We start from the raw sequence: 57671 nt of genomic DNA on the forward strand, positions 1-57671 counted from the left end.
GAACTACATCGACGGCTGCATGATCACGGCCTGCCTGAGCCTGTACAAGACCACCGGCGACGAGAAGTATCTGAACTTCTCCAAGAGCTTCATTGATTCCTTTGTGCAGGAGGATGGCTCCATCAAGACCTACGACCCCAAGGAGTACAATCTGGATAACGTGAATCAGGGCAAGAACCTGTTCACCCTGTACGATATCTTTGGGGATGAAAAGTACCGCAAGGCCATCGAGACCATCCGCAGCCAGCTGGCCACCCAGCCCCGCACCAAAGAGGGTAATTTCTGGCACAAGGACATCTACCCGTGGCAGGTGTGGCTGGACGGCACCTACATGGCCCAGCCCTTCTACATGGAGTACGAGACCCGCTTTAACAAGATGCAGGGCTGCATCGACAGCTACAAACAGTTCATGAATATCAAAAAGCACATGCGGGACGAAAAGACCGGCCTGTACTACCACGGCTACGATGAGAGCCGCCAGATGTACTGGGCCGACCCCGTCACCGGCTGCAGCCCCAACTTCTGGCTGCGTGCCATGGGCTGGTTCATGGTGGCGATGGTAGATGTGCTGGAGCGGATGGACGAGCAGCTGTACAACGAGTACCGCGGCATCATGGCAATGCTCAAGCAGACCATTGAGGATGTGCACAAATTCCAGGACGAGGAGACCGGCATGTTCTGGCAGGTGATGGATCACCCCGGCGTGGAGGGCAACTACCTCGAGACCAGCGGCACCGCTCTGTTTGCCTACGCGGTGCTCAAAGGCGTGCGTCTGGGCTACCTGCCCAAACGCATGGCCGCATGGGCCGAAAAGGCTTTCTACGGCACCTGCGACAAGTACCTCTCCAAGAACCCGGATGGCAGTCTACAGCTGGACGGCATCTGTCTGGTGGCGGGTCTCGGCGGCAAAGATCACCGCGACGGCTCTCTGGCCTACTATTTCAGCGAGCCGGTGGTCTGCAACGATGCCAAGGGTGTCGGCCCGCTGGTGCTGGCTTACACCGAAATGATCGCACGCAAGTAAACTGCATATCGTGGGCGGGCAGCTTTCTTGCCGGACACGAGTCGGGCCATTCCATCGCCCGCAGGGCTGTTGCAAAACAGCGTCTCTTTAAAATGTTGAAAACAGCCGCATTCACCGTACAAAACGGGCAGAACGCTGAAAACTCAAAGGCAGATCTCAAAAAAATGAGATAGGCAGCCCCTTTCGGGGAAGCCTATCTCATTTTTTCGTTGGTGCTGTTTTGCAACAGCCCCTTCTCTATGGAAAGAGGTTCAACATGAATTCTCGAAGATGGCTTATCAGAACTTGAACAGGTTCACGATGCGCTGCCACAGGCGGGTAAAGATATTGCCTTCTTCCACCGTCTCAGTCACGGCTACAGTGGTGTCGGCAGCAGCCACGGTTTCAGCGGTCTTGTAGACGAACTTCACGCTGCTCTCGGCATCGTCCGGTGCACCGGCAAAGCTGGTGTAGTCGTTCAGGCGGTCGGTCATCTCGTCCAGCACGGTCTTCAGGCCATGGAGCTGATCCTGATCCAGCGCGCCGGTCAGTTTGGAGATGCCTTCCTCGTTGAACTGGTTCAGACCGTCGTTCAGCTGGCCTGCGCCGTCATTCAACTGACCTGCACCGGTGTTCAGGGTGTTCACGCCGTCATACAGGGTCTTGGTGCCTGCAGCCAGCTGTGCGCTGCCATCCTTTGCGGAGTGGGCACCGTCCGCAGCGGTCTGCACGCCTGCGGTGTACTGGTTCACGCTGGAAACAAAGAACTGGATCTGAGAAAGGCTGGTTTTCAGGGCGCGGACATCGGCCATATCCTGACTGTTCTCCACCTGATACTTCAGCTCAGCCTTGGCGGTGTTCTTTGCATCGGCATTGGTCACCATCTCCAGAGCGCCGGTCAGCATGGAAGCGTCAAAGTTCTGCATCAGCTTGAGGGCTGCTTCCAGATCGTGGTTCGTCTTGGTCGCGGACAGATACAGGGCCAGATCCAGCTGGCTATCCTTGAAGCTGGGTTCCTGCTCCCAGATGGTGCGCACCATCTTTTGCGGCCGGCAGCAAGGGTCTTATCGTTCATGGTGAGGATGTTGTCGATCACAGCCTCGTAGTTCGACCATGTCATGTCCTCGTCGATCAGGCCGCCTTCCTTCAGGGTCTTGTTGGCAGAAGCCAGCACACCGTCAGCCACCTGCTGCGCACCGGCGTTCAGTGCTGCATTGTTGGCGCTCAGGGTGTCCAGACCGTTGGTCAGCTGGCCAAGGCCGTCGTCCAGAGCGGCAGCGCCGTTGTTCAGGGTGTTGGCACCGTCCAGCAGGGCCAGAACACCGCCTGCCAGCTGAGAGGTGCCGTCCACCAGCTGGGAAGCGCCGTCCATGAGCTGGCTCATGGCATCGTTCAGCTGGTTGATGCCATCGGTCAGGTCGTTGATGCTGCTCAGGTCAAACACATTGTCCGTGCCAAGAGCAGCGGTGCTGGTAGCGCAGGCCACCATGACCTGCGGGCAGGTAAAGTCTTCCACATCGGCTTCCACCGTCACGGTGTCCTGCAGATAGTCTTCGATGCTGTTCACCTCATCGGGCAGCAGGCCGGACAGGGAATCCTTCACGCCCGGCAGGGTGACAAAGGCGGCAACGCTGCTTTTGGCGGCGCTTTCGATCATACCGTGTTCTGCGGTCACGTTGGCAGCATCCCCGCCCAGAATGACGCCCACAGCGGTGATCAGCGGAGTGACGATGGTGCGGTCCTTGCCGTTCACGTTCACGGTGCCGGTCTCGTTGTTCTTCAGGTTGACGGTCACAGTCAGGTGGCCGCTCTTGCCAATGATGTCCTCAAGGGCGGCTTCCTGACCGTCCAGAGCGTAGGTCACCTTCACATCGATGGGCAGGGCCTTGTCGGTATTGCCCTTGTAGTAAACATCGGTGTCGTTGGTGTTCCACACCAGCTCTTCCCCGTTCTGGGTGAACTCGGCATCGCTCTCAGTGTTCTGGATGTCGGTCAGGGTGGTCTTGTCGGTGACGTTTGCAAGGCCGGAGGCGCTGTACAGGTGCTCGCTGACGGTGGTGCTCTTGATGGAGCCGTCGCCGTTCATCACAGCATAGACGGTCTCGGATTTGGAAAAGCTGCTCTTACCAGCTGCAAATGCGGGCATTGCACAGCCTGCGGCGAGGGTGAGAGCCAGCGCCGCACTGGCGAAACGAAGCGATTTTTTCATAACGTAATTACTCCTTTTCAGACTTCTTGGCGTTGGCGGATTCGGGTACCATCCACTTGAGGGTGGTGTGGCGGATGATCCAGTCGCACAGCATCAGGGCTGCGGGCAGCATCACCAGAATGACCACCATGCTGATCAGTGCGCCGCGGGAGATCAGCAGGCAGATGCTCTTCAGCAGCTCCATCTTACTGATGGCAGCCACACCGACGGTGGCGGCAAAGAAGGTCAGGCCGCTGGTCAGGATGGACTGGCTGCAGTGCTCCAGCGACTGCTGGGCGGCTTCCTTCGGGGTGCGGCCAAAGGCGCGCTCCTCGTGGTAACGGGTGGTCATCAGGATGGAGTAGTCCACGGTAGCACCCAGCTGGATGGTGCCAATGACGATGCTTGCAATGAAGGGCAGCTGCGTACCGGTGAAGTACGGGATGCCCATGTTGATGGCGATGGCGGCTTCAATGCTGGCCACCAGCAGCGCCGGGATGGAAATGCTCTTGAAGGAAACGGCGATGATGACCAGAACGGCCATGATGGACCAGACGTTGACGTTCTTGAAGTCCACATCTGCCACTTCGATCAGGTCTTTCGTCATGGCACCCTCGCCGGTGATGACGCCCTCGGGGTCAACGGTCTTGATGAGGGAAATCATCTCGTCCAGCTGGTTGTTGATGGCGTCCGTGCCGGTCTTATAGGAGCTGTTGGCAAGGATCAGCTTGTAGCCGCCGGACTGCAGGATCTCCATGATGCTGTCGGGCAGCAGCTCGGTCTGGAAGCCCGGGCCGGTGATGGAATCCAGACTTACCACCTGCGTAATGCCATCCACGTCCTTGAGTTCATCGCACAGGTCGCTCACCTCAGTGGCGGTCAGGTCGTCATGCACCAGAATGAAGTGGCTGGTGGTCATGCCGAAGTCCTCGCCCAGCTTGTTGGTGCCCACGATGCCGGTCAGGTCCTGCGGCAGGGAGTCGAACAGAGTGTAGTAGACCTCGGTCTTGTTCTGCGCGATGGCAAAGGGGATGAGGATGAGGATAAAGATAACCACGATGGGCACCGAGTGGTTGGAAACAAAGTAGCTGAGCTTTTTCAGCTTGGGGATCACGGTGCGGTGCTTGTACTTTTCCACCCATTTATCAAAGGTAAGGATCAGGGAGGGCAGGATGACCACGGTGCAGATGACACCGAGGGCAACGCCCTTTGCCATGACAAGGCCGATATCGCGGCCCAGCGTCAGGCGCATGGCACACAGTGCAAGGAAGCCCGCGATTGTGGTCAGGCTGGAAGCGGAGATGGAGGTCATGGTCTTGCAGATGGCGCTGGACATGGCCTCCTCGTTGGAAGAGCGCAGCTCCTTCTCTTCCTGATAGCGGTGCAGCAGGAAGATGGAGAAGTCCATCGTGACACCCAGCTGCAGCACGGTGGCCAGTGCTTCGGTGATGTAGCTGATCTGGCCCAGAAAGATGTTGGTGCCGAAGTTGTACGCAATGGGGAACAAAAGACCCAGCATGAACAGCAGCGGGGTGATGGTGCTTTCCAGCGAAAGGAACAGCACCAAAAGGCTGGCACCCACGGCGATCAGGATGTACATGGGCATTTCCTGATTGACCAGTGCCTTGGTGTCCTGCAGGATAACGCTCATACCGCCGAAGAAGCAGTCCTTACGCAGCAGCTTTTCGATCTGAGCAACGGCTTCCATGGTTTCGTCGCTGGCGCTGGGGGCGTCAAAGCGGACGATCAGCATGGTGGAATCGTTTTTGCCGAACATGAACTGCTGCACATCGGCGGGCAGCATCTCGGTGGGGATGCTGGGGTCGATCACATCGCTGAGCCAGAAGGTCTGGGTCACGCCGGGAACAGCCTCGATGTCCTTCTTCATGGCGATCAGTTCGTTTGTGGGTAAGCCTTCTACCGTGATCATACCGGTGGAGGCCAAATGGAAATCGTCCTCAAGGGCTACCTCGCCGATCATGGAGTCCAGATCCTGCGGCAGGTAGGTGAGGATGTCATAGTTGATGCGGGTAGCAATTGCGCCGATTGCGGAAGGGATCAACAGCAGGAATGCTACTGTCAGGATCAGCTTGCGCAGCCGCACAATGCCCTGTGCGATCTTTTTCATGAGAACCCTCCATAGAAAATGGTTAAAAATCTTAGTAAAATGACTGGTGGTCATTTCCAAGCAAACACTATTATAACCATGACAAACCGGGTGTCAAGTGCAAAAATGACCAGAAGTCAGTTTTCTTATCAACTGCCTGAAATTGTATAGCTTTTTTGACTTGCACTATCGGGAAAGGACTGCTAAAATGATTGAGACAACACAAATGAGCGAATGAAAACGAGCGGAAAAGAGGAATCGTCAGGGAATATGGGTACCGTGGAGGGCAAAAAGCAGGAGAAGCGCCGGGCACTGCTGGAGGCAGCCTATGATTTGTTTCTGGAGCGAGGTGCCGCAAAAACCAGCGTAGAGGACATCACCAGCCGGGCCAAGGTGGCCAAGGGCACCTTTTATCTGTATTTTCAGGATAAGGGTGCGGTGATGCAGGCGCTGCTGGGCCGGGTGAGCTACCAGCTGCTGAGCGATGCGTGCGAAGCGGTGGAAAAGCAGACAGAGCTCGAAAACTTCCCGGACAAGATGGTGGCGGTGATCGACCACATCATCGAAGCACTGCGGAAGGATACGCTGGTGCTCAAGTTTCTGGAGCACAACTTCATATGGCCGGGGCTGGACCAGATCGAGGCCAGCCGCGAAGCCGAGCCGCTGATGCGCAAGCTGCTGAATGTGGTGCTGACCAGCCCGGAAATGGCCGGCCGCACCGAGCGGGAGATCTACCAGCGCATCACGGCACTGGGCAGCATGTGCATGTCGGTGTGCTATTCCAGCGTGCTGGAGGGCAAACCCGATGATATTGAAGCCATGAAGCCGGTGCTGTACGATATCGTCCGCAGGTCGCTGAAGGCGGAAAAATAAAAAATCACAGAAAAGTATTGCTTTTTTGCACAGGCTGTGGTAAACTATTCAAGTCGATATGACTTATGGACGGTTAGCTCAGCTGGTAGAGCATCTGCTTGACGTGCAGGAGGTCACAGGTTCGAGTCCTGTACCGTCCACCAAACAGTTCGTACTCGAACCCGATTCTTTACGAAAAAGGGTTCGGGTACGTTTTTTGTTTATCGGAAGTTCTGCGGAAGGACTACTCGGAACGGTAAACGAGCAAAGGCAGGGGATCACTATGACGGTGGTATCCTGCCTTTTGCTTTGAGGAATCAAGTTCGCTTTGTGCGAACTTGGTTGTCACCCTATATGGCTCACTGGGGGCAATCGCTGCGTACGTGCGTACCGGGAGCCTGTACACCTCTGGCAAGGTGTAACACACTAGACTTTCTGCCAAAGTCTGTGTGCCAAGGGGCAGGGGCTGCGCCCCTTTGGAATTCCTGCGGCGCGTGTACGCACGTACGCAGAAAAATGACAAAATTTCACTATATCAGGGTATTCTTTTCTTGGTAGGTGTGATATACTCGGCTTAGTTCAACAAATCGAAAGTTGACAAAGGAGTTGAACTGATATGAAAAAGAAAATCATCATATTGCTGTCTGTTGTTATAATTCTTTTGATGGGCATTGTTGTATGGTTTAATATTCCACTCGACTTGATGGACTTAGACCCTAATGAGGTTATGGAAATAGTTGTTTTCAATGGCAATAGCGGAAACGCAACACATATTACCGACAAAGAGCAGATTCAGCATATTGTCGAAAATTTGAATGGCGTCGAAGTAAAGCGGTCAAAGCCATCTTTGGGATATATGGGATATAGTTTCAAAGTTACTATTTATTTGTCTGATGGCAACGAGGCAGGCGATTGGAATAATTTTATTATCAATTCAGATGATACAATTAGAAAAGATCCATTTTTCTATTCTATTACAAAGGGAAATATTGATTACAGCTATATTGAAGGTATCGTAGAATAACAAAAATTCCCGTTTGCCGTACTCGTTTCCAGCAGGGTCTGGGGCAGGCACGCCCCAACAAGAACACTTCAAAACGCGGGAGCGTTGCAGAAGTGCAGTCCCGGAAGGGCACAACATTTTCAAGAATTGAAAATTTGTGGCCACGGGACGATTCTTGCTCTCCCCTTTTTCGCTGCGTTTCGTAATTTTCACATTTCAATCTGCTCGCAGATTGTTGACAAGCTGCGCTTAACTCGATACTATAAAGGCAACCCGAACATACTGTCAAGGAGGTGCAACCATGACCGCCGTAATCTACGCCCGCTATTCTTCCGACAGCCAGCGCGAAGCGTCCATTGAAGGGCAGCTGCGCGACTGCAAGGACTACGCCGAGAAGAACGGTATCACCGTGGTCGGCACCTACATCGACCGTGCCTACTCCGCCAAGACGGATGACCGCCCGGACTTCCAGAGGATGATTAAGGACAGCGCAAAGAAAATCTTCGATGTAGTTCTGGTCTGGAAGCTCGACCGCTTTGCCCGGAATCGGTTCGATGCCGTGAACTACAAGTACCAGCTGGAAAAGAACGGCGTCCATCTGGTGTCTGCCATGGAACCCATTTCGCAGGGGCCTGAAGGCATTATGGTGGAGAGTATGCTTATCGGCATGGCGGAATACTATTCCGCCGAACTTGCCCTGAAAGTAGCGCGCGGTGAGCGCGAAAATGCCCTCCAGTGCAAGTACAACGGCGGTATCGTTCCGCTGGGCTTCACCATTGGCAAGGAGGACAGACTGTACCATATCGACCCGGAGACGGCTCCCATTGTGCAGGAGATTTTTACCCGGTACGCCAACGGCGAGCCTGCCGAGAAGATCGCAGCATCCCTGAACGAGCGAGGGCTGCGCACCCGTACCGGCAAGCCTTTTGTCAAGAACAGCTTCTTCCAGATTTTCCGGAACCGCCGTTACATAGGTGAATACCGATATAAGGACATCGTGACACCGGGCGGCATTCCGGCCATCGTGGACGAGGACTTGTTCGACCGGGTGCAGCAGCGTTTCGAGCAAAACAGGATTGCCCATGGTCGACCCGCAAAAGAGGATGTGAGCTATCTGCTGACCACCAAGCTGTTCTGCGGCAAGTGCGGCACCCTGATGGGCGGCGAGAGCGGCACCAGCCACATGGGAAACACCTACTATTACTACAAGTGCGGCAACGCCAAACGCCACGGCAAGGCGCACTGCGACCTGAAAGCTATCCGCAAAGAGCCGTTGGAACGGTTCGTGGTGGAGACTGCCATTAAGGTGATTTTCAGCGATGAAATCATCGAACAGCTGATAGATTTGATTATGGAAGCCCAGCAGCAGGAGAACACCCGACTGCCTGTTTTGAAAGACCAGCTCCGGGATACAGAGAAGCGGCTGGCAAACCTTCTGGAAGCCATTGAACAGGGCATCCTGACCCCGACCACCAAGCAGCGGCTGGACGAACTGGAAGCCCGGAAAGAAGCTCTGAACACCAGCATTCTGGAAGAAGAGCTGAAAAAGCCCGTCCTGACCCGCGAGTGGATGCGGTTCTGGTTTGAAAAATTCCGCAAGGGTGACATGAGAGACATGGAGCACCAGCGGCAGATCATTGATACCTTTGTCAACTCGGTCTACGTCTTTGACGACCGGGTCGTGCTCAATTTCAACTTCACGGACGATTCCAAAACCATCTCCCGTGAAGAGGTGTTGGGTTCGAGTGCTGTGGAGAATGCTCCACCAAACGTAAGGCCGTTTACCTGAAAAGGTAAGCGGCTTTTTCTTGTACCTACGTGATTTTTGATATGCAAAAGTGAAGCGGATTCACTTTTGCATATTGATAATGAAACGTGTGGGAGGCCCCCTTTTCAGTCGTTTGTAGCAAGTTTGTAGCAGATCTGTAGCAAAATTCGGAGAGGAACGGCAAAATGGCTCCGGAAACCCGATTTTTGCAGATTTTTGGGTATAAAATTTTATCCTCAAATTTTGTACAGAATGACGACGGTGCTTTTCATTCGGATTCTGATGCCGTATAATAAAGAAAAAGATCATGGATGAAAGGAGAAATCGCTGTGCGCTACACCATCCGGCATTTTGATTTGCCACTGCTTACCTTTGAAGCAAACATGGACAGTGCAGATACTGACCTCCATATTATAAAGGTTTACGAAGAAAACAGTTCCTTTCTACCTTTGAACCTGACTGTATCAGAAGATGGCGTAGAACGCTGGCTGCGGCATCGCACAATTCCGAAGAACCGAGCGTATGTAGATGCTCTGCTCTCCAAGGTGGGGCTTTCTTTGAATCGTCCGCTGGGAATTATCACCGTCTGCAAAGGACTTTCACTCAATGATTGCTTTTGGGTAGATGCAGAGGGCTCCGGTGACACCTTTGAAAAAGTAAATCTTTACGATAACCGATTCAGTCAGGTGCTGGCAGCAATCGCCTTTACAGGATATGGCAGCAGCATACGAACTTCGCTTGCGTCCTGCCCGGAGTTCTCGACCAACGGGATGCTGCCAAAATGCTGGCGCAGACAAAACGGAAAAATCTATCTTTATAAAGGTGGCACGTCAGGGTTCAGTAATCTGGGATTTGAACCGTACTCGGAAATGTATGCTTATCAAGTTGCACAGGTGATGGGCGTGAATGCGATTCGCTACACCCTGACAAAAGATCTGAAAAAGACGCTTTGTTCCAAGTGTGAGCTGTTCACCAGCAAAGAGTATTCTTATATTCCCATCGGACAGCTTGTGTCCAAAGGTGGAATAAAAGCAATTTTTGCGTATTATCAGACGTTAGGTCAGAACTTTGTGGATGCACTGGAAGATATGCTGGTCTTTGATGCAATCATCTGCAATACAGACCGCCACTATGGAAACTTTGGCGTGCTGGTAGACAATAAAACCAACACGATTGCGGCACCTGCACCGCTGTTTGACCACGGAAACTCGCTGTTCAGTCTGGGCGGAACGGATCTTTGGGACAACCAGAAAGCATTTGATGAATATGCCCGCACACTGCTTCCGCTTGCATACGATGATTTCTTTGCAGCTGCAAAGAGTGCAATGAAACCTCGTCACCGTGCAATGCTCCATAAGCTGCTGGATTTCCATTTTGACCGCAGAGCGACACGTTATAATCTGCCGCCAAATCGCTTGAAGATGATCGAAAAAGAGGTACAGCGCAGAGCAAGAGTGCTTTTAGGGTAAAGGAAATCGCCAAACGTGAGAGATTTTTCTCTCATGCATTGGCGATTTTTTGTATATCTGAAGCCGTCACACCGTGCCAGTTCATCGTGCTGAGGGCATTGACATATTCCTGCGAGACTTCCTTGTTGGGAATCCTGAAAATATCATTGTATTCATTTATACTCTAATCCATCAGAAAGTACAAGAACGGGTTGATCAAAGCGAAAAGAAAACATCTTGTGTTGTGCATAGCGTAATTCTCATATAAAGCTCTTGCATGTATACTCCTACGGGAGTATAATTGGAGCAAGGAGGTGGTTCTGTGGAAAAAATAATTTATCACGGTTCGGATCATATTATTGAAAAGCCAAAGTTCGGCTATGGCAAGCCCTACAATGACTATGGCATCGGCTTTTACTGCACTCAGAACCCCAACATGGCCAAAGAGTGGGGCGTTGGCATCGACCACAATGGCTACGCTAACCGGTATAAAATCGAATGCGACGGTTTGACCATTCTGGATTTGAACGCTCCCGGTTACACGATGCTGCATTGGCTGACGATTCTTTTGGAGAACCGCGAATTCGATACTTCTGCCCCGCTGGCCGCAGAAGCCAAAGAATACCTGATGAACACTTTTCGCCTCGACTATAAGTCTGCTGATATCATCATTGGCTACAGGGCAGATGACAGCTATTTTTCCTTTGCATCCGATTTTATCAACGGCGCAATCTCTTACCGCCAGTTGTGCAATGCCATGCGCTTGGGCAAGCTGGGGCAGCAGTTCGTGCTGAAAAGCAAAGCGGCCTTTGAACAGCTGGAATTTCTCGGCTATGAGACCGCAGACTCTAAAGAATGGTATAAGAAAAAGGCCTTCCGTGACCAGACAGCCCGCCGCCAATATTTTGACGTGGAGCGCAACCGCCGTCAGAGGGGAGACCTTTATATTACCACGATTCTCGACGAGGAGATGAAGCCCAATGATCCACGCTTACGATAAAAGCTATCTTTCTGCTGCACAGAAAAATCTTGCCCGGATGTTGGATTATCTTGTCAACGATCTGCATTATCCGTTGGAGACGGCATGGCAGTGGTTTGTGACCAGTGAACTGTCTGCCCGGTTCGAGCAGGGGGATTGTTCTGTGTTGGTGGGCTTGTCCGGTGTAGAACTTGCCCGCGCTGTACTGGAGCAGGCGGGCGAAGTCGTGCCTATGCAGAAACCCTCGTATGCCTACGACCGCAGCCCGGAATACTGGACAGGCTGGGCTCTTTCCTATTACCAGTGGCTGACCAGTCTGCGTTTTGCGGAGATTGAACAAGCAGTGTCTATCACGAAAGTGCGGCTGCTGTATACGCCCTACCACGAGATGGATGTACGGCAGTTTGCAGACAAGATGAACGAGTTGTACCGTGCGGCAAAGCCGGAAACAAACCTGAAAGCCATGCGCACATTGGCCGGATTGAGCCAATCGGAACTGGCAGGACAGGCTGATGTGTCTGTGCGTACCATCCAGCAGTACGAACAGCGACAGAAGGACATCAACAAAGCACAAGCAGAAACGCTGCTTCGCCTTGCGCGTGCGCTGAATTGCAACGTGGAGGATCTGATGGAGAAAGTTCCACCGCTGAATTTTAAATAAGAATGAAGCGATGAGACCTGACACAGATTGTGCAAACAAAAAAGAAAGCTGCCATCCATGAGAGAAAAATTCTCACGGATCGGCAGCTTTTCTCTTTGAAGTTGTTATGCCTTCGTTGTGGTCAGAACTTCATCATTGACCAGCTGATTGGCCTTATCAAATGCTTCGATCATCTGGGTCGCTTTCGGATGGAGATAGACTTCATCTAACGTTTTGGATTTGGGCGTGTGCCCGACAGCGCGTTTCAGGATATCCTTGTTGACGCCTGCGCGGTCACAAAGGCTGGCGTAGGTATGGCGGGTGGTGTAGGGCGTATAGGTGGCAAGCTTCCCGGCAAACTCCGGTTTGCGCTTACCATTTTCGTCGTAAGGATTCGGCTGGATGCCGATTTCCTCCAGGAAAGGATAGAATTTGCGGTTACGCCAGTTCTTTTCATTCCAGAAACCGCCTTTTCCATTGGGAAAGAGCGGACCATTTTCCACAGAGGTGGCATACGCATGTTCAAAAACCGGAATGCCAAAGTCGAGAATGGGAATGATGCGGTTGCGTCCGGCCTCGGTCTTGCAGCCGCCGATCAGATAAGCACCGGATTCCGTGCGGTGAAAATCTTCGTGTTTGAAGTGCAGCAGCTCATAGATACGCACTCCGCAGGCCAGAAGAGCAATTACCATCTGCCCGGTGGGCGTGTTCTTTTGGCTCAGGATCAGCGTCACCTGTTCGTCCGTGAAAATCTCGCGTTCCGGAGATTTGCGTCCTTCGACTTTCAGGACAGATGCAAGGTTGGCATCCACGACACGCCAGCCAATGGCTGTGCGATACAGCTTACTGATAAGAGTACGCTCTTTTTCCAACATACTTTGAGACAGGCCGTTATCGGCCATCTTGTCTAAGATGTTTTGAAAGTCCTGCGCATAGAGGGCGGCAATTTTGAAGTGCCACAGCGGACGGAGATATTTCCACGCAATGTCATAGAGCTCGCGAGCCTTATCGGACCGGCCCTTATATTCACGGGACTCTTTGAACATCCGGAAGCAGTCCTGCAGGGTAGAGTCCTGATAGGGTGTAGCCGGACGCTTCATCATTTCGGCGCGTACCGCCTCGGCTTCTTCACGGGTGACGTAGGTGCCAACAGCCTTCATGACTGTAATTCCGGTGTGAGGATCAGGGATTGGCATTCGGAGCAGCCATGGCTTCCGGCGTGTTCCGGACATTCGTGTGATGCTGCCATTGCCAGACGAGGCTTTCAGCCGGGGAGATTCTCGCTTGGCCGGAACGGCAGGTGGAGCTACTGCACCTGGGGATGGCGCTGTGCCAACGGGATGACCGCAGGCAGAGCAGAATTTAGCGGTATCTGAGATTTGATGACCGCAATTTTCACAGAACATAGATCTGAACCTCCTATTGCTTTGAACTTGCTTCAAAAATGCCCCCGGCATCAAGGTGACGCCGGGAGCAGACGGTCGGATTAGTTGCGGGTGCGGGAGAGCTGGTAATCCAGGCTCTGTTCAGCCGTGAGCCCCTTCTGGATAAAATGTACCAAATTCGGGTAAAAGATGTAGATACGTGATCCGTTCGGTACGTGACTTATGTAACCGGCGGCTACGAGATTGCGGAGACTGTGGTATGTTATATCATAACCTTCGCTCCGTGCACGACGTGCGGCACCTGTTAGTGTAAGAAAATCCTGCGGCTTATTAACCATAATTTTTCTCTCCTTTCGTAAAATGATGGAAAGCACAGGCGGCTTCAAAGTAAGAATATCTTTCTCAGATATAGGACTCTTAAAGGGCGATTAAGGGTACCAGGGAAGATCTGGCATTTTTGAGAAGTCATAACGCTCCAAAGAATGTAAATCAGGTTGTACCACCTCATATTGGACGTTTAAAGGGGGGCTGACATAGCCACAGTTAAAAAATAGACTCTGGTCACGCAGCGTGATAGCACTACAATCGATGTATCCACAATCGCCGGAGTGGCAACATGGAGGCGCTGTAAAATAGATGGCGGGCCTCATAGTTGATAGCAGATCAGAATACTCTAGGGAGACAGGATCGTTAAAAAATCCATCTGGGATGTTCATGACAAATCCTCCTTAAAAATGATTGACAAGCGAAGCATTTAAAGCTTTACTTATATTACAAGAACACTTGGTTATAAATTTCTGCCTTTGAATGCTGGCAATGGAATCAGGTGCTCGATTTCGACAATGAAGCCGATGCAATATCTTCCAGATGACTGATGTTCACACAAATAGGAGCGCGAGTTGGTTTGGAGTCTTCTCCAATATAGATAGGGCCTTGAAAAACGCACTGCCCAACCTCCAGATTCCGTAAAAGGTCAGAAATCTCAGCCCGATGCTGTGGAGATGCGAGAAGCTCGGCATAATACTTTACTTCTAGGAGAGCAGGGTGAAAGAGAAGTTTGTGGTTTGCTTGGCAGAGCATTGTTCTTTCGGACGCGTTAAACTCACGGATACTCTGGCTGGCAAGGATCACATTCAGAGAGTATTTTCTTCCTTCTGTCAGGATTTTGCCAAGATAACAGTCCTTGTCGATGGAGAGGTTCTGCATCTCATCTATGTAGATGTAGCGTGGCGGTTGTCCTCCCTGCGATGCAGTGCGGAACTCGTCAAAAAGAAGTAAGTCAACAATCACGTTCTTGAAGAGGGGCGGAAACTTGCTTAGGCCGATGTTTTCGATGCCGAAAGAATGGTTGACAGGTTGATGCCTGAAAATATTGTGCCGCAGAAGCGGCGCAAGATGAGCGGCTGCATTTCTTGACGCTTTCGTGCCAAATCCCTCAAGGGTTTTATGAACTGCTGGAAAAATATCTGGATTATTATCACGGTCGGAAATCGCATGTTCAAGAGCTTCCGAGAGGGCAGCTGTTGAAGAACAGCTTAATCTGAGGTGATTAGCTATAATATTGGAAAGCGTATAACTTAAATCTGCAGGTGATTCCATAGTTCCATCCGCATAGTGCAGTGGCTCAAAAAGCGTTGTTGGAATGGGCGTGTTGTATGCATCAATTTGTGAGGACAGATGTTCAAATGACTTTCTGAAAATTGGAAAGAGATGTTCCGGGGCAGAGGAGTTATGAATATCGATGCTGCGGACGCTATAGCTCTGATTGGCCTTTTGCAGCACGATACTTTGGGCAGCAACACTCTTTCCGTAGCCGGATTCACCGAGGATAACATAAGAGTCGTTATCCTGTCCGGGGATGCTTTTCGTGAAAACGGATAGCTCTTGGCCTCCTTCGCAGTACTTTCCTATGTAGGTTTGTGATAGCATTGGCATAATAATCAAACTCCTTTTGTTTTTTAGACTTCAACAAGGTCACGACTTCCGGGTTGATGCAGGGTGCTTCTTAGAAGTGTCCGAAAGCGAAAATCCTTTGACTCGTTTGGTGCAAGGGTGAGAGTTTTTGAGACTGATCCAGAAAGGACACCCACCGTTTTTAGACGACTGAGCACATCGGACGGCATATAGGACGATAGATGTGCTTTGATGATCTTTTTCAAAAGGGCAGTCGATGTATAATAATAGGTATCATCATAGAGAATCTCCTTTTGACAGTCAAAGCTGATATCGACATCTTCGAGTGAACGAAAACAAATCATATTGCTTCGCCGGGCTGCATAGAGTGCGTTTCGGAAAGGTGTAAGGATGTTGCCATCGTTGATTCTTTCCCAGTAGCGAGTGTATGTTTCAAGGTATTCGTCACAGCGGACGGAAAGCGTTTGTGGAGGCACTTGCATGGAGTAATGCCACTTTACAACATCAGCTATCATAGATAGTGCTGCGATTTCCCGTTGTACAGAACAATCTTCGCCAAGATCATCGAAGACTTTGGTAAAAGAACGTTCCACTGTCGAATTGAATGCATTGGCGTTATTCATAATTGAATTTATTAGCCCACCGATAGAATCAATCGAATTTGTAGCTTCATAAGGATCGATAAAATCTTGTATTGGTAGACAAAAGGTTCGCTGACGTGGGGTAAGATTGGACGAAACAATCATATATAGAGGGTGCTTCTGGTTGCTTTGCATAGAATTCATCAGCGCTTGATAGTTTTTGTCCCGACTATAGGCACTGGAAGACTCATTGAAGTTGATGTTTTCAGAACGAATCCATACAATGGGACGGTCACGCAAGCTTTCTAGTGCTTTTTTGAATAGGTAGGGTGTGCTATCAATGCATGAATCTGTGTACAGATACAAAACAGAATATACGGCATTTTTAATACAGTTTTAGTGGGCATAGGCGGTCATAAAATCAGAAATGGTAGTGCACAGTTTGTGATTGGTGGTGCCCTCGCCATCCAAGGGCGCGATCTCACAAGGGATGCCCCGGCACTCGTCATCATGCCGAACATCGTAGGCGTACAGACCATCCGGAATGGTATCTCTCTTGATGCGGATGCTGGTGAACAGCGCAGGCTTTCCGCAAACCGTGATCTCTTCGTAGTGTTCGGTCATTGCATGAAAGGTCATAATCTGTCCTCCTTAGATTTCAATGATAAAAGCTCTGAATTTCTCTTTGTAGAAATCCATTGTACTCTGCGGCAGGGAAGTCAGATTCCCTTCGTTGTCACATCCGGCCAGAAATCCCGGCCCGGCAAGAACATCGGCTCCATCCCACAGCGGACGATTGAGCGGCAGGCCAAGCAGCTTGCCTTCATCATTGCAGACCAGTGTGACCTCTGAACTGGTATCACTCAATGTGATGCATTCAATCAGCCCGCCTACAAAGTTCTGCATGGCTTCAAGGGTGTTGTCCAGTTCGATCTCCTTTGGCAACTCCATTGGCAGGAGCGCAAGGACTTTGATTTTTTCTTCTTTCATTGTGTGCCTCCAAATAAAAACAGGACAGCCCACACGGACTGTCCTGCAAAAGTAAAGGGAGCATCCGAAGATACTCCCTAAGTGAATAATTATTTTTCCTTACCATACAGCGTTTCTTGAAGAATGCGATGCCATAGCAGAGGATGTCATCATAGTCATCCCGGAAGTCCGCCGCATACATCCGGTCATTGATCTGCTGAATAGCAGTATCACAGGCATCCGGCAGAGCATCCAGAGTTTTTGCATACTTGGCTTCAAAAATTGCCACACGACCATTGCGGATATCCTTTACAATAACATCGCTGCGTCCTTCGCCATGCTCTTTGTTGGATTCTACCACATAGCCAGCACCAGTAAAGATGCCTGCAAGGAAAGCGTGGTAAAAATCCTCCCGATAGTCATGGTAGCTGATAGTCATACGCAGCAGCTTGGTCATCTCTTTTGTCAGAGCTTCGTTGTTTCCGCTCCAGACTGCATCAAACAACGGGCTGCGGTTCCATGCCTTTGCACTGTCGTCAAACCATTTGCTTACAGTGGTTTCAAAAATTTCCCGAATCTCTGCATTGGGAATCATCAACGCAGAGCAGCCATCCGGCAGCGAATCCGGCAAATCTTTATCACGCACTTTGGTCAGATAGCCTGTCAGATACAGCACACTCCAAAGATTTTCCTCAGAGGAGTGTAGATAATCGTAGGTCAGGTTTTCTTCAATATGCTGAACAATAGAGCCGCCAGCCATCAGAGTTTCAAGCTTTGTGGTGATATTGTCGCCTGCATAGTCGATGAAAGAACGGATGATGGCGTTATCACTGGTGTTTTTCCAATAGCTTTTCGGCTTCTGTGCTACACCATACTGGAAATCCCGCAGATAACTGATTACGTCCCACGGACAATAAATGTCTGCATCGCCAAAATGATAACCGTCGTACCATGCCTTGATTTCAGCAGACTGCGATTCAAGATCAGCATCTTTCAGCATTTGATCTACATCTGCCTGTGTAAAACCAAAGGATTCGCTCAACCGGGGAGAAAGAATCGTATCCGAAACAAAATTGTTCGTCCCGGTAAAAATGCTTTCTTTGGCAATTTTCAGACAGCCGGTAACAACAGCAAAGTCGAGCGAAGTATTGTCTTTGAGCGTGGTGCTCATCATAGCCCGCATCACGTCCAGCATCTGCGAATAATAGCCGTTGCTGCTGGCTTTTGCAATGGGAACATCATACTCATCCAGGATGACGACCGCCGATTTTTTGAAGTGGATTTCCAGCATCCGGGTCAATAGCAAAAAGCAGCTTTTGGTTTCATCTATGGATGCAGTGCGTCCCAGAATTCGCTTAAAGATGCCTTTGTCATCGTCAGAAATAGCAGCGTCATCCAAAAGAAACTGATAATCCTGAAATGCAAATGCCAGTTTCATGCGCAGCATTCCATAGGCGCTTTCAAAGGTCAGACCGTCCGTGTCCTTGAAAGAGAAAAAGACCACAGGACACTGATTCATCCATTTTTTGCAAAGCTCTGTATTTTTGGAGATTGCCAATCCCTCAAACAGTTGCTTGCTGTCTTTGCGGATATCCAGAAAATTTGCGAGAGTGCTCATACCAAGGGATTTTCCGAAACGGCGAGGACGAGTGATCAATGTTACTTCAGCGATACCACCGCTAAGAAGTTCAGAAATCAGATTGGTCTTGTCGATATAATAATACCCGCCTTCTCGAATCTTTTCAAAATTCGAGATTCCAACAGGAAACTGCAAATCTTTCATGCAATGCTCCTTTCCGCTCACAGAGGAGAGCTTTCAGAACTCACTACTGTAAGTGTACCATGAAATATAGAATCATACAAGAATCAAGTGACATCGAAATAGAGCAGTTTTATTATGCTACGTTCAATCTGGTGGCTTTGTAGCAGTCAGCGCACATTCCCTCATGGGTGGCTGCAAACTCTGCCGCCTGCATGATAGAACCGTCCTTCAGCTTGACTCTCTTGATGGGCTGGTTGCACCGGGCACAGATGCAGGGCACAGGCGGCTGTTCCTGCTTCTGGCTGGTGGATTTCGGTTTCGGCTGCTTTTGCGGCTCTGCCTCCGGCTGTGGTGCAGCATCTTCCGGCAAATCCTCTCCGGCATAAACGTACAGGCCCAGACCAAACATAGCCAGGTTCTTTACCAAGCACCGCATGATGGCCTTATTCACATCGAACATGGATGCTGCTTCTACAGTGCGCTCTTCCATGCCGACCTTTTCACGGCGGCGGGTCTGAGGATTGTAGTCCCATTTCGGGGTGGTATAGGTGTAAGGCACAGCTTTCATGGCTTTGTTTGCGCCATCCAGTACAGGCAGCCACATTTCGTGCGAAACGCCCTCAATCGTGACTGAGGTGTACACCATGAAGCCGGTGATGGGATCATAAACATAGGGCAGGCCGTTGAATTTCTTGACCTCATAGCTGGCAGAAGGATACAGCTTTTTCACCTCCGCCCAGGCATACGCCCAGCTTACATATTTCAGTTCCGTGTTGCCGGACTTTTTGACTTCCAGATGATCTTTGAAGTCAATAGCAAATAATTTTACGAATGGATTTTCCATAAGAATGCCTCCAATTTTGATAAAGAAAAAAGGGCACAACAGCGTCAACTGTTGTGCCCCATGATGTGAAAATTACGGATTGAGCAGAAAATCAATGATGTTTCGATGAATGATTCCGTTTCGGCTTAAATTCGCCAAATCACCACTGATAACATACTTAGGATAGTTGTCGTGCAGCCGCTCAAGATTACCGAACTCCCGTTCTTCATCGGCGGGAGTGATCAGGTAAGCAACCTGAATATAGAGCTTTTCATCTCCACGGTAGCAGATAAAATCAATTTCGGTGTCGTCCAGCTTGCCGACCTGAACTTCATAGCCACGGCTCCGCATTTCCAGATATACGATGTTCTCATACAGCTTGTTGCTGTCAAGCTGCAGTGTTTCACGGGCATCCTGTACGCGAAGCAGAACATTTTCGGTGTGGCGTGCAGTCCAGCTGCGCTTTGCGGTATTCAGCGCGAGGTTCAGTGTGTTCTGGCAGACTACACGGATCGGAGTCATGGCCACTTTCACACCAGAACTTCCGTCATGACTGTTGAAGATCACAAGATATGGTTCTACCTGATCTCCAGCGATAAGATATTTCCTCGGAAGTCTTGCCAGCATCCAAACCTTCTTGCCGCCCTGCAAAGAACCGGCAGTTTCGTAAGTAACACCTTCACCCAGCAGGTCATCGGTGAACTGGAATGCTTCCTCATTCTGGACAATGCGGTAGCGATCAGATACCACGCCCAGAACAGCATCATCGGTGCTGCGGACATTTGCGCGATAGCCGGGGATCATAGCACCCGTGCCGGAATAGATATTACGGCTTTCCACCTGCCAATCCAGACCGGCCAGTTCCAAGGCTTCACGGCTTGCAGGGGCATCCATAATGATACGGCCAAGGCCGTGCCAAGGGGTCTCACGGACAGAGAACATCGTTTCAACATTTGCGGGCATAGTAAAATCTCCTTTTCAGTGTACTGTGATCAATTGTTGTTTTCCATTTCTTCAGCGATGCGGACGAGGACTTCCACCAGGACGGTGCCAACCTCTTTGACGATTTCGGACCAAAAGTTCATAATGCTTTCTCTTTTCTGCGCAGCTGCGCTTTAAAATACGATGGTAATAATGATAGTGATGGTGCGGAATAACAAAATGCTCACCTCCAGACATAAAAAAGCCCCTGAGTCTTTCGACTCAGAGGCTTTGAATCATGATTATTATATCTGGGTGAAAAATGGGAATTTGAGAAAGTTATAGATTGAAATTTTACTACATACAGTAGAAAATAATGTGTTAGTCGAATAATTAGATTTGGGTAAGATTATCATCGACAGTTGCAGCCGTTGCAACACCATTGGTAGATACAGATGCCGTATCAGGTAATGCAGGGATTGCCGGAACCGGGAGCGTTCCCATTGCAGGAGTATCATGTGTCTGCTGCGGAACAAGTACTTCTGGATAAGTAGGCATAGGTCTTGCCGTTTAGTTCCAGAAGCCCTCGTCCCGGCCAGCCACACACAGAAATATTACTCCTGATATGGTAAAGCCCACAGACCGGATTTTATATCCAGCTTGTGGGCTTTGCTTATTTTCAGCTATCCTGTTTTACGCAAACATTGCATCTAGCTCTTTATCGGTAAACATTTTAGACTGCTTCAGCAAACTTTTAACGCACTCTCGGAATGCTTCTTTGTTCACCGTTTTCAACGCAGTATCCTTGTACACCAGCGTGATAACACAATGTAGCTGCTGGATAAGGTCAACGGCAGAGAGCTGTGCATAGGTGTTCCCATCTACAAGCTGTATCCGAACATCCCGGAAACGCGACCAATCCTGTCCGTACTGGCAGATGTACTGCTGAATCGTATTCCGCATGACATCTATGTTGCCAGATTCCATTGCCATCCGCGCCTGCTTGCATTTTTTCTCAGCCGTGTCAGCAATCGCGTGTGTCAGCTTTGCGGCTTTGACAACGCACTTTTCAAATTGTTCTACCTTATCAGTGTATTGCGATTGAATTTTGATGTACTGTAGTTGGTTGTTGTCCATAGCACAACCCTCCTTTCTGGTTGGTATTATTATACCACAATTTTCCAATGTTATCTACATGGATTTTCCGGCAATTTCTCAAATAATTCGACGTAATATCACTTTATATTTGATTTCTGTTATAAAAAATGGAGCGCACAGTTGTAAACTGTACGCCCCATTTTAGGTTATTTAGCGATTCTTGTCAGACTGCGAGAGAACGCTGCCCACAAGAGTTTTGGTCGTGCTGCTGTATTTCGGGCTATTCGAAGCTGCCGATGCAACGCCTTCCATTTTCTTTCCCGTCTGATGACCGCTCTTTGCCTGCGAAAGTGCACTTTTCACCGCAAGCTCTTTCCGCTGCCGGTAGTCCTTGCACTTCACCCACGACTTAAACTCCTGCCGGGTGCTTTCCCCGGCAGCAATCATTTTGCGGAGTGCTTGTTCGGTCATGGTGGGGCTCCTTTCTTAAAAGAGCCATTCACTCTTTTTAATTTTTTAGGCAGTAGTGATATTCTTTGTTATTACTCCAATATTTATCAGATTTTCAATACAGTCAACCATTTGCTTTGCGGTTGTATTTTCGGGAGAGAAGCCAACACTAAGAACATATTGCGGATTTTTTCCATCAAAACTCTTATCGTATATAGTGAATGCAACATCTGTATTGCAAAAATGATAGGTTCCCATATGTTCGCTGTCCGGGAGCAATAAATCTGGATTTTTATATGCGATTGCGGACAAAGTTTCTTTTGAGGTAACATAGCCATATGGCGCATTTGGCAAGAAGCGAAGATACGAACAATTTTTAATTCCAGAAGCAATGATTAGCGATTTAAACAGTTCAAAAGAATCTTCAAAAGAAAACATCGACATATTGATTTTCAAATCATCTGAGCCATCTGTTCTTGGTTTTGAACTAGCAGGAATCTGAATAATTCTCAGTCCATTTACAAGAACGCTATAAATGGTATGGTTAAACCTTCTATCAATGGAAATTTTATAATCATTCTCCTTCAAATAGTCCTGCATCGCATCGAATGCAGTTTGTATTTCTGCACGGCCTCCATAATTTTCAGGATGATTTTTGTTTGCAGAAACGATATAATCCGCAGAAGTGAATATATCATTAAACTGTGGTATTGGCTCTTTCTTTTCGATAGTAGTGTCTAAAATTTGAAAGTCCTTTTCGTTAAACATAGTCTCGAAATTCAAATCAAAATTTTTATTTATTACTGTCACAAAGTTATTTAGACTTTCACCAGAAGTAATATTAAATCCTTGTAAGAGACTAAGTGGCGGCTTAATAGAGCCGATATCCACACCAACACCAACCGGAATCACATCAATACCTTTTGAATATGCAAATCCAGCTTCAAAATAAATCCATCCTGATTCAATAGAAGTCGGTGTGACAAACACAAACATGATTTTCGCGTTGTTTAATCCTTCCTCTATTTTATGAACCCAGTTGTTACCAAATGGAATACTTTGGCCATCACTAGACATGAAAATTTGAATAACACCACTGGTAATTTTCATGAGTTTCTCTTTAATGGGAAGAATTGCATCTCTGTCCTTTGAAGAATGGCTAAAAAAGATTGTAGGCTTTTCCATAATTTTCACCTCACTCCATCACTCTAATCGTACTCTCAATAAACGCAATCTCATCTTCCGTCAGCTCATACTTCTTGTACAACTTTTCGTCCGTCCATTCTTCCGCAAAGTTCTGTACAGGAACAAACATAAAGCACCCGCGTGTTATCATAATAGAAGATGTCGCCTGCATAATAAGGAATCGTGCAAACCTTGTCTTGAGATAGGAATACAAGCCAGCGGCTTCCGCTTCTGTATCATAACTGTTCACAACGATATATGTTTCGCTACATACCTCTTTGGGACCCAACATCTCAAGAATCGACAAAATTCGAGATTGACCATTCTTGTCTGCCTTTCCACCATGCTCATACAAAACTCTGGAAACAATTACCTTCCACTTATCAATGAGCTCTGTTCCGCCGGTAACTTTATCGCTAGAAATCGGTCCTTTTCCACCATTCCAACGCAAAGTGAGGTCACCATTTTCGTCAGGGCGGGCAAATGTCCGCAGGCCAAACGTTTTTTGACTGCTGACAAATGTATCAAGCGTTTGCTCTTTTCTTCTTGCAACCTTATCAATAATTGAAATTGCCGCATTAGAACGAACCAAAATTGGGAACTCGTTTAGATAGCGCTTTACGCTGTGTGCAATTTGACTTTCGGCATTTGTCACCGTACAAGGACCATCATAGTCTTTATCCCACAGAAAGTAACAAATACCGCCCGAAATATCAACGCCTGGGAAGCAATAATCCGAACTCGCATAATCATAAAGCACACGCATTCTGGTGTCATTCATAATATTTGCGCGAAAATCATCCAATCCTCGACCACCAGAATACCAACGAGAAGGCATAATCATAGAAGCATAATGCGGCTCAATAGTTGTCGCAAGTTCTACAAACCTCTGGTACACTGGCATTGCACTAGCGTTGTTGCCACCGTCCGCAATTTGATAAGGCGGGTTTCCTACGATTGCATCAAAAGTCATTGGTTCTCCGTTCTTTCTCCAGGTTTCTGGCTTTTCCAGCTTCTTTGTCAGCCGTTGCTTTCCACGACATCTCCTTCTGGATGTTGAAAACATCCTTCCTGCCAAACCACTGCTCATCCACCAGATTGTTCTGTGCGTTGCAGATCCAACTGGGGGTAAACACCTCTGCTTTGTCACGGGTGCGGTTGGTCTGGTGCTCCAGTGCTTTTTCCACTCTGGGCTGGATCAGACTGTCCTGTTCGCCTGTAACCAGTTCCGGCAGGATTTCTTTTTGAAGCTGTATGGTTCGCCCAGTTCAGCGTAATCATCGGTTGCCCAGATGATGTTTTTCTTGGTGGTCTTGTCCTGAAGCAAAATCTCAAGGAGAGTGCGTTCATGGTCCAAAAGTTCCTGCTTCAACAGGTCAATTCCTGCAATGCTGAACATCCGCCGCCCTCCCTTCAATTTGTTGATGGTACTATAATAACACACCTTTCGGGGTTTGTGAATGTTTTACAAGAAAGCCGTCCATCCATGCCTGCTTTTTGCCGTTCCCTCTTGAAACCAAAATCGCATTCTGTTCAGCGATGCAATCGCGCAGCCTGCATCGGTACGGTGCAGTTCAAGGGTTTGGGTGTTCCCAACAAGTATTTTGCAAAGCAAAATAAGCAGATGTATATACGTCTGCATTGCTTGCTACAACAATGCGTCCTTTCAGTCCGTATTCAGCCAATTTTAGCTCTAGTTAAACATGAGAGCTATCAGGAAGAAAATCATAGCAATACCAACGAGCCAAGGGATGATTTTCTCTTGATGGAACTCCCTGAATCCAAAAGATCTTATAAGCAGAACACCCAATAGACCGATGATGCACCATGCAGTAACGGTAAGACAGATATCGTACATTGTTCCTTATGCATTCATGAGTGTGGTGCTAAAGATTTATGGCAGTGGCACATTGCTTTTATACAAATAAAAGTGTACAATAATAACAACTTTGCAAGCAATCCCCTTCAAGGAATCAACTGGAACATGGGTGGAGACTGTACCTGTTAAGCGGAATTGTTTGAATGAATTCAATTCAACATAAAAGACAGTTGCTCATTTGTGAGTAGGAGGAATATATGATGTTTGATTGTGGTTTACAGAATATTTTCCGGCTGAAAAACGGACAGTCCCGTTCCATCAACTGGGAAAACCGGAACGGAGAAAAAGGAAAAGGCGGCATGGCATCCAGCGATCTTGGTCCGTCCAGAAAAGGTTCCCCGTGTATCCCGAAAATAGAAGCAGGAGAGACCGTAACACTTGGTGAGATCCAGGGAGAAGGCATGATTCAGCACATCTGGATCACCGTTACAGACCGTACCAGTGAACGTAACCGTTATGTTCTGCGGGATCTTGTTCTGCGCATGTACTGGGACGATGAAGAATTTCCATCCGTTGAATGCCCGCTTGGCGATTTCTTCTGCTGCGGCTTCGGTGTTTCCTACCAGGTAAACTCAGTCCCGATTGCTGTCAATCCGACCCGTGGTTTCAACAGCTATTTCCCGATGCCGTTCCGTAAAAACGCCCGTATTACCATTGAAAATCAGTGTGATGAGCCGATTCCGGCCTTCTTTTATCAGATCGACTATTGCCTGACAACGGTTCCGGAGGATGCTGCCTATTTCCATGCCCAGTGGCGTCGTCAGCGCATAACGGAAAAGGCAAAAGACTACGTTGTCCTCGACAACATCAAAGGGAAAGGCCAGTACGTTGGAACTTATCTTGCGCTTACCAGCCTCGAACGCTACTGGTACGGAGAGGGTGAGATGAAATTCTACATCGATGGAGACAAGGATTATCCAACCATTTGCGGAACGGGAACAGAAGATTACTTCGGCGGTGCCTGGAGCTTTGCAACACAGCAAAATGGCCAAACCGTTGAAAATCAGTACTGTACTCCGTATCTTGGCTATCCTTACTACTCTAGCCACGATACCTTCCTTCATAATGATTACCACAATGATGATCAGATGCCACAACGCAGCTTCTACCGCTGGCACCTTCTTGATCCTATCCTTTTTGAGAAGGACCTTAAGGTAACTCTGCAGCAGATTGGTGTCAGCCACGGAGGTCTTTTTGAACGTCAGGATGATGTCGCTACCACAGCTTACTGGTACCAGACGCATCCTCATGTACCATTCGCGCCACTCATGTCCAGAAAAGAGCGCTGGCCAAGATGATTTTTGACGCTTTTCCTATTTTATATGTTTCATGACTTTGCATACTCTGTGCATGATTTCAAATTCTGTTCTTGCGGATTGTGTGCAGTCGATGGCGGGCATGAGTGTCTCCGTAGATGCGGAAATCCAGAAGACTGGGAAGAATTATCTGAAGCGCAAAGCGTAGATGATTGAAAATTAAGCTGAACACGATTTTCAAAGTCGAAGTTCAGCGGCAAGCAAAAAGCTCTTGGCCTTTAATAAAGAGGCCAAGAGCTTTTTACATCTTGTTTTGGAACATAAAAGAAGGTACAATGGTAGAAAAGAAAACGTGCATCAGTCAAATAAGGTGGTGGAGGCGATGGGCGTACATTATGCACACGGAAAGATGTGTAGCACATGTGAGTACAGTTGGTGAGTGTAAAATTTATTTTGAAGATTTCATGCCCTACGGTCTGGTACTGAAAGAAGCGAATGACTTTGATGCTCGTGTGATCAGCTTCTATTCTAGGGGCATTCAAGAGTATTGCCAGCAGCGGTGCAAAGAGTGATTAGATATTGGAGGAATTTGAAAATGTGGTTGGATAATGCTTCAGAAGTAGATATCTTGTTTTATGAACCATATGCAAACGTCATTGCAGACATTTCTCAGAATCCAAATTACAAACCATTAACCATCGGAGTATTTGGAGTCTGGGGTGCTGGAAAATCAACCCTTCTTAAATTGATAAAACAGAAAATTGATGAGAAAGCACAGAAAAAGGAAAAAACATTATGTATTAATATTAATGCTTGGATGTTTGAGGGATATGAAGATGCAAAAGTGGCTTTGATGGAGGCACTTTTGCGTGAAATTAAAGAACACAAAGACATTCCCTCTAAAGTAAAAGACGGCATATCGAAATTATTGAAAAAGCTTGACTTATTTAAACTTGCGACGAAGGCCGTATCGGTAGGGGCACCTCTGATTGCATCGGCTGCAACGGGAAATCCAGTGCCTTTTATGATCAGCATTTCTACGAATGCTGAAGCAATTGGCGAGAGTGTTAAGAATACAGCTAATGCTGTTCAGTCGATTCGGGATGATTATATTAAAACTGACGAAGTAAATGATGAAAATAGTGTTGTTAATAATGTCAGAAAATTCAGAGAAGAATTCCAAAAGGCTCTTGAAGATGATGCAATTGAAAATATTATTGTCTTAATCGATGACTTGGACAGGTGCCAGCCAGATCGAATTATAGAGACATTAGAGGCAATTAAACTTTTCTTGTCAGTAGAAAAAATGACTTTTATTATTGCAGCAGATGAAAATGTTATTCAGTATGCCATAAGAAAAAAGTATCCACCAATTGAAAATTACACAGTGAATTTGGATAAAGAATATATCGAAAAAATTATTCAATTGCCAATTTATATACCAGAACTGTCATCAAAAGATATAGAAAATTATTTGATGTTCTTGGTTGTACAAGAGTACTGCCCAAAGGAGCAGTTTAAAGCTTTTTAGAAAAGATAAAAAAAGAAAAGCTTCTCATATCAGATGATGTTATCGATGTGCAGAAAATAAAGGAAAAGGCGATGGATTTTATTGGAGATGAGAATAAAAGAAAATTTGAAGAAACAGTAGATGTTATTGCCGGAATAAAAGCCATTGTTGCAGGAAATTTAAAAGGTAATCCTAGACAAACAAAACGATTTTTAAATACCTATATAACAAAAAAGAAATTGGCAGAATTGTATTTTGGAACTGATGAAGGTGCTCTTGACACACGAGTATTGGCCAAACTCCTTGTTCTTCAAAAGCTGGATAATGACTTGTTTATACAGTTAAATGAGTGGAATAAAAGATTTACAACGGAAAATGAAGAATTTAAAGCAATGCTTGAGTGCATAGAATCGCCTGATAATGAAAATGAGAAATTTAAAGCATGGAATGTTCCTTCGATAATTAAATGGGTTGAATCTGAGCCAAAACATTTGGAGAAAATACGTTTGGATCGGTATTTCTACTTGACAAGGGAATCTCTAAAAAAGGCAGATGTTGATATTTCAACGCTTTCGGCAGCTGCAAAGGATGTCCTGGAACATATTGGAAGAGCAGCGCGCGGATTGATGCCTCAGATTGTAGAGAAGATAGCGGCTTTGAACGCGGTTGATCAGTCAAAGGTTTTCGAGGTCGTCACTCCTAAAATCAAGAAGGGTGAAATTGAGTTTTATATTATAAGAAGCTTGTTTGTGAATTTTGAGGCGTATAGAGATAAAATCTGTAATGCATTGGAAGGATATTCGAAAAAGATAACGCTTGGAAGTGTACCGGCGATTAGAGAAATGAGAGCAGCAGATTTAAAAAAGGTAGATGATCTTCTTGCTACTTGGGAAAAATCGGGGATACTTGAAAAAAAGATTATAGAAGAAATAAAAAAAGAAGGAAAATAAAAAATGGGAACTTCTAAAGGATATATTCCGCCGACTAAACCAGAATGGAGTAATGCCAAAAGGGCTATATCATCTTTTTTACGAAATCGGGATGCAGATTCAAGAGTAAACGCTATTCAGAAATTTGGTGAGGCAATGAGTTCTGGAGCTGCAGTTGGCACTACATCATTTGCCAACGCTGCTGGTAATATTTTGGGGTTTGCCTATGATATTAGACAGCAGGGCTTAGAACAAGGTTTGATCGATTTTGGTCGATCAGATTTAATTGGAAAATCTTCGAATGAAATATTGCATGAACTACTTTATCAATTTACAAATAATTCCTCTTCGCTAGAAGATTCATTAGCGGCAGATTCACTATCTCAGGCTCTTGATAATTTGCAAATAGATTCCGTAGATCAATTGGGAAATGTGGATTTGGACAGTTTGTTAAGAGAAATGGTTACCTCATTTGTGCAGATCAGTTTCGATGTGAATTTTGAAGAGAAAATAGGAAAAGGTCGTACAAGTAACGAAAAATTTGAGATATTAGATGAAATGCATTCATACATAGCTGATGCACTACATGATTCATTGTCTGATAAGGAAATAAAGCAAATTAATCTTAAGGACATCGGTGCAGCAAATGTTGTTAAAGAGGCATTGAACGAAGCATATGATGTATGTGCGCGTTTTTATGGGGGGACAGCCTAATGAAATTTTGGATAAAAAAAGAAAACGATGCGGACCCGGACATTGAATGGAATGACGCTTATATTCTTACATTAAACAGGGACTCAAAAAGCACTATCTATTCTGGATTGCCCAATATATGGTATCATTTGGGTCAGCAAAGAATGAATTCGATTTACGAAGATTTATTTGTAATAGGACTTAGTGTGTTTGCCTTAGATAAAAGGATTTCGAGAAGTCTATTTTTGGATTCATGGACACGAAAAATAGAGGTTTCTATTCCAGTTTTAGAGCGGGACAAATGGGATAATTGTAAAATCCAATGGAGCAAGATTCTTTCTTTTTTGACAGGAGATGAGTGGAAGGTTTCTTTTCGGCAGGCGACTACGGAATACGGTTCGCATAAGAACAAAAATAGAAAATATATAGATTTATCTGGATGCGATTGTGTTAGCTTGTTCTCTGGAGGTCTGGACTCATATTGCGGTGCGATAAAACTATTGCAAGAAGGACACTCTCCAGTATTGGTTGGGCATAATGAATATCCAAAGCTTCGTTATATTCAAGAACAATTCTGTGAAAATTTCAACGAATGCTTTCCTTCCCAAAAATCAGTTTTTCTTGGCTTTACCGCTGGAGCAAGAGCGCCATTTAAGACGGATGAGCAGTTGTGCAGAGTGGAAAATACTTCTAGAGGACGTTCTTTACTGTTTTTATGTGCGGCGGTTTCTATTGCTGGCATCATGGGAAAACAAGTTCCGGTGTATATACCTGAGAATGGATTCATTGGCTTAAATGTGGCTCTTACAAATGGCCGAAAAGGATCCTGTAGTACTAGGACAACGCACCCTTATTTTTTAAATTCACTAAATGAGCTGATTGCAAGTGTTGGAATTCAAAACCATATTTCTAATTTCTTTGCTTTTAACACCAAACGAGAAATTGTGAATATGGTTTCCGAAACAGATGCATTTAAAAGGTGCTATAAAAATACTATTTCATGCTCGCATCCATGTGTAGCTAGATACAATCGTGTGGGTTCTAGAGAATATCCTGTAAACTGTGGATTTTGTTACCCTTGTATTATTCGGAAGAGCTCTTTACAAGATGTTGAGTCGAAAGAAAATGAGGTCAGAAAGGCATCGGAATTCATTGAAGCAGAAGCGGATAAAAACAAATCTGCAGATCTATTTGCGGTTTTAAGTAGTATTCATAGATACAAAAATTTTTCGGATAAAGAGATTGAAAGATTGATTCGTTGTACGGGAAAACTTGATTTTGAAGAAGTTCAAGCATTTAAACGAGTCTATAAACAAGGTATGAATGATTTGATTGAATATTTTTCAGATGATTCGAAAATAGAAGCATATATGTAATGATGAACTTAATAGATACACATTTCCATTTGGATCATTATAAAAACTATCTGGAGATGGCCAGAAATATTACAGAACTAAAACAGTATACAATCTGTGTAACAAATTCACCTGGTGTTTTTTGGACGTGCAAAAATCAAATTACAGAGACAAAATATTTAAAGTTTGCTATAGGCTTTCATCCGCAGGAGTCGACATTAGATGAAAATGATATAAAAGATTTTATGAGACTTATAATGTTGACTAATTATATTGGCGAAGTAGGATTAGATTATTCGGCGAAATCGTATATGGACAAACAACTTCAATTAAGATTTTTTGAACAGATTGTGGAGCTTTGCGCTTCGGAAAATAAGTTGATGACGATACATATCAGGGGAGCAGAAGAAGATGCTATTCGTATTTTGGCAAAATACAATCCCCAAAAAGCAATTGTGCATTGGTATACGGGAAATCGCGACCATATGTTGAAATTAGTGGATTTAGGTTGCTATTTTTCGATAAACACAAACATGGTAAATAGTTGTAATGCGGAAAAATATCACTTGTTGCCTTTAGAACGGCTTTTAATAGAATCTGATGGCCCGTACACGAGAGTTAATAAGAAAAAGTATGTTCCTTCTCTTCTGCGGGATGCTTATGATGAAATATCAGTCTTCTATAAGAACTTTGATATGATCAGTAATATTTATGAAAACTTCAAAAGAATACTATCGGTTTAGATTAATAAAGATAGAATATATTCTAATATATTGCTATATAGAAGTTACAGCAGGAATGGTATGATACAAGAAAAATAGATGTGTGAAACTGGAAGAAAGTAATGAATGAGGTAATAGTCTATCATATCATGCACACGGAAAGATGTGTGGCACAGGTGAGCACGGCTGGTGAGTGCAAAATTTATTTTGAAGATTTTATGCTCTACGGTCTAGTGCTGAAAGAATCGAATGACTTTGACGCTCGAATCAATAATGTGATCAGCTTCTATTCTTGGCGTGCATCCAGACTGATACCGTACGACCGTACTTATGCAAAGGAAATCTTGAATAGCATTGGTGTGTCCCAGAGCAATACGGATAGGGAACGTGCCTGGATTACGCTTTCTTACCATTGCTTATCTTTGTTGGATGTGTTCTGGGTAAAAGCAGAAAATGAGACAGTTCGGTTCGAGGAGATCAACCTTTACACGCATTCTCTGGGCAATGACTTTGTGGATATTGCACTGTGTGGACATCAGAAGACTGTAACAAATGCCCATTTTCTGGCTGATGATTTGTCCACGGGTGGATGCTACCCCAAGGCGTGGGTGCACAAAGAGGATGGCTTTTACCTTTATAAAGGCGGTGGAAGAAACGCTGTTGAGCGCGAAGTGCTGGCAAGTAAAATTTGCCGATGCTTTGACTGCCATCAGGTTCTGTATGGGCAGGGGATGTTTGAGAACGAGCCAGTTTCCATCAGCAAAATTATGACTTCACAGCGGTATAGCCTTGTGACGTATGCAGCCTATGATGTCTACTGCACAAACCGTGATTGGAATACGCTGGATAAAATTCTGGAACTGGATGCTCACGGATACTATATGATGAACATTCTGGATTATCTGGTGGGCAACACTGACCGCCATTGGGAAAACTGGGGCCTGTTGGTGGACAATGAGACGAATCAACCTATCCGTCTGCATGACCTGATGGACTTTAATCGAGCGTTCCAGCAGTATAACACGCTGGAAGGTGCAAACTGCCTGACTGTTGGAAAGCGGCATTTGAGCCAGAGAGAAGCGGCTATGGAGGCAGTACAAGCGATTGGCCTAAACCAGATTTGCGATGTAGAGAGTTCTGTATTTGTTGGATATGAGCAATATGGCGAAATGTTCAGCAGCAGATTGGAAGAAAGGACCTCTGAATTTGTGCGAGATTGCGGTGAATGAAAACTACCGTTTGTAGCAGATCTGTAGCAAATCGAGCCTATTTAACGAATCATCGTTCTAAAAACAGAAAAGTCATCATGCATCACACGCAGGGGGTCTGGGGTTCGAGTCCCTAATTCTCCACCATACAGTTCGTACTCGAACCCGATTCTTTACGAGAAAGGGTTCGGGTACGTTTTTTGTTTATCGGAGGTTCTGCGGAGGGACTACTCGGAACGGTAAACGAGCAAAGGCAGGGTATCACTATGATAGTGGTATCCTGCCTTTTGCTTTGAGGAATCAAGTTCGCTTTGTGCGAACTTGGTCGTCCCCCTATATGGCGCGTTTGGGGGTAGTCGCTGCGTACGTGCGTACCGGGAGCCTGTACACCTCTGACAAGGTGTAACACACTAGACTTTGTGCCAAAGTCTGTGTGCCAAGGGGCCAAGCCCCTTAGAATCCCTGCGGAGCGTGTACGCACGTACGCAGAAAAATGGCAAAATTTCACTATATCGGGGTGTTCTTTCATGGTGGAGTGTGGTATACTCGGCTTAGCCCAGTAAATCGGAGTTTGACGAGGTAAAAGAATATGAATAGAAAACATCTATTTCTTACATCTGCAGGGTTGACCGATAAGATGAAAGAGAAATTCTTTGATATTATTGGAAAGTGTCCGAAGGATGTGAAAGTGCTTTATATTCCAACAGCTGGCATTGAAACAGATGGTGCAAGAGAGTCGCTTGCAATATGTTTTCATGAACTCTTTCTAATGGGAATTCAGTACGAAAATATATTAGTGTACAATCTGGAATTAATTCTTTCAAAAGACTATCAAAGAACCTATTCTTCGTATGTTACAACCCCGTTTATGCTTACAAGGCTATTAACTTTTGAAGAATTAAACCAATTTGATGCTGTTTTTGTCAGTGGTGGTGATGTATCTGTGCTTTGTCGTGAAATGTCTAGAACTGGTTTTGATAGAATACTTAATAATGCAATTAAAAACGGACTTATATATGTCGGAATCAGTGCAGGAAGTATGTATGCGGCGGGAAATTTAACAGATGGATTACATATTATTGACAATCCTATTATCCCCCATTGGAATGGTTCTGAAACAACAGTATTACCGAACGGCAAAGATGAGATTAAGCTTGCTGATGGAAAAGCTGTTTATGTAGAGGATAATTACATGAGTGTAATATGATGCACATGTAGGATTAGTCAAATTCCAGTTTGCCGTACTCGTTCCAGCAGGGTTTGGGGCAGGCACGCCCCAACAAGAAGCTGTCCCAAAGGGGCAAGAATTTTCAAGAATTGAAAATTTGTGGCCACGGGACGATTCTTGCTCTCACCTTTTTCGCTGCGTTTCGCAATTTTCGCATTTCACTCTGCTCGCAGATTGTTGACAAGCTGCGCTTGACCCGATACTATAAAGGCAAGTCGAATACACGCCAAGGAGGTGCAACCATGACCGCCGTAATCTACGCCCGCTATTCATCCGACAGCCAGCGAGAAGCGTCCATTGAGGGACAGTTGCGCGACTGCAAGGCCTACGCCGAGAAGAACGGCATCACCGTGGTCGGCACCTACATTGACCGTGCCTACTCTGCCAAAACGGATGATCGCCCAGACTTTCAGCGGATGATCAAGGATAGCGGAAAGAAAATCTTCGATGTGGTTCTGGTCTGGAAACTGGACCGCTTTGCCCGGAACCGCTACGATGCCGTGAACTACAAGTACCAGCTGGAAAAGAACGGTGTCCATCTGGTGTCTGCCATGGAACCCATCTCGCAGGGACCTGAAGGAATTATGGTGGAAAGTATGCTGATTGGCATGGCGGAATACTATTCCGCCGAGCTCGCCCTGAAAGTGGCGCGCGGTGAGCGCGAAAACGCCCTCCAGTGCAAGTACAACGGCGGTATGGTGCCGCTGGGCTTCACCATTGGCAAGGAGGACAGGCTGTACCATATCGACCCGGAGACGGCTCCCATCGTGCAGGAGATCTTCAGACGGTATGCCGACGGCGAACCGGCCGAGAAGATTGCAGCATCCCTGAACGAGCGCGGTCTGCGTACCCGCACCGGGAAGCCGTTCGTGAAGAACAGCTTCTTCCAGATCTTCCGCAACCGCCGCTACATCGGCGAATACCGATACAAGGACATTGTGACGCCGGGCGGCATCCCGGCTATTGTTGATCAGGACTTGTTCGACCGGGTGCAGCAGCGTTTCGAGCAAAACAGGATCGCCCACGGTCGGCCTGCAAAAGAGGATGTGAGCTATCTGCTGACCACCAAGCTGTTCTGTGGCAAGTGCGGCACCCTGATGGGCGGCGAAAGCGGCACCAGCCACATGGGGAACACCTACTATTATTACAAGTGCGGCAACGCCAAACGCCACGGCAAGGCGCACTGCGACCTGAAAGCCATCCGCAAGGAGCCGCTGGAACGGTTCGTGGTGGATACCGCCATTAAGGTGATTTTCAGCGATGAAATCATCGAACGGCTGATAGATTTGGTCATGGAAGCCCAGCAGCAGGAGAACACCCGGCTGCCTGTTCTGAAAGAGCAGCTCCGGGATACGGAGAAACGGCTCGCAAACCTTCTGGAAGCCATTGAACAGGGCATCCTGACCCCGACCACAAAGCAGCGGCTGGACGAGCTGGAAGCCCGGAAAGAAGCCCTGAACACCAGCATTCTGGAAGAAGAGCTGACAAAGCCCGTCCTGACCCGTGAGTGGATTCGGTTCTGGCTTGAAAAATTCCGCAAGGGTGACGTGGGCAGCACGGAACACCAGCGGCAGATCATAGATACCTTTGTCAACTCGGTCTACGTCTTTGACGACCGGGTCGTGCTCAATTTCAACTTCACGGACGATGCCAAAACGGTCACCCGTGAGGAAGTGTTGGGTTCGAGTGCTGTGGACAATGCTCCACCACGAGTCCCCAGACCTTTGGTCTGGGGACTTTTTTCGTGGTGGGCGGTACAGGACTCGAACAATTTCTCCCCGGATACAGGCAGAAAGCGAACAAAGGCAGGGTACCACCATGAAGGTGGTACCCTGCCTTTTGAATCTTTGTGTGGAAAACCTGCTTACAGCAGCGGGATGCCTGCCTTGGCGCAGGCTTCGCGGGTGGCTGCGTCCCAGACGCTGGCCTGCACTTCGCCAATGTGGGCGCTGCCCAGCAGCAGCATGCACAGGCGGCTCTGGCCGATGCCGCCGCCGATGGAGTAAGGCAGCTCACCGTTCAGTACGGCCTTGTGGAAGGGCAGGGCGCGGCGGTCGTCGCAGCCAGCCATGGTCAGCTGCTTGTCCATGCTTTCAGGGCTGACGCGGATGCCCATGCTGCTCAGCTCATAGCTGCACTGCAGCGGGTCGTTCCAGAACAGCAGATCGCCGTTCAGATCCCAGTCGTCATAGTCGGGGGCACGGCCGTCATGGGGCTTACCGCTCTTCAGCGGAGCGCCGATCTTCATCAGGAAGGTGGTGCCGTGCTCCTTCACAAAGGCGTTCTCACGCTCCTTCGGGGTCAGGTCCGGGTACTGGTCCTCCAGCTCCTGCGTGGTGATGAAGGTGACGTTGGGGCTGTGCAGCGGCAGCTCCTGCAGCTGGGGGAACATGGCGTGCAGGTTCATCTCGGTGGCGCAGACAGCGGACACGATGGAGCGCACCACACTCTTGAGGTAAGCCTCGTTGCGGTCTTCCAGACGGATCACCTTTTCCCAGTCCCACTGGTCCACATAGATGGAGTGCAGGTTATCCAGATCTTCGTCGCGGCGGATCGCGTTCATATCGCAGTACAGGCCCTTGCCCACACGGAAATCGTAGTCCTTCAGGGCCTTGCGCTTCCACTTTGCCAGTGACTGCACCACCTGTGCCTCAATGCCGCTTTCCTTGATATCAAAGGTGACCTTGCGCTCGACACCGTTCAGGTCGTCGTTCAGACCGGTGGATGCTTCCAGAAACAGCGGAGCAGACACGCGGTACAGGTTCAGTGTGGCGCACAGGGTGTCGGCAAACAGACGCTTGACCGTACCAATGGCGCGCTGCGTGTCGTACAGGTTCAGCGCAGGCGTATAGTTTGCCGGGATGATGGTTTTGCTCATAACAAAAACCCCTCTTCTGTTGGATTCTGGCCCTGATTTCCCAGTACAGGGCACGGCTTTTAAACCGAAAAATACTGGTTTCATTATGGCATATTTTTTTAAGAAAGTAAAGTGAGAAGGCAAAAAAAGAGACCGCCGGTAAGGCAGTCCCGTTTCCGCAGTGAGAAGGGCGGCTTTGCATCAGCCGAAAAGCCCCTTCAGCAGGATCAGCAGCACTTTTACAAACTCGCCGGTGCCCAGCAGCTTGTACAGAGAGATCAGAGTAGATAACATGAATGTTTTGCTCCTTTTTTGCAATTTCGGGCCAAAATGCCCGGCATGCACTGAATACGGCTGGGCAGAGCAGCGGATTGCAGGAAAAAATTGGGAGAAAACAAAACGGCACCCGTGCCGCTGCAAAAGCAGTACGGGTGCCGGAAGATCAATTGGTTTTCAACAGCTTCAGCGCTTTACGTTGAAAGCTGCCATGCCGGGGTAAACGGCGCTGCCGCCCAGCTGCTCCTCAATGCGCAGCAGCTGGTTGTACTTTGCAACACGCTCGGTACGGCTGGGAGCACCGGTCTTGATCTGGCAGGTATTCAGCGCCACGGCCAGATCGGCAATGGTGGTGTCCTCGGTCTCGCCGGAGCGGTGAGAGCTGATGGCGGTGTAACCGGCCTTGTGGGCCATCTTGATGGCCTCCAGCGTCTCGGAAACAGAGCCGATCTGGTTCAGTTTGATCAGGATTGCGTTGCCTGCACCCAGCCCGATGCCCTTGGCCAGACGCTCGGTGTTGGTCACAAAGAGGTCGTCGCCCACCAGCTGGACCTTGCCGCCCAACTCGCGGGTCATCTCCTGCCAGCCTTCCCAGTCCTCTTCATCCAGGCCGTCCTCGATGGAGATGATGGGGTATTTTTCCACCAGACTCTTCCAGTGTGCGATCAGCTCGCTGGAGGTGAACTCGGTGCCGGCCTTGGGCAGCTTGTAGAAGCCCTTGCCCTTGGGGCTCTTCCACTCGGAGGACGCGGCATCCATAGCCAGCATGAAGTCCTTGCCGGGCACGTAACCAGCCTTTTCGATGGCGGCCAGAATGGTCTCAATGGTCTCCTCGTCGCTGGACAGGTTGGGGGCAAAGCCGCCCTCATCGCCCACGGAGGTAGCCAGCCCCTTGGCCTTCAAGATGGAAGCCAGCGCGTGGAATACCTCCGCGCACCAGCGCAGTGCCTCCTTGAAGGAAGGTGCGCCGACCGGCATGATCATGAACTCCTGCGTATCCACGGTGTTGGTGGCGTGTGCGCCGCCGTTCAGAATGTTCATCATGGGCACGGGCAGGCGGTTGCCGTTCACACCGCCCAGAAAGCGGTACAGCGGCATATCCAGAGAAGCAGCGGCTGCACGGCAGGCGGCAATGGACACGGCCAGAATGGCGTTTGCGCCCAGATTGGATTTATCTTTGGTGCCGTCGGCCTTGATCATGGCAGCGTCGATGGCGTAGATGTCGGAGGCATCCATGCCCACAACAGCATCAGCAATGACGGTGTTGATGTTCTCAACAGCCTTGGTCACGCCCTTGCCCAGATAGCGGCCCTTATCGCCGTCCCGCAGCTCCAGAGCTTCAAACTCACCAGTGGATGCGCCGGAAGGTGCGCAGCCGCGTGCCACAGTGCCGTCGGCCAGAGTGATCTCCGCTTCCACGGTGGGGTTGCCGCGGGAGTCCAGGATCTCGCGGCCTACAACAGATTCAATTTCCAGATCGTTCATCTCGAAAACCTCCTGAATATCATTTCCTTCCCTGTGCTGCCCGGGGCGGGCAGACGGGTGACGGCCAATTATGATAGTTATGTCTAACTAACCAATAGTATCCTACCACGCTTTCCGGCCCGGTGCAAGAGCCGATGCGCATGTTTGTGGATGTAAACTTTTTAAGGGGCAAAAAACGGCAGCTGATGGGGCAGAACATTCCGGCAAAGCAGGAAACAGCTGGTCTTTACAGTCTGCCCACTGGCAGCAGCGGGGATGCATCATACTTATCATATTAATTTCATATGGCAGATATACTAAAATTTTTCTTTACTTTTTGTCAGGATGACTCTATACTGTTTTTGGTTCTAATATGTTTCTTTATGGTAGATAGAGGAGGATTTTCTATATGAATAAGGATCTGACGGTCGGCAAGCCGTCACAGGTTTTGTGGCAGTTCTGCCTGCCCATGTTCGGCAGCATCATCTTCCAGCAGCTGTACAACATTGCCGACAGCCTCGTTGCAGGCAAGTTCATCGGCGAGAATGCACTGGCTGCTGTGGGCAACAGCTACGAGATCACCCTGATCTTCATTGCATTTGCCTTTGGCTGCAACATTGGCTGCTCGGTCATCGTGTCCCGCTACTTTGGCGCAAAGGACTACGATGAGATGAAGACTTCGGTCTACACTTCCCTGATCGGCTCTGCCGTGCTGTGCGCCGTGCTGATGCTGATCGGCCTTGTGGGCTGCCACAGCCTGCTGGAGCTCATCAACACCCCGGAGGAGATCCTTGCGGATTCTTCGCTGTATCTGGATATCTACGTGCTGGGCCTGCCCTTCATGTTCTTCTACAACATCGCCACCGGCATCTTCTCCGCTCTGGGCGACAGCAAAACGCCCTTCTATTTTCTGGCAGTCTCGTCCCTGTCCAACATCGGCGTGGACATCCTGTTCGTGGCCGGTCTCAAGATGGGCGTAGCCGGTGTGGCATGGGCCACCTTCCTGTGTCAGGGTGTGAGCTGCGTGCTGGCCATGGTGGTGGTGTTCCGCCGCATCAGCGCCTTCAAATCCAAGAACAAGGTCGTGCTGTTCTCCTGGAACATGCTGGGCAAGGTGGCCGTGGTGGCTATCCCCAGCATCCTGCAGCAGAGCTTCGTCTCTGTGGGCAACATCATCCTGCAGAGCGTCATCAACACCTTTGGTGCCAGCGTCATTGCAGGCTACTCTGCAGCCGTCAAGCTGAACAACATGGTCATCACTTCCTTTACCACGCTGGGCAACGGCATCTCCAACTACACCTCCCAGAACATGGGCGCGGGCAAGATGGACCGTGTGCACAAGGGCTTTGGCGCAGGCCGCAATCTGGTGTGGATCATCTGCGTGCCCATCGTGCTCCTGTACTTCTTCTTCGGCCGCTTCCTGCTGCTGCTGTTCATGAATGACCCGCAGGGTCCGGCCATCGACACCGGTATGCTGTTCCTGCGTATCCTGTCTCCCTTCTATTTTGTGGTGTCGCTCAAGCTGGTCACTGACGGCATCCTGCGCGGCTGCGGCATGATGGTGCGCTTTATGATCGCCACCTTCTCCGACCTGATCCTGCGCGTGGGCATCGCCATTGTGCTGAGCAGCACTGCTCTGGGCAGCACGGGCATCTGGATGGCATGGCCCGTGGGCTGGTGCATCGGCACCGGCCTGTCGCTGGTGTTCTACTTCACCGCCATCCGCAAGGTCCTTGCAGAGTCTCCGGCCGAAGCGGAAGCAGAGGGCAAAGCTGCCGAGGCACGTGCAGAGGCCGAGTTCGCCGCAGATGCCGAAATGGAGACCCTGTAACCCTTTTGCAACTTGTGAATTGTGTTCACCTGACACACAAACAAAATGAAACAATTGAAATAGTGCACAAAACAGACCCACTGCTTTTGGCTATTTTGGCAACAAAGTCCACAAAATGCCCCTGAAAGTATGGACGGTTTGTGAATTGCGGATTTTGGCTCACAGGTCTATAATATTGATAACGAAGCAAGGTCGCTTTGAGGGAAAGAGGGCCTTGCTTCCGTTTTTATACTGAAGCACGAATGCTCCTAAGGAGGATATTCACTATGAAAAAGATGATTTCTCGTCGTAATTTCTTGGCCGCTGCAGGTGTTGTTGCTGCAGCCGGCGTTCTGACTGCATGCGGCGGTTCTTCCAACAGCACTGCTGCTTCCGCCTCTACCGCAGCTTCTGGTGCCGCTGCTTCCGGCGACACCATCAAGGTGGGCGTTCTTGGACCTCTGACCGGTGATGTTTCCGTTTACGGTCAGGCCGTTGTCAACGGCGCTACCCTGTACCTGAAGCAGGTCAACGAAAAGGGCGGCATCAACGGCAAGCAGCTGGAGATCATCGCCATGGATGAGCAGGGCGATGCAACTCAGGCTGTTACCTGCTTCACCAAGATGTGCGATCAGGGCATCACCGCTCTGGTGGGCGATGTTACCACCACCCCGACTCTGGCACTTGCTGCCGAGAGCGCAGACTACAACATGCCCATGGTCACCGCTTCCGCTACCGCTGAGGCTGTCACCTACGATGCCGAGACCGACACCGTGAACGAGAATGTGTTCCGCGCAACCTTCACCGACCCGTTCCAGGGCATCAAGATGGCTGACTACGCTTACCAGCGGTTGGGCTACACCAAGGCAGCCGTCATCTTCCAGAAGGGCGCTGACTACAACGAGGGTCTGGCAGAGAACTTCGTCAACGAGTTCGAGAGCCTGGGCGGCACCATCGTCGATCAGGAGACCTACTCTGAGGGCGATGTGGACTACAAGACCCAGCTGACCACCATTCTGGGCAAGGCTCCCGAAGTGGTGTTTTGCCCCAACTACTATCAGGAAGTCGGTCAGATCCTGGCTCAGGCTGAGAGCATCGGTCTGGCAGTTCCCTTCCTGGGCGGCGACGGCTGGGATGGTCTGGAAGGCTACGCAACTGCCGACCAGCTGAAGGATGCCTACTTCTGCGCAAACTACGCAAAGGGCTCCAACCCCGACTTTGAGGATGCCTACAAGGCTGAGTACGGTGAGGAGTACCCCAACGGCTTCGCTCCTCTGGGCTACGATGCTGCCATGACCGTTGTCTACGGCATTCAGGCTGCTGAGGATGCCGGTCTGGCCGCCGGTGATGACGACTATAAGCAGGCCGTCATCGATGCTATCGCAGGCGGCACCATCGATGGCATCACCGGCACCTTCACCTTCGATGAGCACCACAACCCCGTCAAGCAGACCGCTATCCTGTGCTTCGACGGTGCAACCCCCGTTCTGAAGGAAATGTTCTGATCTGCTTTGATTCTGCGCACCGGTGTGCGGCATAAAGGCAGCACTCAGAAATAAAAGACCCATTGCGGAGACCGCCGGAACAGGTTTTGCTCGGCCGTCTCCGCTTTTTTGGTAAAAAAGTGCATTCCCCAAAAGGCGTGCAAACGCCGCAAAGAAAGGAAGTATCAGTCCATGACAGTGTTTTTTAGCCAGCTGATCAACGGCTTGTCCCTTGGCAGCATCTATGCACTGATCGCACTGGGTTACAGCATGGTGTACGGCATCATCCTGCTGCTGAACTTTGCCCATGGCGATGTCATTATGGTTGGTGCGTACATGTCCTGGTTCGTGATGAATCAGCTGGGCCTTGGCCCGGTCACTGCTGTGTGCGCCACCATCATCACCTGCACGCTGCTGGGCGTTGTGATCGAGAAGATCGCCTACACCCCGCTGCGCAACGCACCCCGTATCTCCCTGCTGATCACGGCAATCGGCGTGTCCTTCTTCCTGGAGTACACTGCAGAGCTGATCCTTGGTTCCGGTGCAAAGGTCATTCCGGCCTACTACACCAACCAGACCTTCCGCATCGGCTCTGTACCGCTGGGCCTCACCTCTGTCATCACCCTGCTGGTCACGGTGCTGTCCATGCTGGCGCTCACCTTCCTTGTGCAGAAGACCAAGCTCGGCAAGGCCATGCGTGCCGTGTCTGAGGATATGGACGCTGCCCGCCTGATGGGCATTAACGTCAACAGCACCATTTCCTTTACCTTTGCGGTGGGTTCCGCACTGGCCGGTATCGGCTCGGTGCTGTACTGCTGCAGCTACCCGCAGGCGACCCCCACCATGGGCTCCATGCTGGGCCTGAAGGCCTTCGTTGCAGCCGTTCTGGGCGGCATCGGCTCCATTCCCGGTGCCATGATCGGCGGCATCGCCATCGGCCTGTGTGAGTGCTTTGTTTCCGCCATCGGCCTTTCCGCATGGAAGGATGCCGTCACGTTTGCGATCCTGATCATCGTGCTGCTGGTCAAGCCCACCGGCTTCCTTGGCCGCAAGGTTCAGGAAAAGGTGTAAGGAGGGCATGAAGATGAATACCAAACGCAAAACGCTCAAAATGCCCGTGCGCTACCTGATGAACGCCGTGCTGGTGGCTCTGCTGTTCGTGGGCCTGTCCTTCCTCACCCAGAACGTGCTGTCCACCTACCAGAACAAGGTGCTTCTCACCGTGGGCATCAACATCATTCTGGCTGTCTCGCTGAACGTTGCCACCGGTTATCTGGGCCAGCTGCCGCTGGGCCACGCCGGTTTCATGGCCGTGGGTGCTTACACCTGCGCCCTGTTCACGAAATACAGCAATCTGCCCTCCGGTGTCGCTTTTGTCGTGGGTCTGGTGCTGGCCTGCATCGTGGCGGGCCTGTTCGGCGTGCTGATCGGCATTCCTGCTCTGCGCCTGACCGGTGATTATCTGGCCATCCTGACGCTGGGCTTTGGCGAGATCATCCGCATCACCCTGAACAACATCGATGATGTGCTGGGCTTCAAGCTGTTCTACGGTGCCAAGGGCCTGAAGAACATCCCCAAGTATTCTAACTTCGCCAATGTGTTCATCTGCGTGGTCATTACCTGCTTTGCCATCCACGCCATGATGAAGAGCCGCCACGGCCGTGCCGTGCTGGCCATCCGCGATAACGAGATCGCTGCCGAAAGCTGCGGCATCCAGACTACTTATTATAAGGTCATGGCCTTTGCATTCTCCGCCGCCTTTGCCGGTCTGGCCGGCGGCCTGTACGCCTGCTATCTGGGCGTTCTGGACCCCTCCACCTTCGGCTTCATGAAGTCCATCGAAATTCTGGTCATGGTGGTTCTGGGCGGCATGGGCTCCATGCTGGGCTCCATCCTGTCCGCGACCGTGCTTACCATCCTGCCCGAGGCGACCCGCAGCTTTGACAGCTACCGCATGGTAGTCTACTCGCTGGTGCTGGTCCTCATGATGATCTTCCGTCCGGGCGGCCTGCTTGGCAGCTACGACTTCTCCATGAGCCGCATTGTGGAAAAGATCATGAACGGCGAACTGTTCCAGAAGAAAGCAAAGGAGGGCAAAGACCATGAGTGAATACCAGACTAAGCTGCACAGTGTGCCCTCCGGCGGCTTTTTGACCGACCGCGACATGGACAAAAAGCCCATTCTGGACGTGCGTGAGCTGGGCATCGACTTCGGCGGTCTGACCGCCGTGGATGGCTTCAACCTGATGATCGGCCGCAACGAGATCACCGGTCTGATCGGCCCCAACGGTGCCGGTAAGACCACCGTGTTCAACCTGCTGACCAACGTCTACCAGCCCACCCGCGGCTCCATCCTGATCGATGGTATGCCTACCGCCGGCAAAAAGACCTATCAGGTCAACCGCATGGGCGTGGCCCGTACCTTCCAGAACATCCGCCTGTTCAAGGAACTGAGCGTCATCGATAACATCAAGGTGGGCCTGCACGAGTCCATGAAGTACAATCTGGCCTCCTCCCTGATCCGCCTGCCCAACTACTGGAAGGAAGAAAAGAAGTGCACCGAGCGTGCTCTGGAGCTGCTGGATATCTTCCACATGGCAGACCTCGCCAATGTGCAGGCAGGCAGCCTGCCCTACGGCGCACAGCGCCGTCTGGAGATCATGCGTGCACTGGCCACCAGCCCGAAGCTGCTGCTGCTGGACGAGCCTGCTGCCGGTATGAACCCCTCCGAGACCGCGGAGCTGACCGAGACCATCCGCCGCATCCGCGACGAGTTCAACATCGCCGTGCTGCTGATCGAGCATGATATGAGCCTGGTCATGGGCATCTGCGAGGGCATTGCCGTGCTGAACTTCGGCCGCATCATCGCCAAGGGCACGCCGGATGAGATCCGCAACAACCCGCAGGTCATCGAAGCCTATCTGGGCAAGAAGGAGGGCTAAGCCATGGCTGATACGTTACTGAAAGTTGATAACATCAACGTCTATTACGGCAACATCCACGCCGTCAAGGACATCTCCTTCGAGGTGGATCAGGGCGAGATCGTCACCCTGATCGGTGCCAACGGTGCTGGCAAATCCACCACCTTAAAGACCATTTCCGGCCTGCTGAAGCCCAAGACCGGCGACATCCTGTACAAGGGCAGCAGCATCAAGGGCATGCGCGCCCACAAGATCGTGGAAGCGGGCCTTGCCCATGTGCCGGAAGGCCGTCATGTGTTCCTGCACATGACCGTGGAAGAAAATCTGGACATGGGTGCATACACCCAGCCTGCTTCCACCATTGCACCCAACAAGGAAAAGGTGTTTGAGCTGTTCCCCCGCCTGAAGGAGCGCCGCAAGCAGCTGGCCGGTACCATGTCCGGCGGCGAGCAGCAGATGCTGGCTATGGGCCGTGCACTGATGAGCAACGCTTCCATGCTGATGCTGGACGAGCCTTCCATGGGCCTTTCGCCGCTGCTGGTGCAGGAGATCTTCGACATCATCCAGAACGTGCACAAGGAAGGCATGACCATCCTGCTGGTGGAGCAGAACGCACAGATGGCTCTTTCCGTGGCAGACCGTGCCTATGTCCTTGAGACGGGCCGTGTAGTCATGGAGGGCACTGGTGCCGAACTGCTGACCAACGAGCGCGTGCGCAGCGCATATCTGGGCGGCTAAGCAAAAAATCGTATAAGAAAGGGGCTGTTGCACATGCAACAGCCCCTTTTTTGCAGTATTTGTTATGCCAGCAGAGACATGATATTTGCGGTGATCAAGCCGCCTGCCGTGCCAATGACGTAGCCCATCAGAGCCATCAAAACGCCAACAGGCACCAGAGCGCCGCTGTAGGCACCAGCCAGAATGGGAGCGGATGCGGAACCGCCGATGTTTGCCAGAGATGCAACACCGCAGGTGAACATATCCAGATGGAAGATCTTTGCCAGCAGCACCAGAATGATGCCGTGGATGGCCAGGATCATAAAGCCTGCCAGGATCCATGCGGGTGCATCGGTCAGCTCCAGGAAGCTTGCGCGGGAGGCAAGCAATGCCACCACGGAGTACAGCAGCAGGTTGGACAGCTCGGTGCTGCCTGCCATGCGGCCCACGGGGGTGACAGCGCCGATCAGGCCGGACAACGTGATGAGCAGGACGGTCCAGGTGGCCTTGTCCAGGAAGGGCATTGCGCCGTTCAGGGCTGCGCCGATATCCTGACCGAAGGCGGAGATCACCAGAGCCAGACCCAGCAGGAAGATCAGGTTGACAAAGCTGGCCTTATCCTCGTTGCCCTTTGCGTCCTCTTCCAGACGGCGGGACACTTCATCCAGCGTGGTGGTGTCGGCCTTGACCCACTTGTTGAACTTGGGAGCAAGGTTGATGGCCCACAGCAGGAACATGACCCAGATGGAGTAGTCAATGGAGTCCACCACCAGTGCGTAGGCCATGTCAGCTTCGCCGATGTCCAGCGCAGCCTGCACGGCGATCATGTTGCCGGAGCCGCCCATCCAGCTGCCGCACAGAGCGCCCAGTGCCTTCCATGCTTCGGCGCCAAGGGGCCCCTTCATGATGGCGAAGGTGGCAATGAAGGCCAACGAGATGGAGACGGAAGCGGCAAAGAAGCCGCCCAGCATCTTGGGACCCAGCTTGATGATCTTGCGGATGTCGCAGCGCAGCAGCATCAGGAAGATCATTGCATACAGCAGGTTGTTTTTCAGCACGGAGTAGGCAGGCTTGGTGGCCTCCATGTCCCATGCACCCAGCGTGCAGAGAATCATGGTAATGAGGTACAGCAGAACGATAGGTGGTGCATAGTCGAAGAATTTCGACTTCGTGTAGCGTTGCAGCCACACCAGCAGTGCGGCAATGAACACCAGCACGGCGATGTAGGTGAAACCGTTTGTGATCATGAACCCAATCCCCTTTCTTTTTGTGCAATTTTTTGCGGACAATTGTCTTTACAATATCGACAATTTCGTATACAATACTACCATAGATTTCATAATCTGGCAATATTTTTTTATCGAAAGGGGTAGGTTTTTGCATGAAAATCACGGAAGTACGTCTCGGTTTGATCTCTGTGCCGCTGCGCGTGCCTTTTAAGACGGCTCTGCGCTCGGTCAGCAGCGTGGAGGATGTGATCGTAGAGATCCACACCGACACCGGCGCTGTGGGTTATGGTGAGGCACCTCCCACCGGTGTGATCACCGGCGACACCACCGGTGCCATCATCGGTGCCATCCGCGACCATATCGCAAAGACCATCATCGGCCGCGATGTGGACGACTTTGAAGACCTGATGATCGCACTGAATGCCTGCATCCAGAAGAACACCAGCGCCAAGGCTGCTGTGGATATGGCCCTGTGGGATCTGTACGGCCAGCTGTACAAAATCCCTGTGTACAAGCTGATGGGCGGCGCAAAGAAGTCCATCGTCACCGACATCACCATCAGCGTCAACGACCCCGAAGAGATGGTGCGCGATGCCCTGAACGCCATCGACCGCGGCTACGACTGCCTGAAGGTCAAGGTGGGCAAGGAGCCGGAAAAGGATATTGCACGCCTGAGCGCCATCCGCGGTGCTGTGCCCAAGGAGACCTGCATCCGCATCGACGCAAATCAGGGCTGGACCCCCAAGGAAGCCGTGCGCATCCTGAACGGAATGCAGGAGAAGGGCCTTGATCTCGAATTCGTGGAGCAGCCGGTCAAGGCCCACGATTTTGAAGGCCTGAAGTATGTTACCGAGCGCTCCTATGTGCCGGTGCTGGCCGACGAGAGCGTGTTCTCCCCGCAGGACGCACTGACCATCATGCAGATGGGAGCCGCAGACCTCGTGAACATCAAGCTGATGAAGTGCGGCGGCCTGTACAACGCCCTCAAGATCGCATCCGCTGCCGAGGTGTACGGCGTGGAGTGCATGATCGGCTGTATGCTGGAAGCCAAGATCAGCGTGAATGCCGCCGTGCATCTGGCCTGCGCAAAGCAGATCATCACCCGCGTGGATCTGGACGGCCCCGTGCTGTGCAGTGAGGACCCCATCCTCGGCGGTGCAGTGTTCAACGAAAAAGACATCACTGTTTCCAACGAGCCGGGCCTTGGCATCAAGGGCATTGAGCCGGGCAAGATCAAGTATTTGGACTGACCCTCTCAGCTTCACTTCGTTCAGCAGCTCCCCCGAAAGGGGGAGCTTTTTGCGTCTTTACAGTCAGCACAAAGAAAGCTCCCCCTTTCGGGGGAGCTGGCACAGCGCAAGCTGTGACTGAGAGGGTTTTATACTTTGTAAGCCAGAATAGCCTTCAGGTATTCCCACACACGGGCCACCGATGCAATGTCGGCGCGCTCGTTGGGGGTGTGGACGTGCAGCAGGTTCGGACCGAAGGAGATGCAGTCCAGCCCTTCGATCTTGCCCGAGAGGATACCGCATTCCAGGCCCGCATGAATGGCAACGATCTGGGGCTTTGCACCGTACTGTGCCTCGTACACAGCTACGCAGCGGTCGCGCAGGGCGCTTTCGCGGGCGTAGGTCCAAGCGGGATAGTCGCCGTGGAACCGCACGCTGCCGCCCAGCAGCTCGGTCAGGGTCTGCAGTTTGCAGCTCAGCAGCTCCTTCGCCGAGGGCACCGAGCTGCGGATGGAAAAGCGCAGAATGGCTTCCTGCTCGTCCATCTCGGCAACGCCCAGATTCAGCGAGGTCTCCACAAGGCCCGGCACATCCATGCTCATGGCCTGCACGCCCCATGGCATCAGCAGCAGGGCCTTGCGCAGGCGCTCGGCGGAGTTCGCATCCAGTGCATCGTATTCGCCGCAGCCCTCCTCGGTGAGCTGCAGGCGGATGCCCGGGTCAGCAGTGCCGAATTCTGCTTTCATCTGCGCGGTAAAGTCTGCCCCGGCAGCGCGCACGGCTTCGGTGATACCGGCGGGCAGCACCAGCGTAACGCTGCTTTCTTTCGGGATGACGTTTTCCTTTGCACCGCCGGAGAGGGTGAGCACAGCGTACTCTGCACCGTGGTCAGACAGCAGGGTCAGGTAGCGCCCCAGCAGAGCGATGGCGTTGGCACGGCCCTTGTGGATCTCGGTGCCGGAGTGTCCGCCCACAAGGCCGATCACATCCGCCTTTACGGCGGTGCCGGTCACAGGAACACGGGCAATGGGCAGGTGGCATTCAACGCGGCGTCCGCCTGCACAGCCTGCGGTCAGCACTCCTTCTTCCTCGGAGTCGATGTTCACCAGAATCCGGCCCTCAAGGTCGGAAAAATCCATGGCAGATGCACCCAGCAGGCCCACCTCCTCGCAGACGGTCAGCACGACCTCCAGCGCAGGGTGGGGAATGTCCTTTGCGTCCAGAACAGCCAGCGCATAGGCCACGGCAATGCCATCGTCGCCGCCAAGGGTCGTGCCCTCGGCGCACACATAGCCGCCGTCTACGACCGGATGGATGGCATCCTTCTCAAGATCCAGCGGGCAGTCGGCGGTCTTGTCGCCCACCATGTCCAGATGGCCCTGCAGGATCAGGCCCGGCTCCTTCTCGTATCCGGGTGTGGCCGGTGCCTTGATGAGCACATTGCCCATCTCGTCCTGACGGCAGGCAAGGCCGTGGGCCTTGGCGAACTGCACGCAGTAGTCGCTCAGTGCCTTTTCGTGGTGGGAGGTGTGCGGAATGCTGCAGATCTCCTCAAAGTAATAAAAAACCGAAGCTGGTTCCAGATTGGATAATACGCCCATAATGTTCCCTCTCCTTGTGCTGTATTTTAAGAAAGAAGACCGGCAGAGCTGTGAGCCATGCCGGTCTTTCGGGTCTTTACTCTGCCTGACTCAGGCAGTCGTCCATGGCGGTGAACACAGCGTCGCTGGTCATGGTAGCACCGGCAACAGCGTCCACACCGCTGGTGGAACCGGCCTTGGTCAGCTGGTCTGCCAGAGTTTCAGCAGCGGTGCCGCCCAGTTCGGGAGTCTCGCCGGATGCATCGATCTCCACACCGGTCACCCGGCCGCCGGTGACGGTGACGGTCACGGTCACATCACTCAGGCAGCCCTGAGCGCTGGACGTATAGATGCCATCCGTCAGGCTGGCGGCGTTGTCGGCAGCGGGCACAGTGCCGGTGTTCTTGATGTACAGGCCGAGCACAACCGCCATAATGACAGTGACAACAGCCATGATGATAACATTCCGGGTGAGTTTCTTCATAAAAGATCAAATGCTCCCTTTTGACGTGATATATTTTTTACTTTGCGGGTTTGAAACTGTCGCGCAGGGTGACGACGCGGTTGTAAACGCCGGGGTTCTTGGAGTCCGGGGTAAAGAAGCCGGTGCGCACGAACTGGAACTTCTCACCGGGCTTTGCGTCCTTCAGGCTTTCTTCCAGCTTGCAGCCCTTGCACACAACAACGCTTTCCGGGTTCAGGTAGTCCTTGTAATCGCTGCCCTCGGGGATGGCGTTCATGTTGGCCTCGGTGAACAGCTTGTCGTACAGACGCACCTCGGCATCCACGGCATGGGCGGCACTCACCCAATGGATGGTGCCCTTGACCTTGCGGCCGTCGGCGGGATTGCCGTTGCCGGTCTCGAGGTCGGCGGTGCAGTGGATGGCGGCAATGCTGCCGTCGGCATTCTTCTCCACGCCGGTGCACTTGACGATGTAAGCGCCCATCAGACGCACCTCACCGCCAATGGTCAGGCGCTTGAACTTGGGAGGCGGCACCTCGGCAAAGTCCTCATTCTCGATCCACAGCTCTTTGGTAAAGGCCACCTTGCGGGTGGTGGTATCGTTGGCTTCGCGGTTGGGGTTGTTGGCTACATCAAAGTACTCGGTCTTGTCCTCCGGGTAGTTGTCTACGATCAGCTTTACGGGGTCCAGCACGGCAATGCGGCGCTGAGCGGTCAGGTCCAGCTCGCTGCGGATGCAGGCTTCCAGCTGGCGCATGTCGATCAGGTTGTCGGATTTAGAAATGCCGGCCTCCCGCACGAAGGTGAAGATGGAGGTGGGGGTGTAGCCGCGGCGGCGCAGGCCGCACAGGGTGGGCATACGGGGGTCGTCCCAGCCGTCCACAATGCCCATTTCCACCAGCTCACGCAGGTAGCGCTTGCTCATGACGGTGTTGGTCATGTTCAGGCGTGCAAACTCGCGCTGCTTGGGGAAGGCAGTGCCGAAAATGTTCTCGATGACCCAGTTGTACAGCGGACGGTGGTTCTCGAACTCCAGACTGCACATGCTGTGGGTGATGCCCTCAATGGCATCCTGAATGGGGTGTGCGAAGTCGTACATCGGGTAGATGCACCACTTGCTGCCCTGACGGTGATGCTCGGCGTACTTGATGCGGTAGATAGCCGGGTCACGCATGTTCATGTTGGGGCTGGCCAGATCGATCTTGGCACGCAGGGTCTTTTCGCCCTCCTGGAACTCACCGGCACGCATCCGGCGGAACAGGTCAAGATTCTCTTCCGGGGTGCGGTCGCGCCACGGAGAGGGACGGGAAGGCTTGCCGGCATCGGCACCGCGGTACTCGCGCATTTCGTCGCGGGTCAGGTCGTCCACGTAGGCCTTGCCCTCCATGATGAGCTTTTCGGCATACTCGTAGCATTTATCAAAGTAGTCGCTGCCGTAGAAGATGCCGCCGTTGGGGTCGGCACCCAGCCAGTGCAGATCCTCGATGATGCTGTTCACGTACTCCTCACCCTCGCGGGCAGGGTTGGTGTCGTCCAGACGCAGGTTGAACTTACCGCCGTACTGGTTTGCAATGGACCAGTTGATGTAGATGGCCTTGGCACTGCCAATGTGCAGGTAGCCGTTGGGCTCGGGCGGGAAGCGGGTATGGATCTCGCTGATCTTGCCCTCGGCCAGATCCGCGTCGATGATGTCGGTCAGAAAGTTTTTATCTGCCATGTGTTTTCCCCCTGTCAAAGGCACAAAGTGCCTATATATTCCATAATACTATATAATACACTATTCTGCCGATTTCTTCAAGAGAAAACCCTCTCAGTCTCGCATACGCTCGCCAGCTCCCCCGAGAGGGGGAGCTTAACTCCTCCAGTCACCTTCGGTGCCAGCCCCCTCAGAGATGGGGCCCTTGGCAGTACGGTAAAGCTTTTCCTCTTTGCCAAAGGCTCCCTCCCCGAGGGAGCTGGCAAAGCCGTCAGGCTTTGACTGAAGGAGTTCTCCCATCCGAAAAATCCCCAATTCATGTTGTTTCCCACAACTTTTTCCCTATCCCTTGACACCGCCGTGCAAGGAGAGTATATTTTTGCATGGCATACAGCGCATTTTGCCGTGTTTAAAATAGGAGGAACCCCATGAACAGTTTAAAAGAAGCGTTCAGCAGGAAAAATATGCTGAAGAATTTAAATTTCTTCGGCGAGCTGAATCTCGGCCTGATCCTGACGGCGGTCGGCATCGTTTACTTTAAAAATCCCAATCATTTTGCATTTGGCGGCACCTCGGGCCTGTCCATTCTGCTGGCAGACCTGTTCCCTAAGATCAACGTGGGCGGCTTTATGTGGATCATCAACCTGATTCTGGTGGTGCTGGGCTTTGTCTTTCTGGGCATCAAGACCATGGGCTGGACGATCTATTCTTCCTTTGCGCTGTCCTTTTTTGTGTCGGTGTGCGAGTGGCTCTATCCCGTCAACGTTTCCATGAGCGGTGATGCCATGCTGGATCTGGTGTTCGCCGTGTTCCTGCCGGCTCTGGGTGCGGCGATCGTGTTCGACATCGGTGCATCCACCGGCGGTACGGATATTGTGGCCCTGATTCTGGCAAAATATACCTCTATGGAGATCGGCAAAGCCCTGATGGTCAGCGATATCCTCATTGTGCTGGCGGCGGCATGGCGGTTCGGCATGGGCACCGGCCTTTACTGCATCCTTGGCCTGATCGGCAAGAGCTTTGTGGTGGACGGTGCCATCGAGAACATCCGCCTGCGCAAGGTGTGCACCATCGTGACGTCCAACCCGCAGCCCATTCTGGACTTCATCATCAAGGAAATGAACCGTTCCGCTACCGTGGAAAAGGCTTACGGCGCTTACACCCACCACGAGCTGAGCGTGCTGGTGACGGTGCTGACCCGCCGTCAGGCCCTGCAGCTGCGCAACTTCCTGCGGGAGAACGACCCCCGGAGCTTTATCACCATCGTCAATTCCAGCGAGATCATCGGCAAGGGCTTCCGCTCCTTTAATTAAAGGCACGGCAGGGCCACGCCGCTATTGACGAACCGCTCCAAAAACGATATACTATATTCCGGCGGTGCAGCAGTGCCGCCGGATGCCGGGGTGTTGCGCAGTTGGTAGCGCGCCTGCTTTGGGAGCAGGAGGCCGCGAGTTCGAGTCTCGCCACTCCGACCAGACAAAAATAATCCGAACTTGTTTCCGATAGGAGATGGGGTCGGATTTTTTGTTTTCTTCGGAAAGTTCAATAGAGGTTTCCGACAGAAGCTGAAATCCGAAATCATAGATTGACCGAAACAAATCAAACACTGATTTCAGGAGGACACGATTATGAAGTACGATGCAAGAGCCTGTTCGTTCAACATGGATACTGGCTGTGTGAAGCTGCTGCTCCGGGATGGCAGAAAAATTTCCATCGACTGCACCGGGGTCGAAGATGCGCTGGATGTTACCATTGCGCAGCGGTCTGAACTGGACTACCTCATCTATAATGACCCGCTGGCGTATGCTGAGCTGATTCTGAACGGCGAACCGGGGGAATATTTGAAGAACGTGGCGGGAAGCCACGGATTAGAGGACTAAACACAAAAACAGGGCGCGTCCACCCGGACGCACCCTGAAAAATCCACACACGATAAGTAAGGCAGGGAGTTCCCCGACGGGAACTTCCTGTTTTTCTTTGGTTGCAATATGAGCCTGTTCCGCCTGCCATGCAGCAAACTCCCGTTGACCTTCCTCGCTGTTCCAGCAGGCAAGGATTGCCGGGTAGAATGCCCGTGCCAGACGTTCGATGGCTTCATCGGGATACGGGGAAAGATTTGTGGATTTTTTCTTCTTGTTCAAACGCACACTCCTCTGATCGTCCCACTGCGGCGAAGTCGGGCGGGAAAATCAGGATTACATGTTATATCAGGCGCAAGGGGCGGAAGTTTTCTACCCTGCACTTGCTTTTGGTGGATTTGTTGGTGACGTATAAGTGCCTTCCGTTATGCGGTCTTTTCTTCTTCAAGGGCTTCTGCAAGAGCCTTTTCCAGATAGGTTTCGATTTCAGTCAGATAGTTAGCAGGCCTCTGCATTGCGAAGCGGAGAACCTTCTGCTTTTCCGGGTCAGTGAAATAACTGGGATTGTTTTTGAGCGTTTTCTTCCATGAGTTTTTCATCATTTCGGTCGCGCGGCTCAAGGACTTGTAAACCTTCATAAACTCGTCCGGTACATGATAGCACCGGAATTCTTCTGTTTGTGGTGTGGGCATGGAAACAGGTTCCGCTTTTTCAGGTTCAAACTCTGCGCTGGCAGATTCCAGTACTTCCAATGCCTCTGGATGCAGGATTTGAGCAAGAACATCTAAACGATGCTCGGCACTTGCCTGCACGAGCTTGGACATTTCTTCGTTCGTGAACTTTACTTCGCCGGAAAAGACTTTCTGCTTGATGCCGGGAGAAAGCGTATCTGCGATGTCGATGCCCCGTGTATAGTGGCTGGCACGGAGAACAGAGGCACGGCTGACACCGTTTTCCTCTGCGATCCGGTCGCAGGTTTTCTTCCCGGAGTGGTGGTTATCATCGTGAGCACCACCACTTTTCTTTGCTAAAGTGTACTGGTTGCCCCGAAAGATTTTTGCAGCTTTCTTCTCGGCTTCGTACTGTTTGCCAATCAGATAACGCTTCTGTTCGGGACTCAAGTTGCGCCGCCCCAACTGATTTTTGCAGATCCATGCGAGGACTTCTTCTCTGCTTTCAAATCGGAGCGGCATGGTGGAGAAGTAAATCTCCGGGTGCTTCTGGAGGATGGCATAACGGTTGTGGCCGTCAACGAGGGTGTTTTCCCAGACGCTCAAAGGAGAAAGCAGCTTGCCTTCCTTGAGGATGTTTTCTTCAAGCTGCTTGTACTCATCGTCCGTCAGCGGCGGAATCTGATTCTGGAACTCCGGGTCGATTTTCAGATTGATCATACGCACACTCCTTATCTCTCGTGATGCTGCGTCTGTTTTTCCTCCCGGAAGAACAGGGCAACATTCTGTTTTGCGTCTTTCAGTTTGAGCAGCTCGGACTTGGCTTCCTTGTACTGCTCATAAAACTGGGCCTTTTCGGAGGCAAGCGCGCAGTATTCCGCTTCCAACTTGTTCGGGCTGGGCAGGCAGGTGATGTTGTTTGCCTTGAGATAGGCTGCTGCCGCCCGGTATGCTGTCAGTTCTGCACGGTACTGATCTTCAAAGGCTGCGGGGGATTTGACAGCGTTCCGTTTCTGCGTAAGCGGTCGATACTGCTTGTAGGCAGCAGCGTAGCTGCGCAGCTTCTGATTGTCTGCCATGCGGGTTTCGAGGTCGAGCACGACTTCCTTTGCACTGTCGTACTGCGTTTGCAGTTCATCAATGCGCTGGTCAAGTGCGCCCTCGTTGAGCAGACCTTTCTCCTGCAAGAGAATCAAGGTCTGGGCCATGGCTTTGAGGTTATGCTTCTTCGCCCAACGCTCGTAGCCAATGCTCTTGCCCTGCTTCAGCTTCGCCTGAATGTCCACCAGTTTCTGAATCCTGTCGGGCTTGTCTGTTGCGATAGGCTGGATGGTCGGGGCAAGCCGGATGTTCTGAGCGAGTGCGGCGAGCACCTGCTTTTTCTCAAACTTCTTGCTCAGCTTCCGGGCGGTGATGAACTTTACCCGATTGGGCGGGCAGTAGCTCAATCGCCCTCGGCTCTCTTTCACGGCAACGCCGTGTTCCTGCATGAGCAATGCAGAAAATTCCTCGAAGGTGGTAGCCTTCTTCAGAACAGAGTCGATTTGCTTTCGCAGCGTTTCCAGTTCCGTCTGGTAGACAGTCTGTTTAGGCTTCTGCCCCGCTACGATCAGTCGTGCGTTGGCTTGGTCAAGCCGTTTCTGTCCACGCCGCCGCGCCCAGTATTCCCGTTCAGAAACACGGTTGCCTTGTGCTTCCAGTAGGTTGATCTGGTGCAGGTCAGCGCATTCGCACATTTCCGTGACTGCGACACGCAGGTGCCGCATGGTCTGGGCTGTGCTGGAGTGCTTCATGCCCTCACGCCAGTCACGAGGCTTCTGCATATAGGGCTTGCGTTCCACTTCTCGTGTGCGGATGCTGCCGATCACGATGTGGACATGGATATTTCCCGAATGGTTATGCCCATCCGGGTGGGTGCAGACGATGGCAGGATGACCGGGAAAGTTTGCTTTACAGAAGTTCAGGCCGAGAGCCTGTGCTTTTTCCATGGTCAAGCCGTTGTCGGCTGCATCTCTGGGGTCAAAGCTGATGATATACTGGTGGCTCTTAATATCATCGGGGTGGTTGTTCTTGTTGTACTTTCGGTTTGCCAGCAGGCAGGCCGTTGCAAACGAGAAATCGCCGCATTCAAGCGTATCCAGAATGTACGAATCCCGCAGCATGGGCCTGCCTTGTTGATCAAGAAGCTGCTTCCCGGTGAACTCATCGTGCTGGTAAATCAGGTACGCTTCGATGGCGGAGTAGTCCGAATTCTTAGAGGCGATATGCTTGAGCGTTGCCATACAGTTCACCAAGAATTTTCTCGGCGTTGAGCCGGAAGGCAGTCAGGTCTGTAAGTTCGTCAAGAAGTTTCGCCCGGAGTTGTTCGGTATCTGCTCCACCGGAGTTGAAGTGTCGTGCGAGTTGGTTCAGGTTTCCGCCCACCTTGCCGCACTGGGCAAGCAGAGTGGAAACGGCGTTCAGGGTTTCTTCTCCGCCGCCGGCAACGACAACCGTGCGCTCGATCTTTGCACTGTGCAGCGCACGGCGGATGAGAGTGGACAGGGAGAGATGAAGGAGTTTTGCGGTATTTTCAAGTTCCAACTTTTCAGTTTCCGTCACACGGAACTTGATGATGTGCGTTTTGTTGTTCGGCGTGTCGTGGCGGTGGGTCGTGCTTTTGTTCATTGAACCTCCTGTCGTCTTGCTAGCTTCTCGGTGAAGCTATGTAAGCACGACACGCCGTTCTTTCGCACCGCAAGGTGCGAATATGAGCAGGGTTTGGGGCAGGCACGCCCCAACAAGATCACTTCGGAAATGCAGATGCATTGAAGAAGTGAAGTCCCGATGGAGCACAACATTTTCAAGAATTGAAAATTTGTGGCCACGGGACGGTTCTTGCCCTCCACCGCTGCGCTCAAAACGTATTTCCGAAAATTGTTTCCGAATTGTTAAGACACAAAAATAAGTAGAGAGTTCCGCTGCTCGTGTATGTTGATCGCCGTTTGACCCGAACGAAGTTCCTGCCCCTGTTTTGCAGCGGCGTTGGCCGGAAAGCCGGTATCACATTCGGACGGCTCATGAAATTTTCAAGGTACAAGCTTCCCCGGAAAAGAAAAAGACCGCCCACGCAGTACAGGCGAAGGATTTTGTCGGGTGAAACGGCGGCAAAACGATCGGGTGTGTTGTGGGGCGGTACGTTCTTTTGGGGGCAATCACTCACTGAAAGTGGTGGTTATCACGGTGAGAACCACCACTTTTCATAGCAAGCCAACTTTTCAATGCATCGGCAACATCGTTGGCTTGCATATCGCAAATATGAAGTTTCGGTTGAGCCAATTTCTTATCTTGCGATAATGTGATTTGTGACAAAGGGTATCATGGTTTGCAAGGTGCGTCAAGATGGTTTTGAGTATTTTATTGTGGTAAAGCAATAATAGTAGGACTTATAGAAAAAATTGGAAGCTTTCAGCATAGCGGACACTTCCATAAGTTTTTACCCATTCATACTGAAATTTCAAGTCTATGTTTCGGATAAAAAACTGTTCTGCTTTTCAACGTATATCTTCTGCCAGGGCAC

The 57671-nt window shown here is 50.6% G+C and carries 52 protein-coding genes, 2 tRNA genes and 1 pseudogene (2 of these 55 only partly in view); 27 read left to right on the plus strand and 28 right to left on the minus strand.

Going from position 1 to position 57671, the window contains the following annotated elements; all coding sequences use genetic code 11:
- Positions 1-1024 carry the 3' portion of a glycoside hydrolase family 105 protein gene (locus tag PXT33_RS12755; protein WP_097780804.1) on the plus strand. It extends 122 nt beyond the left edge of the window, so the window shows 1024 of its 1146 coding nt (coding positions 123-1146); the start codon falls outside the window, past its left edge; it ends in the stop codon at positions 1022-1024.
- Between the two features lie 278 nt (positions 1025-1302).
- On the opposite strand, the gene PXT33_RS12760 is transcribed toward PXT33_RS12755, so the two are convergent.
- Genes PXT33_RS12760 through PXT33_RS12770 form a run of 3 tightly spaced genes read right to left on the minus strand, consistent with a single transcriptional unit; the run spans position 1303 to position 5319 of the window.
- Positions 1303-2043, minus strand: coding sequence for a hypothetical protein (locus PXT33_RS12760; RefSeq protein ID WP_347070362.1), 741 nt, complete (start codon positions 2041-2043; stop codon positions 1303-1305).
- Positions 1929-3212, minus strand: coding sequence for a hypothetical protein (locus tag PXT33_RS12765; RefSeq protein WP_347070363.1), 1284 nt, complete (start codon positions 3210-3212; stop codon positions 1929-1931). The genes PXT33_RS12760 and PXT33_RS12765 overlap by 115 nt, the downstream gene beginning before the upstream one ends.
- Positions 3213-3219: 7 nt before the next feature.
- Complete coding sequence (locus PXT33_RS12770) at positions 3220-5319, minus strand: RND family transporter (protein ID WP_097780802.1); 2100 nt, start codon at positions 5317-5319, stop codon at positions 3220-3222.
- Positions 5320-5568: 249 nt separating this feature from the next.
- On the opposite strand from PXT33_RS12770, the gene PXT33_RS12775 reads away from it, so the two are divergent.
- The 7 genes from PXT33_RS12775 to PXT33_RS12805 all read left to right on the plus strand — a co-directional run bounded on the left by PXT33_RS12775 (position 5569) and on the right by PXT33_RS12805 (position 12009).
- Positions 5569-6171 carry a TetR/AcrR family transcriptional regulator gene (locus PXT33_RS12775; RefSeq protein ID WP_005942961.1) on the plus strand — a complete coding sequence of 201 codons (603 nt, stop codon included), beginning with the start codon at positions 5569-5571 and terminating at the stop codon, positions 6169-6171.
- A gap of 67 nt (positions 6172-6238) precedes the next feature.
- Positions 6239-6314, plus strand: a tRNA-Val gene (locus tag PXT33_RS12780).
- Positions 6315-6766: 452 nt separating this feature from the next.
- Positions 6767-7174, plus strand: coding sequence for a hypothetical protein (locus PXT33_RS12785; protein WP_332376733.1), 408 nt, complete (start codon positions 6767-6769; stop codon positions 7172-7174).
- 280 nt (positions 7175-7454) lie between these two features.
- On the plus strand, positions 7455-8942 hold the full coding sequence (locus PXT33_RS12790) for a recombinase family protein (RefSeq protein ID WP_217296563.1): 1488 nt from the start codon (positions 7455-7457) through the stop codon (positions 8940-8942).
- 308 nt (positions 8943-9250) lie between these two features.
- Positions 9251-10390, plus strand: coding sequence for an XRE family transcriptional regulator (locus PXT33_RS12795; protein ID WP_332376734.1), 1140 nt, complete (start codon positions 9251-9253; stop codon positions 10388-10390).
- 301 nt (positions 10391-10691) lie between these two features.
- Positions 10692-11369 carry a DUF3990 domain-containing protein gene (locus PXT33_RS12800; protein WP_332376735.1) on the plus strand — a complete coding sequence of 226 codons (678 nt, stop codon included), beginning with the start codon at positions 10692-10694 and terminating at the stop codon, positions 11367-11369.
- Entirely contained in the window at positions 11350-12009 is a 660-nt protein-coding gene (locus PXT33_RS12805; protein ID WP_291015482.1) for a helix-turn-helix domain-containing protein, read from the plus strand. The genes PXT33_RS12800 and PXT33_RS12805 overlap by 20 nt, the downstream gene beginning before the upstream one ends.
- A gap of 104 nt (positions 12010-12113) precedes the next feature.
- On the opposite strand, the gene PXT33_RS12810 is transcribed toward PXT33_RS12805, so the two are convergent.
- The 14 genes from PXT33_RS12810 to PXT33_RS12875 form a co-directional block, all read right to left on the minus strand.
- Positions 12114-13394: a zinc-ribbon domain-containing protein gene (locus tag PXT33_RS12810; RefSeq protein WP_173012886.1), complete on the minus strand. Its 1281-nt coding sequence runs from the start codon at positions 13392-13394 to the stop codon at positions 12114-12116.
- Between the two features lie 801 nt (positions 13395-14195).
- Positions 14196-15308 (minus strand): hypothetical protein, encoded by a 1113-nt coding sequence (locus PXT33_RS12815; RefSeq protein ID WP_291015479.1) that lies wholly within the window; start codon positions 15306-15308, stop codon positions 14196-14198.
- A gap of 23 nt (positions 15309-15331) precedes the next feature.
- Positions 15332-16168 carry a hypothetical protein gene (locus PXT33_RS12820; RefSeq protein ID WP_291015477.1) on the minus strand — a complete coding sequence of 279 codons (837 nt, stop codon included), beginning with the start codon at positions 16166-16168 and terminating at the stop codon, positions 15332-15334.
- A gap of 96 nt (positions 16169-16264) precedes the next feature.
- Positions 16265-16507 carry an LPD28 domain-containing protein gene (locus PXT33_RS12825; protein WP_332376736.1) on the minus strand — a complete coding sequence of 81 codons (243 nt, stop codon included), beginning with the start codon at positions 16505-16507 and terminating at the stop codon, positions 16265-16267.
- A gap of 12 nt (positions 16508-16519) precedes the next feature.
- Complete coding sequence (locus PXT33_RS12830) at positions 16520-16858, minus strand: DUF3846 domain-containing protein (protein ID WP_332376737.1); 339 nt, start codon at positions 16856-16858, stop codon at positions 16520-16522.
- On the minus strand, positions 16779-18620 hold the full coding sequence (locus PXT33_RS12835; RefSeq protein WP_347070364.1) for an AAA family ATPase: 1842 nt from the start codon (positions 18618-18620) through the stop codon (positions 16779-16781). The genes PXT33_RS12830 and PXT33_RS12835 overlap by 80 nt, the downstream gene beginning before the upstream one ends.
- A 112-nt stretch (positions 18621-18732) precedes the next feature.
- On the minus strand, positions 18733-19443 hold the full coding sequence (locus PXT33_RS12840; protein ID WP_332376739.1) for a DUF1071 domain-containing protein: 711 nt from the start codon (positions 19441-19443) through the stop codon (positions 18733-18735).
- A 72-nt stretch (positions 19444-19515) separates the two neighbouring features.
- A complete protein-coding gene (locus PXT33_RS12845; RefSeq protein WP_298637516.1) occupies positions 19516-20385 on the minus strand; it encodes a DUF932 domain-containing protein in 870 nt (289 codons plus the stop codon).
- Between the two features lie 651 nt (positions 20386-21036).
- Complete coding sequence (locus PXT33_RS12850; RefSeq protein WP_298637517.1) at positions 21037-21480, minus strand: hypothetical protein; 444 nt, start codon at positions 21478-21480, stop codon at positions 21037-21039.
- 171 nt (positions 21481-21651) lie between these two features.
- On the minus strand, positions 21652-21912 hold the full coding sequence (locus tag PXT33_RS12855) for a hypothetical protein (protein ID WP_120079926.1): 261 nt from the start codon (positions 21910-21912) through the stop codon (positions 21652-21654).
- 45 nt (positions 21913-21957) lie between these two features.
- Positions 21958-23076, minus strand: coding sequence for a toll/interleukin-1 receptor domain-containing protein (locus tag PXT33_RS12860; RefSeq protein WP_120079928.1), 1119 nt, complete (start codon positions 23074-23076; stop codon positions 21958-21960).
- 10 nt (positions 23077-23086) lie between these two features.
- On the minus strand, positions 23087-24049 hold the full coding sequence (locus PXT33_RS12865; RefSeq protein ID WP_298637518.1) for an Eco57I restriction-modification methylase domain-containing protein: 963 nt from the start codon (positions 24047-24049) through the stop codon (positions 23087-23089).
- Entirely contained in the window at positions 24039-24263 is a 225-nt protein-coding gene (locus PXT33_RS12870; protein WP_347070365.1) for a hypothetical protein, read from the minus strand. Before PXT33_RS12870 ends, PXT33_RS12865 begins: the two co-directional genes overlap by 11 nt.
- An 11-nt stretch (positions 24264-24274) precedes the next feature.
- Positions 24275-24475, minus strand: coding sequence for a hypothetical protein (locus tag PXT33_RS12875; protein ID WP_347070366.1), 201 nt, complete (start codon positions 24473-24475; stop codon positions 24275-24277).
- A 677-nt stretch (positions 24476-25152) separates the two neighbouring features.
- Between PXT33_RS12875 and PXT33_RS12880 the strand changes: the two genes are divergently transcribed.
- The 9 genes and pseudogenes from PXT33_RS12880 to PXT33_RS14860 form a co-directional block, all read left to right on the plus strand.
- Entirely contained in the window at positions 25153-26253 is a 1101-nt protein-coding gene (locus tag PXT33_RS12880; protein ID WP_005934096.1) for a glycoside hydrolase family 172 protein, read from the plus strand.
- Between the two features lie 553 nt (positions 26254-26806).
- Positions 26807-27742: a P-loop NTPase fold protein gene (locus tag PXT33_RS12885; RefSeq protein ID WP_347070367.1), complete on the plus strand. Its 936-nt coding sequence runs from the start codon at positions 26807-26809 to the stop codon at positions 27740-27742.
- A gap of 47 nt (positions 27743-27789) precedes the next feature.
- Complete coding sequence (locus PXT33_RS12890; protein WP_347070368.1) at positions 27790-28671, plus strand: hypothetical protein; 882 nt, start codon at positions 27790-27792, stop codon at positions 28669-28671.
- 3 nt (positions 28672-28674) lie between these two features.
- Complete coding sequence (locus PXT33_RS12895; protein ID WP_113621483.1) at positions 28675-29364, plus strand: hypothetical protein; 690 nt, start codon at positions 28675-28677, stop codon at positions 29362-29364.
- Complete coding sequence (qatC, locus tag PXT33_RS12900) at positions 29364-30719, plus strand: Qat anti-phage system QueC-like protein QatC (RefSeq protein WP_147323026.1); 1356 nt, start codon at positions 29364-29366, stop codon at positions 30717-30719. The genes PXT33_RS12895 and qatC overlap by 1 nt, the downstream gene beginning before the upstream one ends.
- Complete coding sequence (locus PXT33_RS12905; RefSeq protein ID WP_113621481.1) at positions 30719-31441, plus strand: TatD family hydrolase; 723 nt, start codon at positions 30719-30721, stop codon at positions 31439-31441. The genes qatC and PXT33_RS12905 overlap by 1 nt, the downstream gene beginning before the upstream one ends.
- 101 nt (positions 31442-31542) lie before the next feature.
- Positions 31543-32649, plus strand: a complete 1107-nt coding sequence (locus PXT33_RS12910) for a hypothetical protein (protein WP_332376740.1) — start codon at positions 31543-31545, stop codon at positions 32647-32649.
- Between the two features lie 568 nt (positions 32650-33217).
- Positions 33218-33835, plus strand: coding sequence for a Type 1 glutamine amidotransferase-like domain-containing protein (locus PXT33_RS12915; protein WP_332376741.1), 618 nt, complete (start codon positions 33218-33220; stop codon positions 33833-33835).
- A 263-nt stretch (positions 33836-34098) separates the two neighbouring features.
- Positions 34099-35031, plus strand: a pseudogene (locus PXT33_RS14860) (recombinase family protein); the annotation flags it as partial.
- A gap of 689 nt (positions 35032-35720) precedes the next feature.
- Here PXT33_RS14860 and asnA read toward each other — a convergent pair.
- Together asnA and eno are read right to left on the minus strand one after the other, a co-directional pair.
- On the minus strand, positions 35721-36734 hold the full coding sequence (asnA, locus tag PXT33_RS12925; protein WP_005942692.1) for an aspartate--ammonia ligase: 1014 nt from the start codon (positions 36732-36734) through the stop codon (positions 35721-35723).
- A gap of 441 nt (positions 36735-37175) precedes the next feature.
- On the minus strand, positions 37176-38474 hold the full coding sequence (gene eno, locus PXT33_RS12930; RefSeq protein ID WP_097781302.1) for a phosphopyruvate hydratase: 1299 nt from the start codon (positions 38472-38474) through the stop codon (positions 37176-37178).
- A gap of 388 nt (positions 38475-38862) precedes the next feature.
- Here eno and PXT33_RS12935 point away from each other — a divergent pair, with 388 nt between their 5' ends.
- The 6 genes from PXT33_RS12935 (at position 38863) to PXT33_RS12960 (ending at position 45406) form a co-directional block, all read left to right on the plus strand.
- The gene (locus PXT33_RS12935; RefSeq protein ID WP_332376742.1) at positions 38863-40284 is read left to right on the plus strand and encodes an MATE family efflux transporter; all 1422 of its coding nucleotides are present in this window, start codon (positions 38863-38865) and stop codon (positions 40282-40284) included.
- Between the two features lie 266 nt (positions 40285-40550).
- Complete coding sequence (locus PXT33_RS12940) at positions 40551-41768, plus strand: ABC transporter substrate-binding protein (protein ID WP_097781300.1); 1218 nt, start codon at positions 40551-40553, stop codon at positions 41766-41768.
- 171 nt (positions 41769-41939) lie between these two features.
- Entirely contained in the window at positions 41940-42818 is an 879-nt protein-coding gene (locus tag PXT33_RS12945; RefSeq protein ID WP_097774468.1) for a branched-chain amino acid ABC transporter permease, read from the plus strand.
- A gap of 13 nt (positions 42819-42831) precedes the next feature.
- Positions 42832-43857 (plus strand): branched-chain amino acid ABC transporter permease, encoded by a 1026-nt coding sequence (locus PXT33_RS12950; RefSeq protein WP_097774467.1) that lies wholly within the window; start codon positions 42832-42834, stop codon positions 43855-43857.
- Positions 43850-44689 carry an ABC transporter ATP-binding protein gene (locus tag PXT33_RS12955; protein WP_097774466.1) on the plus strand — a complete coding sequence of 280 codons (840 nt, stop codon included), beginning with the start codon at positions 43850-43852 and terminating at the stop codon, positions 44687-44689. Before PXT33_RS12950 ends, PXT33_RS12955 begins: the two co-directional genes overlap by 8 nt.
- A gap of 3 nt (positions 44690-44692) precedes the next feature.
- Positions 44693-45406, plus strand: coding sequence for an ABC transporter ATP-binding protein (locus tag PXT33_RS12960; RefSeq protein WP_005942657.1), 714 nt, complete (start codon positions 44693-44695; stop codon positions 45404-45406).
- 62 nt (positions 45407-45468) lie between these two features.
- Here the strand turns inward: PXT33_RS12960 and PXT33_RS12965 are convergent, their stop codons facing one another.
- Positions 45469-46632: a DUF819 family protein gene (locus tag PXT33_RS12965; RefSeq protein ID WP_332376743.1), complete on the minus strand. Its 1164-nt coding sequence runs from the start codon at positions 46630-46632 to the stop codon at positions 45469-45471.
- Positions 46633-46766: 134 nt separating this feature from the next.
- Between PXT33_RS12965 and PXT33_RS12970 the strand changes: the two genes are divergently transcribed.
- Positions 46767-47864 (plus strand): dipeptide epimerase, encoded by a 1098-nt coding sequence (locus tag PXT33_RS12970; RefSeq protein ID WP_097774465.1) that lies wholly within the window; start codon positions 46767-46769, stop codon positions 47862-47864.
- A gap of 128 nt (positions 47865-47992) precedes the next feature.
- Here PXT33_RS12970 and PXT33_RS12975 read toward each other — a convergent pair whose 3' ends face one another.
- The 3 genes from PXT33_RS12975 to PXT33_RS12985 all read right to left on the minus strand — a co-directional run bounded on the left by PXT33_RS12975 (position 47993) and on the right by PXT33_RS12985 (position 51603).
- Positions 47993-49444, minus strand: a complete 1452-nt coding sequence (locus tag PXT33_RS12975; protein ID WP_332376744.1) for an aminoacyl-histidine dipeptidase — start codon at positions 49442-49444, stop codon at positions 47993-47995.
- Positions 49445-49520: 76 nt separating this feature from the next.
- The gene (locus PXT33_RS12980) at positions 49521-49907 is read right to left on the minus strand and encodes an FMN-binding protein (protein WP_332376745.1); all 387 of its coding nucleotides are present in this window, start codon (positions 49905-49907) and stop codon (positions 49521-49523) included.
- 37 nt (positions 49908-49944) lie between these two features.
- Positions 49945-51603, minus strand: a complete 1659-nt coding sequence (locus tag PXT33_RS12985; RefSeq protein ID WP_005942643.1) for a glutamine--tRNA ligase/YqeY domain fusion protein — start codon at positions 51601-51603, stop codon at positions 49945-49947.
- Positions 51604-52046: 443 nt separating this feature from the next.
- Here PXT33_RS12985 and PXT33_RS12990 point away from each other — a divergent pair, with 443 nt between their 5' ends.
- The 3 genes from PXT33_RS12990 to PXT33_RS13000 all read left to right on the plus strand — a co-directional run bounded on the left by PXT33_RS12990 (position 52047) and on the right by PXT33_RS13000 (position 53462).
- A complete protein-coding gene (locus PXT33_RS12990) occupies positions 52047-52895 on the plus strand; it encodes a YitT family protein (protein WP_243111908.1) in 849 nt (282 codons plus the stop codon).
- Between the two features lie 86 nt (positions 52896-52981).
- Positions 52982-53057 (plus strand) — tRNA-Pro (locus PXT33_RS12995).
- Between the two features lie 153 nt (positions 53058-53210).
- Complete coding sequence (locus PXT33_RS13000) at positions 53211-53462, plus strand: DUF6061 family protein (protein ID WP_154256256.1); 252 nt, start codon at positions 53211-53213, stop codon at positions 53460-53462.
- On the opposite strand, the gene PXT33_RS13005 is transcribed toward PXT33_RS13000, so the two are convergent.
- The 5 genes from PXT33_RS13005 to PXT33_RS13025 all read right to left on the minus strand — a co-directional run.
- Complete coding sequence (locus PXT33_RS13005; protein ID WP_274235691.1) at positions 53451-53729, minus strand: transposase; 279 nt, start codon at positions 53727-53729, stop codon at positions 53451-53453. The genes PXT33_RS13000 and PXT33_RS13005 overlap by 12 nt on opposite strands.
- A gap of 137 nt (positions 53730-53866) precedes the next feature.
- A complete protein-coding gene (locus PXT33_RS13010) occupies positions 53867-54832 on the minus strand; it encodes a hypothetical protein (RefSeq protein ID WP_332376746.1) in 966 nt (321 codons plus the stop codon).
- An 11-nt stretch (positions 54833-54843) separates the two neighbouring features.
- Positions 54844-56394 carry a relaxase/mobilization nuclease domain-containing protein gene (locus PXT33_RS13015; RefSeq protein ID WP_154256252.1) on the minus strand — a complete coding sequence of 517 codons (1551 nt, stop codon included), beginning with the start codon at positions 56392-56394 and terminating at the stop codon, positions 54844-54846.
- Positions 56366-56779: a plasmid mobilization protein gene (locus PXT33_RS13020; RefSeq protein WP_274235689.1), complete on the minus strand. Its 414-nt coding sequence runs from the start codon at positions 56777-56779 to the stop codon at positions 56366-56368. Before PXT33_RS13020 ends, PXT33_RS13015 begins: the two co-directional genes overlap by 29 nt.
- A gap of 866 nt (positions 56780-57645) precedes the next feature.
- Positions 57646-57671, minus strand: the end of a protein-coding gene (locus PXT33_RS13025) for an AraC family transcriptional regulator (RefSeq protein WP_332376747.1). The gene runs 1063 nt beyond the window's last position; only the last 26 of its 1089 coding nucleotides appear in the window; the start codon falls outside the window, past its right edge — the gene reads right to left on this strand; its stop codon occupies positions 57646-57648.

It is taken from the genome of Faecalibacterium taiwanense (genome assembly GCF_036632915.2).
Taxonomy (GTDB): domain Bacteria; phylum Bacillota; class Clostridia; order Oscillospirales; family Ruminococcaceae; genus Faecalibacterium; species Faecalibacterium taiwanense.

Bases quoted from the DNA above. Each gene is read 5' to 3' on its own strand.
- PXT33_RS12760 (WP_347070362.1), bottom strand. From the start codon at position 2,043: ATGGTGCGCACCATCTGGGAGCAGGAACCCAGCTTCAAGGATAGCCAG.
- PXT33_RS12765 (WP_347070363.1), bottom strand. From the start codon at position 3,212: ATGAAAAAATCGCTTCGTTTCGCCAGTGCGGCGCTGGCTCTCACCCTC.
- PXT33_RS12770 (WP_097780802.1), bottom strand. From the start codon at position 5,319: ATGAAAAAGATCGCACAGGGCATTGTGCGGCTGCGCAAGCTGATCCTG.
- PXT33_RS12775 (WP_005942961.1), top strand. From the start codon at position 5,569: ATGGGTACCGTGGAGGGCAAAAAGCAGGAGAAGCGCCGGGCACTGCTG.
- PXT33_RS12785 (WP_332376733.1), top strand. From the start codon at position 6,767: ATGAAAAAGAAAATCATCATATTGCTGTCTGTTGTTATAATTCTTTTG.
- PXT33_RS12790 (WP_217296563.1), top strand. From the start codon at position 7,455: ATGACCGCCGTAATCTACGCCCGCTATTCTTCCGACAGCCAGCGCGAA.
- PXT33_RS12805 (WP_291015482.1), top strand. From the start codon at position 11,350: ATGATCCACGCTTACGATAAAAGCTATCTTTCTGCTGCACAGAAAAAT.
- PXT33_RS12810 (WP_173012886.1), bottom strand. From the start codon at position 13,394: ATGTTCTGTGAAAATTGCGGTCATCAAATCTCAGATACCGCTAAATTC.
- PXT33_RS12815 (WP_291015479.1), bottom strand. From the start codon at position 15,308: ATGCCAATGCTATCACAAACCTACATAGGAAAGTACTGCGAAGGAGGC.
- PXT33_RS12825 (WP_332376736.1), bottom strand. From the start codon at position 16,507: ATGACCTTTCATGCAATGACCGAACACTACGAAGAGATCACGGTTTGC.
- PXT33_RS12830 (WP_332376737.1), bottom strand. From the start codon at position 16,858: ATGAAAGAAGAAAAAATCAAAGTCCTTGCGCTCCTGCCAATGGAGTTG.
- PXT33_RS12835 (WP_347070364.1), bottom strand. From the start codon at position 18,620: ATGAAAGATTTGCAGTTTCCTGTTGGAATCTCGAATTTTGAAAAGATT.
- PXT33_RS12840 (WP_332376739.1), bottom strand. From the start codon at position 19,443: ATGGAAAATCCATTCGTAAAATTATTTGCTATTGACTTCAAAGATCAT.
- PXT33_RS12845 (WP_298637516.1), bottom strand. From the start codon at position 20,385: ATGCCCGCAAATGTTGAAACGATGTTCTCTGTCCGTGAGACCCCTTGG.
- PXT33_RS12850 (WP_298637517.1), bottom strand. From the start codon at position 21,480: ATGGACAACAACCAACTACAGTACATCAAAATTCAATCGCAATACACT.
- PXT33_RS12855 (WP_120079926.1), bottom strand. From the start codon at position 21,912: ATGACCGAACAAGCACTCCGCAAAATGATTGCTGCCGGGGAAAGCACC.
- PXT33_RS12860 (WP_120079928.1), bottom strand. From the start codon at position 23,076: ATGGAAAAGCCTACAATCTTTTTTAGCCATTCTTCAAAGGACAGAGAT.
- PXT33_RS12865 (WP_298637518.1), bottom strand. From the start codon at position 24,049: ATGACTTTTGATGCAATCGTAGGAAACCCGCCTTATCAAATTGCGGAC.
- PXT33_RS12875 (WP_347070366.1), bottom strand. From the start codon at position 24,475: ATGTTCAGCATTGCAGGAATTGACCTGTTGAAGCAGGAACTTTTGGAC.
- PXT33_RS12880 (WP_005934096.1), top strand. From the start codon at position 25,153: ATGATGTTTGATTGTGGTTTACAGAATATTTTCCGGCTGAAAAACGGA.
- PXT33_RS12885 (WP_347070367.1), top strand. From the start codon at position 26,807: ATGTGGTTGGATAATGCTTCAGAAGTAGATATCTTGTTTTATGAACCA.
- PXT33_RS12895 (WP_113621483.1), top strand. From the start codon at position 28,675: ATGGGAACTTCTAAAGGATATATTCCGCCGACTAAACCAGAATGGAGT.
- qatC (WP_147323026.1), top strand. From the start codon at position 29,364: ATGAAATTTTGGATAAAAAAAGAAAACGATGCGGACCCGGACATTGAA.
- PXT33_RS12905 (WP_113621481.1), top strand. From the start codon at position 30,719: ATGATGAACTTAATAGATACACATTTCCATTTGGATCATTATAAAAAC.
- PXT33_RS12910 (WP_332376740.1), top strand. From the start codon at position 31,543: ATGAATGAGGTAATAGTCTATCATATCATGCACACGGAAAGATGTGTG.
- PXT33_RS12915 (WP_332376741.1), top strand. From the start codon at position 33,218: ATGAATAGAAAACATCTATTTCTTACATCTGCAGGGTTGACCGATAAG.
- asnA (WP_005942692.1), bottom strand. From the start codon at position 36,734: ATGAGCAAAACCATCATCCCGGCAAACTATACGCCTGCGCTGAACCTG.
- eno (WP_097781302.1), bottom strand. From the start codon at position 38,474: ATGAACGATCTGGAAATTGAATCTGTTGTAGGCCGCGAGATCCTGGAC.
- PXT33_RS12935 (WP_332376742.1), top strand. From the start codon at position 38,863: ATGAATAAGGATCTGACGGTCGGCAAGCCGTCACAGGTTTTGTGGCAG.
- PXT33_RS12940 (WP_097781300.1), top strand. From the start codon at position 40,551: ATGAAAAAGATGATTTCTCGTCGTAATTTCTTGGCCGCTGCAGGTGTT.
- PXT33_RS12945 (WP_097774468.1), top strand. From the start codon at position 41,940: ATGACAGTGTTTTTTAGCCAGCTGATCAACGGCTTGTCCCTTGGCAGC.
- PXT33_RS12950 (WP_097774467.1), top strand. From the start codon at position 42,832: ATGAATACCAAACGCAAAACGCTCAAAATGCCCGTGCGCTACCTGATG.
- PXT33_RS12955 (WP_097774466.1), top strand. From the start codon at position 43,850: ATGAGTGAATACCAGACTAAGCTGCACAGTGTGCCCTCCGGCGGCTTT.
- PXT33_RS12960 (WP_005942657.1), top strand. From the start codon at position 44,693: ATGGCTGATACGTTACTGAAAGTTGATAACATCAACGTCTATTACGGC.
- PXT33_RS12965 (WP_332376743.1), bottom strand. From the start codon at position 46,632: ATGATCACAAACGGTTTCACCTACATCGCCGTGCTGGTGTTCATTGCC.
- PXT33_RS12970 (WP_097774465.1), top strand. From the start codon at position 46,767: ATGAAAATCACGGAAGTACGTCTCGGTTTGATCTCTGTGCCGCTGCGC.
- PXT33_RS12975 (WP_332376744.1), bottom strand. From the start codon at position 49,444: ATGGGCGTATTATCCAATCTGGAACCAGCTTCGGTTTTTTATTACTTT.
- PXT33_RS12980 (WP_332376745.1), bottom strand. From the start codon at position 49,907: ATGAAGAAACTCACCCGGAATGTTATCATCATGGCTGTTGTCACTGTC.
- PXT33_RS12985 (WP_005942643.1), bottom strand. From the start codon at position 51,603: ATGGCAGATAAAAACTTTCTGACCGACATCATCGACGCGGATCTGGCC.
- PXT33_RS12990 (WP_243111908.1), top strand. From the start codon at position 52,047: ATGCTGAAGAATTTAAATTTCTTCGGCGAGCTGAATCTCGGCCTGATC.
- PXT33_RS13000 (WP_154256256.1), top strand. From the start codon at position 53,211: ATGAAGTACGATGCAAGAGCCTGTTCGTTCAACATGGATACTGGCTGT.
- PXT33_RS13010 (WP_332376746.1), bottom strand. From the start codon at position 54,832: ATGATCAATCTGAAAATCGACCCGGAGTTCCAGAATCAGATTCCGCCG.
- PXT33_RS13015 (WP_154256252.1), bottom strand. From the start codon at position 56,394: ATGGCAACGCTCAAGCATATCGCCTCTAAGAATTCGGACTACTCCGCC.
- PXT33_RS13020 (WP_274235689.1), bottom strand. From the start codon at position 56,779: ATGAACAAAAGCACGACCCACCGCCACGACACGCCGAACAACAAAACG.